Source organism: Veronia nyctiphanis, from assembly GCF_004116385.1.
In the GTDB taxonomy this organism is placed as follows: Bacteria; Pseudomonadota; Gammaproteobacteria; order Enterobacterales; family Vibrionaceae; genus Veronia; species Veronia nyctiphanis.
The window spans coordinates 1-57,671 of sequence record NZ_PEIB01000001.1; the positions used below are offsets into that span (position 1 = coordinate 1).

General features: G+C 42.8%; 49 protein-coding genes, 1 tRNA gene and 6 pseudogenes (1 of these 56 running past the window's edge). 41 read left to right on the top strand and 15 right to left on the bottom strand.

Translation table 11 applies throughout. The features are described 5' to 3' along the window. Positions 1-351 precede the first annotated feature (351 nt). The 24 genes from CS022_RS00005 to CS022_RS00110 all read left to right on the top strand — a co-directional run bounded on the left by CS022_RS00005 (position 352) and on the right by CS022_RS00110 (position 22,997). Entirely contained in the window at positions 352-720 is a 369-nt protein-coding gene (locus CS022_RS00005; protein WP_235869158.1) for a hypothetical protein, read from the top strand. A gap of 261 nt (positions 721-981) precedes the next feature. Next, positions 982-1,104 (top strand): hypothetical protein, encoded by a 123-nt coding sequence (locus CS022_RS27035; RefSeq protein ID WP_268967833.1) that lies wholly within the window; start codon positions 982-984, stop codon positions 1,102-1,104. Between the two features lie 113 nt (positions 1,105-1,217). Beyond that, positions 1,218-2,402: a polysaccharide export protein gene (locus CS022_RS00010; protein ID WP_129120570.1), complete on the top strand. Its 1,185-nt coding sequence runs from the start codon at positions 1,218-1,220 to the stop codon at positions 2,400-2,402. A gap of 88 nt (positions 2,403-2,490) precedes the next feature. Beyond that, positions 2,491-2,931 carry an arsenate reductase/protein-tyrosine-phosphatase family protein gene (locus CS022_RS00015; protein ID WP_129120571.1) on the top strand — a complete coding sequence of 147 codons (441 nt, stop codon included), beginning with the start codon at positions 2,491-2,493 and terminating at the stop codon, positions 2,929-2,931. 90 nt (positions 2,932-3,021) lie between these two features. Further along, on the top strand, positions 3,022-5,169 hold the full coding sequence (locus tag CS022_RS00020; RefSeq protein ID WP_129120572.1) for a polysaccharide biosynthesis tyrosine autokinase: 2,148 nt from the start codon (positions 3,022-3,024) through the stop codon (positions 5,167-5,169). A 195-nt stretch (positions 5,170-5,364) separates the two neighbouring features. After that, positions 5,365-6,426: a dTDP-glucose 4,6-dehydratase gene (gene rfbB, locus CS022_RS00025; protein WP_129120573.1), complete on the top strand. Its 1,062-nt coding sequence runs from the start codon at positions 5,365-5,367 to the stop codon at positions 6,424-6,426. Between the two features lie 61 nt (positions 6,427-6,487). Beyond that, on the top strand, positions 6,488-7,372 hold the full coding sequence (gene rfbA / locus CS022_RS00030; RefSeq protein WP_129120574.1) for a glucose-1-phosphate thymidylyltransferase RfbA: 885 nt from the start codon (positions 6,488-6,490) through the stop codon (positions 7,370-7,372). Continuing rightward, positions 7,369-8,253, top strand: coding sequence for a dTDP-4-dehydrorhamnose reductase (gene rfbD, locus CS022_RS00035; RefSeq protein WP_129120575.1), 885 nt, complete (start codon positions 7,369-7,371; stop codon positions 8,251-8,253). The genes rfbA and rfbD overlap by 4 nt, the downstream gene beginning before the upstream one ends. 2 nt (positions 8,254-8,255) lie before the next feature. Beyond that, the gene (rfbC, locus tag CS022_RS00040; RefSeq protein WP_129120576.1) at positions 8,256-8,801 is read left to right on the top strand and encodes a dTDP-4-dehydrorhamnose 3,5-epimerase; all 546 of its coding nucleotides are present in this window, start codon (positions 8,256-8,258) and stop codon (positions 8,799-8,801) included. A gap of 143 nt (positions 8,802-8,944) precedes the next feature. After that, on the top strand, positions 8,945-9,421 hold the full coding sequence (locus tag CS022_RS25670) for a beta/alpha barrel domain-containing protein (RefSeq protein WP_235869159.1): 477 nt from the start codon (positions 8,945-8,947) through the stop codon (positions 9,419-9,421). Between the two features lie 47 nt (positions 9,422-9,468). Next, positions 9,469-10,566, top strand: coding sequence for a beta/alpha barrel domain-containing protein (locus CS022_RS00045; RefSeq protein WP_235869160.1), 1,098 nt, complete (start codon positions 9,469-9,471; stop codon positions 10,564-10,566). Beyond that, positions 10,544-11,188, top strand: a complete 645-nt coding sequence (locus CS022_RS00050) for an HAD family hydrolase (RefSeq protein WP_129120577.1) — start codon at positions 10,544-10,546, stop codon at positions 11,186-11,188. Before CS022_RS00045 ends, CS022_RS00050 begins: the two co-directional genes overlap by 23 nt. Positions 11,189-11,205: 17 nt before the next feature. Then, on the top strand, positions 11,206-11,949 hold the full coding sequence (locus CS022_RS00055; RefSeq protein ID WP_129120578.1) for a 3-deoxy-manno-octulosonate cytidylyltransferase: 744 nt from the start codon (positions 11,206-11,208) through the stop codon (positions 11,947-11,949). Positions 11,950-12,344: 395 nt separating this feature from the next. Beyond that, positions 12,345-13,574 (top strand): oligosaccharide flippase family protein, encoded by a 1,230-nt coding sequence (locus CS022_RS00060; protein WP_129120579.1) that lies wholly within the window; start codon positions 12,345-12,347, stop codon positions 13,572-13,574. Further along, positions 13,564-14,724: a hypothetical protein gene (locus CS022_RS00065; RefSeq protein ID WP_129120580.1), complete on the top strand. Its 1,161-nt coding sequence runs from the start codon at positions 13,564-13,566 to the stop codon at positions 14,722-14,724. The genes CS022_RS00060 and CS022_RS00065 overlap by 11 nt, the downstream gene beginning before the upstream one ends. A gap of 723 nt (positions 14,725-15,447) precedes the next feature. Continuing rightward, complete coding sequence (locus CS022_RS00070) at positions 15,448-15,843, top strand: hypothetical protein (RefSeq protein WP_129120581.1); 396 nt, start codon at positions 15,448-15,450, stop codon at positions 15,841-15,843. Between the two features lie 319 nt (positions 15,844-16,162). Continuing rightward, positions 16,163-16,831, top strand: a complete 669-nt coding sequence (locus CS022_RS00075) for a CgeB family protein (RefSeq protein WP_129120582.1) — start codon at positions 16,163-16,165, stop codon at positions 16,829-16,831. A 3-nt stretch (positions 16,832-16,834) separates the two neighbouring features. Then, positions 16,835-17,989 (top strand): glycosyltransferase family 4 protein, encoded by a 1,155-nt coding sequence (locus CS022_RS00080; RefSeq protein WP_129120583.1) that lies wholly within the window; start codon positions 16,835-16,837, stop codon positions 17,987-17,989. Next, positions 17,979-18,500, top strand: a complete 522-nt coding sequence (locus tag CS022_RS00085; RefSeq protein WP_129120584.1) for an acyltransferase — start codon at positions 17,979-17,981, stop codon at positions 18,498-18,500. The genes CS022_RS00080 and CS022_RS00085 overlap by 11 nt, the downstream gene beginning before the upstream one ends. Further along, entirely contained in the window at positions 18,493-19,275 is a 783-nt protein-coding gene (locus CS022_RS00090) for a glycosyltransferase family 2 protein (protein ID WP_129120585.1), read from the top strand. The genes CS022_RS00085 and CS022_RS00090 overlap by 8 nt, the downstream gene beginning before the upstream one ends. 47 nt (positions 19,276-19,322) lie before the next feature. Next, positions 19,323-20,489 (top strand): nucleotide sugar dehydrogenase, encoded by a 1,167-nt coding sequence (locus CS022_RS00095; protein WP_129120586.1) that lies wholly within the window; start codon positions 19,323-19,325, stop codon positions 20,487-20,489. Positions 20,490-20,579: 90 nt separating this feature from the next. Further along, positions 20,580-21,404, top strand: coding sequence for a UTP--glucose-1-phosphate uridylyltransferase GalU (gene galU, locus CS022_RS00100; protein ID WP_129120587.1), 825 nt, complete (start codon positions 20,580-20,582; stop codon positions 21,402-21,404). 57 nt (positions 21,405-21,461) lie between these two features. Beyond that, positions 21,462-22,481, top strand: a complete 1,020-nt coding sequence (gene galE / locus CS022_RS00105) for a UDP-glucose 4-epimerase GalE (RefSeq protein ID WP_129120588.1) — start codon at positions 21,462-21,464, stop codon at positions 22,479-22,481. A gap of 123 nt (positions 22,482-22,604) precedes the next feature. Beyond that, positions 22,605-22,997, top strand: coding sequence for a VanZ family protein (locus CS022_RS00110; RefSeq protein WP_145964495.1), 393 nt, complete (start codon positions 22,605-22,607; stop codon positions 22,995-22,997). A gap of 459 nt (positions 22,998-23,456) precedes the next feature. Here CS022_RS00110 and wecA read toward each other — a convergent pair whose 3' ends face one another. The 4 genes from wecA to CS022_RS00130 all read right to left on the bottom strand — a co-directional run bounded on the left by wecA (position 23,457) and on the right by CS022_RS00130 (position 28,228). Next, the gene (gene wecA, locus CS022_RS00115; protein WP_129120590.1) at positions 23,457-24,569 is read right to left on the bottom strand and encodes a UDP-N-acetylglucosamine--undecaprenyl-phosphate N-acetylglucosaminephosphotransferase; all 1,113 of its coding nucleotides are present in this window, start codon (positions 24,567-24,569) and stop codon (positions 23,457-23,459) included. Between the two features lie 431 nt (positions 24,570-25,000). Further along, positions 25,001-25,855, bottom strand: coding sequence for a bifunctional methylenetetrahydrofolate dehydrogenase/methenyltetrahydrofolate cyclohydrolase FolD (folD, locus tag CS022_RS00120; RefSeq protein ID WP_129120591.1), 855 nt, complete (start codon positions 25,853-25,855; stop codon positions 25,001-25,003). Between the two features lie 185 nt (positions 25,856-26,040). Next, positions 26,041-26,754, bottom strand: coding sequence for a S1 family peptidase (locus CS022_RS00125; RefSeq protein WP_129120592.1), 714 nt, complete (start codon positions 26,752-26,754; stop codon positions 26,041-26,043). A gap of 271 nt (positions 26,755-27,025) precedes the next feature. Next, positions 27,026-28,228: an MFS transporter gene (locus CS022_RS00130; protein ID WP_235869162.1), complete on the bottom strand. Its 1,203-nt coding sequence runs from the start codon at positions 28,226-28,228 to the stop codon at positions 27,026-27,028. Positions 28,229-28,789: 561 nt separating this feature from the next. On the opposite strand from CS022_RS00130, the gene CS022_RS00135 reads away from it, so the two are divergent. After that, positions 28,790-28,866 (top strand) — tRNA-Arg (locus tag CS022_RS00135). Positions 28,867-29,021: 155 nt separating this feature from the next. Here the strand turns inward: CS022_RS00135 and CS022_RS00140 are convergent. Next, complete coding sequence (locus CS022_RS00140) at positions 29,022-29,642, bottom strand: carboxymuconolactone decarboxylase family protein (RefSeq protein WP_129120593.1); 621 nt, start codon at positions 29,640-29,642, stop codon at positions 29,022-29,024. 493 nt (positions 29,643-30,135) lie between these two features. Between CS022_RS00140 and tig the strand changes: the two genes are divergently transcribed. The 9 genes and pseudogenes from tig to CS022_RS00185 all read left to right on the top strand — a co-directional run bounded on the left by tig (position 30,136) and on the right by CS022_RS00185 (position 41,310). Next, entirely contained in the window at positions 30,136-31,437 is a 1,302-nt protein-coding gene (gene tig / locus CS022_RS00145; RefSeq protein WP_129120594.1) for a trigger factor, read from the top strand. A 107-nt stretch (positions 31,438-31,544) separates the two neighbouring features. Continuing rightward, positions 31,545-32,168, top strand: a complete 624-nt coding sequence (gene clpP / locus CS022_RS00150) for an ATP-dependent Clp endopeptidase proteolytic subunit ClpP (RefSeq protein WP_129120595.1) — start codon at positions 31,545-31,547, stop codon at positions 32,166-32,168. 138 nt (positions 32,169-32,306) lie between these two features. Further along, a complete protein-coding gene (gene clpX, locus CS022_RS00155) occupies positions 32,307-33,587 on the top strand; it encodes an ATP-dependent protease ATP-binding subunit ClpX (protein ID WP_129120596.1) in 1,281 nt (426 codons plus the stop codon). A gap of 170 nt (positions 33,588-33,757) precedes the next feature. Beyond that, positions 33,758-36,130: an endopeptidase La gene (gene lon / locus CS022_RS00160; RefSeq protein WP_129120597.1), complete on the top strand. Its 2,373-nt coding sequence runs from the start codon at positions 33,758-33,760 to the stop codon at positions 36,128-36,130. Between the two features lie 201 nt (positions 36,131-36,331). Beyond that, on the top strand, positions 36,332-36,604 hold the full coding sequence (hupB, locus tag CS022_RS00165) for a nucleoid-associated protein HU-beta (protein WP_129120598.1): 273 nt from the start codon (positions 36,332-36,334) through the stop codon (positions 36,602-36,604). 191 nt (positions 36,605-36,795) lie between these two features. Further along, positions 36,796-38,691 carry a peptidylprolyl isomerase gene (ppiD, locus tag CS022_RS00170; protein WP_129120599.1) on the top strand — a complete coding sequence of 632 codons (1,896 nt, stop codon included), beginning with the start codon at positions 36,796-36,798 and terminating at the stop codon, positions 38,689-38,691. A gap of 157 nt (positions 38,692-38,848) precedes the next feature. Continuing rightward, positions 38,849-39,133, top strand: coding sequence for a ComEA family DNA-binding protein (locus CS022_RS00175; protein ID WP_129120600.1), 285 nt, complete (start codon positions 38,849-38,851; stop codon positions 39,131-39,133). Between the two features lie 227 nt (positions 39,134-39,360). Beyond that, positions 39,361-39,963 (top strand): 5'-deoxynucleotidase, encoded by a 603-nt coding sequence (gene yfbR, locus CS022_RS00180; protein ID WP_129120601.1) that lies wholly within the window; start codon positions 39,361-39,363, stop codon positions 39,961-39,963. Further along, a pseudogene (locus CS022_RS00185) lies at positions 39,944-41,310 on the top strand (anti-phage deoxyguanosine triphosphatase). Before yfbR ends, CS022_RS00185 begins: the two are co-directional and overlap by 20 nt. Here the strand turns inward: CS022_RS00185 and CS022_RS00190 are convergent. Further along, the gene (locus CS022_RS00190) at positions 41,307-41,939 is read right to left on the bottom strand and encodes a tRNA-uridine aminocarboxypropyltransferase (RefSeq protein ID WP_129120602.1); all 633 of its coding nucleotides are present in this window, start codon (positions 41,937-41,939) and stop codon (positions 41,307-41,309) included. The pseudogene CS022_RS00185 and the gene CS022_RS00190 sit on opposite strands and share 4 nt — an antisense overlap. A gap of 265 nt (positions 41,940-42,204) precedes the next feature. Between CS022_RS00190 and CS022_RS27885 the strand changes: the two genes are divergently transcribed. Together CS022_RS27885 and CS022_RS25680 are read left to right on the top strand one after the other, a co-directional pair. Beyond that, the gene (locus CS022_RS27885) at positions 42,205-42,312 is read left to right on the top strand and encodes a hypothetical protein (RefSeq protein WP_408057194.1); all 108 of its coding nucleotides are present in this window, start codon (positions 42,205-42,207) and stop codon (positions 42,310-42,312) included. Then, complete coding sequence (locus tag CS022_RS25680; protein WP_235869163.1) at positions 42,306-42,599, top strand: rhomboid family protein; 294 nt, start codon at positions 42,306-42,308, stop codon at positions 42,597-42,599. Before CS022_RS27885 ends, CS022_RS25680 begins: the two co-directional genes overlap by 7 nt. 37 nt (positions 42,600-42,636) lie before the next feature. On the opposite strand, the gene CS022_RS00200 is transcribed toward CS022_RS25680, so the two are convergent. From CS022_RS00200 to CS022_RS00210, 3 genes and pseudogenes are all read right to left on the bottom strand, one after another. Next, positions 42,637-43,851 carry a pyridoxal phosphate-dependent aminotransferase gene (locus CS022_RS00200; RefSeq protein WP_129120603.1) on the bottom strand — a complete coding sequence of 405 codons (1,215 nt, stop codon included), beginning with the start codon at positions 43,849-43,851 and terminating at the stop codon, positions 42,637-42,639. A 159-nt stretch (positions 43,852-44,010) separates the two neighbouring features. After that, positions 44,011-45,874 (bottom strand): annotated as a pseudogene (locus CS022_RS00205) (MFS transporter). Between the two features lie 28 nt (positions 45,875-45,902). Continuing rightward, the gene (locus CS022_RS00210; protein ID WP_129120604.1) at positions 45,903-46,502 is read right to left on the bottom strand and encodes a TetR/AcrR family transcriptional regulator; all 600 of its coding nucleotides are present in this window, start codon (positions 46,500-46,502) and stop codon (positions 45,903-45,905) included. Positions 46,503-46,856: 354 nt separating this feature from the next. Between CS022_RS00210 and CS022_RS00215 the strand changes: the two genes are divergently transcribed. From CS022_RS00215 to CS022_RS00230, 4 genes and pseudogenes are all read left to right on the top strand, one after another. Further along, positions 46,857-47,753, top strand: coding sequence for a Tim44 domain-containing protein (locus CS022_RS00215; RefSeq protein WP_129120849.1), 897 nt, complete (start codon positions 46,857-46,859; stop codon positions 47,751-47,753). A gap of 189 nt (positions 47,754-47,942) precedes the next feature. After that, positions 47,943-48,821: a TraB/GumN family protein gene (locus CS022_RS00220; RefSeq protein ID WP_161569508.1), complete on the top strand. Its 879-nt coding sequence runs from the start codon at positions 47,943-47,945 to the stop codon at positions 48,819-48,821. A 188-nt stretch (positions 48,822-49,009) separates the two neighbouring features. After that, positions 49,010-50,191 carry an MFS transporter gene (locus CS022_RS00225; RefSeq protein ID WP_328590295.1) on the top strand — a complete coding sequence of 394 codons (1,182 nt, stop codon included), beginning with the start codon at positions 49,010-49,012 and terminating at the stop codon, positions 50,189-50,191. 137 nt (positions 50,192-50,328) lie between these two features. Continuing rightward, a pseudogene (locus tag CS022_RS00230) lies at positions 50,329-50,570 on the top strand (TIGR02647 family protein). A 74-nt stretch (positions 50,571-50,644) separates the two neighbouring features. Here the strand turns inward: CS022_RS00230 and CS022_RS00235 are convergent. The 6 genes and pseudogenes from CS022_RS00235 to dinG all read right to left on the bottom strand — a co-directional run bounded on the left by CS022_RS00235 (position 50,645) and on the right by dinG (position 57,039). After that, positions 50,645-52,082: pseudogene (locus CS022_RS00235) on the bottom strand (alanine/glycine:cation symporter family protein). 392 nt (positions 52,083-52,474) lie between these two features. Further along, complete coding sequence (rsmS, locus tag CS022_RS00240; protein ID WP_129120606.1) at positions 52,475-52,642, bottom strand: pleiotropic regulatory protein RsmS; 168 nt, start codon at positions 52,640-52,642, stop codon at positions 52,475-52,477. A 24-nt stretch (positions 52,643-52,666) separates the two neighbouring features. Then, positions 52,667-53,578, bottom strand: a complete 912-nt coding sequence (locus CS022_RS00245) for a histone deacetylase family protein (protein ID WP_129120607.1) — start codon at positions 53,576-53,578, stop codon at positions 52,667-52,669. A gap of 1 nt (position 53,579) precedes the next feature. Beyond that, the gene (locus tag CS022_RS00250) at positions 53,580-54,131 is read right to left on the bottom strand and encodes a primosomal replication protein (protein WP_129120608.1); all 552 of its coding nucleotides are present in this window, start codon (positions 54,129-54,131) and stop codon (positions 53,580-53,582) included. Between the two features lie 30 nt (positions 54,132-54,161). Next, positions 54,162-54,934: pseudogene (locus tag CS022_RS00255) on the bottom strand (TSUP family transporter). Between the two features lie 19 nt (positions 54,935-54,953). Next, positions 54,954-57,039 (bottom strand): annotated as a pseudogene (dinG, locus tag CS022_RS00260) (ATP-dependent DNA helicase DinG). A 510-nt stretch (positions 57,040-57,549) separates the two neighbouring features. Between dinG and CS022_RS00265 the strand changes: the two are divergent. Further along, positions 57,550-57,671: the 5' end (the start) of a porin gene (locus tag CS022_RS00265; protein ID WP_129120609.1), read on the top strand. 910 nt of this gene lie beyond the right edge of the window; only the first 122 of its 1,032 coding nucleotides appear in the window; the start codon lies at positions 57,550-57,552; its stop codon lies beyond the right edge, outside the window.

The following is a 57,671-nucleotide window of genomic DNA, read 5'->3' on the forward strand; positions in this document are numbered from 1 at the left end:
CGCTGCAGCGCCAGTGGCCGCCAGAGCCAGTCGAAGCACCCGCAGCGCCTGCCGCTCCAGTGGCTGCCATCACTGATGAAGACATCAGTGCAGACGCCAGAAGTGCGATAGTAAGTTTTTTCATGAGTTCTCCAAAGTGATTTATCTGATAGGCTTTCAGCTCTTAAATGCTAGCGAGTTATGCTTATTGAGTAAATACACACCATGACACCAAATTGAAATTGCTGCCAAATTTTTGGAATAAATAGTGTACGAGTTTTAATAGCGAGAAAGCAGCGCCTATTGCCACTGTCACTCTCCGGCATTAGTATCCTCAGCTATCCACAGAAAAGTGTCTAAAAAAGGTGAGGTATGATTAAGATCTTCAAAGCCACTGCAATAACATTTGCTGCGCTATTGACACTTCAAGGTTGCTCATTGACGCAAACAAACGCGATGGGAAATTTTAATGGTGTCATCGAGTGGGCGAGTGGCACCACTGAATACGTCAACGTCTCTTCGTCATCTGATTTTTTGACGTTTTCTGGTACGGGTTTTTCCAGTAACAGTGTGGTGATTTACAGCCGAATTGCTGGCGCATCAGACAATAAGTGTGAGTTTTATGTCAACGAGCCTAACCCCAAATCAAGATTAGTCTTGTGCGGAGATGGTGAGGTTAGATTGATGAATAGCGGTAAGACATTGAATGTTGGCCGATTAAAAATATTCGAGTCTTCCTGATTGTCTCAGGTAAGAGAATAAATATAAATGTAACATTGTCCCAGTAGCGTTACGCATCGAAATTAGATAATGCTGTGATATTCATGCATTGTGTGATGAAAACATGTGGTTGTGATGTACAAGCGGTAAACAGCTCAACTTTTCAATGAAAACTATCAATAATTGCCACTTGGAATGCCAAACAGATTGTATTTTTTAAAATTCAACTCAGGTCACAGTCATTCATATCATGAGAAGTGTGATTTTGATGGCGTTATGTTAATGTTTGCCGCAAAAAAAGTGTCTGCGTTTTTGGACTTGATGTCTTTTTTGTCAGTAAGATTCACCCTGCGGGATTTGAGAACGACACTCAATGGCGGTAGCGTGCCTGTTTTCAGAGCCTAAATTGCCTTATCCTAGCACTCGCATCAATGACGAAAGCAAACTTATTCGTTAGACTGCCAGACACATGCACTAGCACACCTGTAAAAACGACAAGAATGAATGGTTGGAAATTGATGAGAAGCAAAGTAAAGCTTTTAGCACTAATACTACCTATTGCTCTAGTAAGCGGTTGCACGCTGACAGGAAGCCACCTCAGTACTGAGGATAAACGTGTCGTTACGACATCTGAAGAGAATGACAGTGTTGATATTTCGAAGTTTGTCTTAGTGCACCCTCTCACTGCCTCTAGCGTTAGCGCCTATAAAAGTAAACTCCCTGAATCAAGACCGAACCCAGACTTAGACAAGAGCATTTCAGCTTACGAATACCGCGTGGGTGCCGGTGATGTACTTAACGTGATCGTATGGGATCACCCAGAGCTGACTACGCCAGCAGGACAATTCAGAAGCCCCAGTGATTCAGGGCTGTGGGTCGATGCTGACGGCACTATCTTCTACCCGTACATCGGCCGTGTTGACGTATTGAACAAAACCGTATCAGAAATACGTGCCATCATCGCTAAACGATTAGCAAAGTATGTTGAAAAGCCACAAGTAGACGTTAACGTGGCTGCGTTTCGCTCTCAGAAAGTGCATGTAACGGGCGAGGTTGCTCAGCCTGGCCAACAGCCTATTACCAATATCCCGATGACATTGCTGGATGCAGTAAACAGGGCGGGTGGACTGTCAGAAAATGCGAACTGGAAAAAGGTGACCATTGTTCGAAACGGTGTCAAAGAAACCACCTCGCTTTATGCGCTGATGCAGCGCGGTGATATGCAGGAAAATCGCCTGTTGCAAGCGGGTGATATTGTTAATGTCGCCAGCAATGATAACCAAAATGTGTATGTGTTTGGTGAAGTACAAAATCCACAGCTGCTCAAGATAACCAGAAACGGTATGTCACTGACCGCAGCATTGAGCAGTGTTGGTGGCATTAATGAGCTGGAAGCAGATGCGACGGGTATTTTTGTCATCCGTGGCAGAGAAGCTAACGCAACTGAAGCAACGGCAAACAATAGCGATTTGGCCTCAAATACTGATTCCCACCTTATTGCCGACCTGTATCAGCTGAATATAAAAGATGCGACTGCTTTGGTAGTAGGCACTGAGTTTGAACTTGAGCCGAAAGACATAGTCTATGTTACGGCAGCGCCAATCTCTCGTTGGAACCGTGTTATTCGTCAGCTGTTACCGACTATCAGTGGTTTTGACACCCTCACCGATGGTGTGAGACGAGTACGTAACTGGCCAAATTAATAGCGCATTCGAAATAAAGCGTGGTTTTTGTCGATTTCTATCGGCGACAACCTAGACGACTAAAGCAGACGACAAAAAGGATAGATACATGTTTGATAATATTCTCGTGGTATGTGTTGGGAATATTTGCCGCTCCCCAACAGGAGAGTACCTCCTCAAACGTCTGCTCCCCAATAAACGGATAGCGTCAGCGGGCATTGCGACCAGTAAAAGCAAACTTACTGGTCACCCTGCTGACAAAGTCGCACAACAGGTTGCACTAGCGCATGAACTTAGCTTAGAGCAGCATAGCGCCCAGCAACTCACGTCATCAATGTGTCAGGAATTTGATCTGATTCTGGTCATGGAAAAAGGGCACATTGATGCGGTTTGCGCTATAGCACCAGAAGCCCGCGGCAAAACAATGCTGTTCAGTCATTGGCTAGATAAAGTCGACATCCCAGACCCTTACCGCCAGAGTGAAGAAGCGTATCAGCACGCCTGGAACTTGATTGAAAAATCTGCTCATAAATGGGCAGACAAATTATAAAGCTCAAAGTGGCTAACTGCCTTTTATCTCTTTTAAAACACATTTTATTTTGCCCAAAAAGTGGCACTGCATAGCGAAACGAAGAAGCGTATGACAACAACGAATACAACGCAGACAGCATCAGATGAAATTGATTTAGGTCGCTTGTTCGGCATCTTAATTGATAGCCGTTGGATGATAATCAGCATTACATTTTTGTTCGCAGCCATTGGTGTGGCGTATGCGGTATTAAGTACACCCATTTATAAAGCTGATGCCCTATTGCAAGTCGAAGAAAAAAGTAACGGCATGCCAGCACTGGGCGAAATGGGAGAGCTATTCAGCAGCGAGTCATCCTCGTCCACTGAGATTGAAATTCTTAAATCACGGATGGTGTTGGGCAAAACCGTCGATAAATTTTCACTTACCACAGTGATAGAGCCTGTTTACCTGCCGTTTATTGGAAAGGGTATTGCAAGATTAACCCACGCTCAGCCAATTATTGATGTTGCTCGTTTCACCTTACCTAAAGATGTATATGATTCCTCTTTTGTTCTGACCATTGACGATGCTGATGCGGGCAAATATCGCTTGTTAAACAGCCGTGATGAGACAGTATTAACAGGTGTTGTTGGTGGGCTTGCTGAAAAAAATGGTTTTAGCCTCCGAGTACTAAAAGTAGATGCTGAAAACGGCACCTCATTTTCGATTACTAAAAGAAGCCGACTTGATGCCATTCAGTGGATTCAACAACATTTAATAGTGAGTGAGCGCGGTAAAAAGACAGGCGTGCTTCAGCTTTCATTTACTGGCGAAAACAAACAGCTTATTGAAAAGCTGCTCGATGATATTGCAACCAACTACTTTCTTCAGAATGTTGACAGAAACTCAGCTGAAGCACAGAAAAGCTTAACGTTTCTTGAGAGCAACCTACCCAAAGTGAAACAAGAGCTAACCGATGCAGAAAATACACTAAATGCCTTCCGATTAAAAAACGAATCGGTTGACCTGAGCCTTGAAGCAAAAGCGAACTTAGACGCTGCGGTAAAAGTGGAAGCTAGTCTCAATCAATTGGCAATTGAAGAAAGGGATTTAGCCACCCGGTTTACTAAAGAACACCCGCTTTATTCGGCACTGATAGAAAAACGAAAGGCAATACTTGAGCAAAAAGCCAAACTTAATGAGCAAACCCAAGCGTTGCCAAAGACACAACGTGAAGTGCTTCGCTACACCAGAGATGTAGAGGTTAAACAGCAGCTGTATGTTGAGTTACTCAACAAAGTGCAAGAGCTGAAAATTGTTAAGGCCAGTACCGTAGGTAATGTTCGTATACTTGACTCTGCGCAGGCGTTTAGCGCACCGATAAAACCGAAAAAGCCCTTAATCGCTATTCTCGCTACTATTCTCGGCGGTATACTGGGTGTTGGCATCGCGTTGTTGCGGGCTGCGCTTCACAAAGGAGTCGAAAACCCTGCAGACCTAGAAGCCATAGGATTGTCCGTTTACGCAAGTATTCCGCATTCAGAACAACAATCTGGCTTAGAGAAGCTGTATAAACGGCAGAAGGTGCAGTCTTCAAATGAGGGACTCCTGGCTGAACTAAACCCAGCAGATCTCTCTATTGAAGCCCTTCGTGGACTTCGTACAAGCCTGCACTTTGCAATGATGGAAGCAAAAAACAATGTATTGATGATATCTGGCCCGAGTCCAAACATTGGTAAATCTTTTGTGTCTGCTAACCTTGCTGCAGTAATGGCGAAGGCCGGACAAAAAGTATTAGTGATTGACGCCGATATGCGAAAAGGCTACTTGCAAAAATACTTTGGTATTAACTGGGAAAACGGATTGAGTGATGTCCTATCTGGTAAAGCAACGTATGCAGATGCCATAAAACCATCGGGCGTAGAGAATCTAGATATGCTCACGCGCGGCAGTGTACCACCCAACCCATCAGAATTATTGATGCATGTACGATGTAAAGAACTTATAGATTGGGCATCGAATAATTATGATTTGGTGATTGTTGATACGCCACCTGTAATGGCAGTGACAGACCCTGCAATTGTCGGTGCGCTTGCAGGTACTACTTTGATGGTTGGTAGGTTTGGCGTGAATCCGCTCAAAGAAATTGAAGTATCGCGAGAGCGCTTCGAAAAAGCCGGTGTAGAAGTGAAAGGTTTTATATTAAATGCCGTTGAGCGAAAAGCGAGTAATGCATATGGTGGCAATTACGGTTATTACAACTATAGCTACAAATAATACTCAATAACCTACAGTATATCCTAATATGCCAATAAGATTACTTAGTGGCATATTAGGTGTAAAAATAAAGATACCTATCCTTATATATCCATATAAATATAAAATTCGTATTTGTTCTACCAAATAACTCTAAGTTTCAGCTTAGAGTTATAACCCAGAAATTTATCCGACTTCATAAAAAGAGAGTCAATTTTGAAGATTCTATTAACTGGTGGTGCGGGCTTTATTGGCTCAGCCGTTGTACGTCATATAATAAAGAACACGAAAGACAGCGTTATTAATGTTGACAAACTAACTTATGCTGGAAATTTAGAGTCTATTACTGACGTTGAAAGCAATGATCGTTATGCATTTATTGAGGCTGATATTTGTAATCGTAGTGCGATGGACGATATTTTTTCCGCCTACCAACCAGATGCGGTAATGCATTTAGCGGCGGAATCTCACGTTGATCGCTCAATCGATGGCCCTGCGGCATTTATAGAAACTAATATTATCGGTACTTACACCCTGTTGGAAGCTGGTCGCCAATATTGGAATTCTCTTAATGACGATAAGAAAGCATCGTTTCGCTTTCATCATATCTCTACTGATGAGGTATATGGTGACTTGGAAGGAACTAACGACCTTTTTACAGAAAAAACATCCTACGAACCGTCAAGCCCTTACTCTGCATCAAAAGCATCGAGCGATCACTTGGTTCGTGCGTGGCAGCGTACATATGGATTACCAACATTAGTGACAAACTGCTCGAACAACTATGGGCCTTACCATTTCCCAGAAAAACTCATTCCGTTGATGATTTTAAATGCATTGGAAGGAAAAGTTTTACCAGTCTACGGCGATGGCATGCAGATTCGCGATTGGCTGTTTGTGGAAGACCATGCACGTGCGCTATATAAAGTCGTAACAGAGGGAGTTATTGGCGATACCTATAACATTGGCGGCCACAATGAAAAATCTAACATTGAGGTAGTGAAAACGATTTGCTCGCTCCTCGAAGAGCTGGTTCCAAATAAGCCTGCGGGGGTTGCCAAGTACCAAGATTTGATTACTTACGTAAAAGATCGCCCAGGGCACGATGTTCGCTACGCGATTGACGCTTCCAAAATTGAACGTGAATTAGGTTGGAAACCGGAAGAAACGTTTGAATCAGGCATTCGTAAAACAGTTGAGTGGTATCTGAACAATAAAGAGTGGTGGTCTCGGGTGCTTGATGGCTCCTACTCTCGTGAGCGTTTGGGGTCACATTAATTACTACTTCTTATATATCTGTTTTTAGCCCCACAAATTTAAACGTCGGAACTAAATATTTATGAAAGGTATAATCCTTGCGGGTGGTTCAGGCACTCGTCTCTACCCCATTACTCGCGGTGTTTCAAAACAACTACTACCCGTATACGACAAACCGATGATTTATTATCCGCTGTCTACTCTCATGTTGGCAGGAATCAACGATATCCTGATCATAACTACTCCTGAGGACAACGAAAGCTTCCAGCGTCTATTAGGCGACGGTAGTGACTTTGGTATAAATCTTGAGTATGCCGTTCAACCCAGCCCTGACGGCTTAGCGCAAGCTTTTATTATAGGGAAAGAATTTATTGGTGATGAAAGTGTGTGCCTGGTATTGGGTGACAACATCTTCTATGGCCAATCTTTCAGTAAACAGCTAAAAAATGCGAAAGAGCTTGCTTTAAGTGGAAAGGCAACAGTATTCGGTTATCAAGTTAAAGATCCCGAGCGTTTTGGTGTGGTCGAGTTTGACGAGGACATGCGAGCGATTTCTCTAGAAGAAAAACCAGCTCAGCCAAAGTCAAATTACGCAGTAACAGGTCTGTATTTCTATGACAATCGTGTTGTTGATTTTGCAAAAGATGTCCGACCATCTGAGCGTGGTGAGTTAGAAATAACGACACTGAATGAAATATATCTGAACAATGGATCACTGAATGTTGAGTTGTTAGGACGCGGTTTTGCATGGTTAGACACGGGCACCCATGAAAGTCTTCATGAAGCATCTTCTTTCGTTCAAACGATAGAGAATGTTCAAGGCTTGAAAGTGGCGTGTCTTGAAGAAGTTGCTTGGCGAAACGGATGGCTGACAACAAAAGAAATTGAAAATTTAGCTGGTCCAATGTTGAAAAATGAATATGGACAATACCTGAATCGCATTATCGCCGAGGCTGACAATAAGTGACGAAAATACTCATAACGGGAAGCAAAGGACAAGTCGGGCGGTGTTTAGTTGAACAACTGAACAATACGATTGATATAGAATTTATTGCACTAGATAGAAACGAACTTGATATTACTGATTCGACTTCTGTTGAAAAAATTGTAACGTCCTTCCGACCCAACGTGATTATCAATGCTGCAGCGCACACGGCCGTCGACCGCGCTGAAGAAGAAGTTGACCTTTCTTATGCTATTAATCGAGATGGCCCGAGAAACATTGCTGAAGCCGCTGAAAAAATTGGCGCAGCCATACTTCATATATCAACGGACTATGTCTTCGCTGGTGACAAAGATGGCGAATATGTAGAAAATGATGAAACTGGCCCTCAAGGTATTTACGGTAAAAGTAAACTAGCCGGTGAAATCGCTGTTGCGCAGGCATGCCATCGTCATATCATCATTAGAACAGCTTGGGTATTTAGCGAGCACGGTGGCAATTTTGTAAAATCTATGCTGCGTTTAGCCGAGAGTCGAGACACATTGGGCATTGTTGCCGATCAGTTTGGTGGACCAACGTATGCAGGTGACATTGCCGCTGCCCTAATTAAAATCTCAGCTGCTATCACCAAAGGGGCTAGCGTAGAATTTGGTATTTACCATTATTCTGGTATGCCACATGTAAGCTGGTATGACTTTGCTAAGACTATTTTCGTTGAAGCGACTGAGCAGGACATGTTAAAAAAGCCTACGGCGATAAACCCAATAGCGACTGCAGACTATCCAACTCCAGCAAAACGTCCGGCAAACTCCAAACTAAATAACAGGAAAATTTACTCCCAGTTTGGTATAGCACCAAGTTGTTGGCCGTTGGCATTAAAGAATTTAAAAAACTATACGAGTTAAATATGAAAGTTATTGATACTGAAATCTCTGATGTGAAAATTATTGATCCTACAGTGTTTGGTGATGAACGTGGTTTCTTTATGGAAACATGGAATCAAAGAAGATTTGAAGAGTTAGTTACAGGTAAATCAATAAGTTTTGTACAAGATAATCACTCAAAGTCAAAAAAAGGCATTTTGCGGGGGATCCACTATCAGACTGAAAATACACAAGGAAAACTCGTACGAGTTATTTCTGGTGAAGTGTTTGATGTTGCGGTAGATATTCGAAAAGCTTCGCCTACATTTGGTAAGTGGGTCGGTGTATATCTGTCAGCCGAAAACAAACGGCAGTTGTGGATTCCTGAAGGTTTTGCACATGGCTTCTATGTGACTAGTGATGAAGCTGAATTTGTTTATAAGTGTACAGACTATTATAATCCCGATGCCGAAGTATCAATAAAGTGGGATGATAAAGAAATAGGTATTGCATGGCCTATTACTGATAAGCCACTACTCTCTAAAAAGGACAGTAATGCAAGCTCATTTAGTTCTGAAACTTCAATATGAAATAACCATTTAAAATATCCTTAATTTCAGATGATACGGTTAGTAAGTGATTATTCAATTAAGCGTAAATATATAAACTGCACAAATATATAATTTAACATCTAGTAACCTCGAATGAATATAACAAAATCCAGTGAGAAAATATGATGAATATAATAGATTGTACACTACGTGATGGCGGATATTATAACAACTGGGATTTTCCAAAAGAAGTAGTAGAGGCATATCTGAATGCTGTTTCTGCTGCAAAAATTGATTATGTAGAGTTAGGCCTACGTAACTTTCCCAAGAAAGAGTTTCTTGGAGCTTATGCATACACAACCGAGGACCACCTCAATACACTTGAGCTTCCAGAAGGGCCAACTTATGGAGTTATGGTTGATGCGAAAACAATTCTAAGCTCTGACTTACCAGTAGAGCAAGCTATTGAATCTTTATTCATCCCCGCTGAATTGAGCAAAATAAATCTTGTCCGTGTTGCAGCTCACTTTGACGAGGTTGAAAAATCAGGTCCAATTGTTAAGAAGCTAAAAGAAATGGGTTACATGGTCGGCTATAACCTGATGCAAGCTGGAGGCAAAGACTCAGCAGTTATTGCGACAAAGCTCGTCAAGCTTTAGAGTGGGAAGCGCTAGATATTCTTTACTTTGCAGATTCACTTGGAAATATGGATGGAAAAGAAGTCGAAAGAATTGTTAAAGCTTTACGTCAACACTGGAAGGGAACACTTGGTATCCATACTCACGATAATATGAGTAAAGGTTTAGACAATACGCTTAAAGCACTTAGTTCCGGAGTTACCTGGTTGGATGCTACTATTACAGGTATGGGCCGTGGAGCAGGAAATACTCAAACTGAAAAACTCCTTGCATCTTTATATAAGGAGGGTAGTAAATATAACCCTCTTCCTATATACGACATTGTGATTCGATATTTTGAAAAAATGCAAAGAGATTATGGCTGGGGTAGCAATCTTTTATACTTCTTGGGTGCTCAAAATGATGTGCACCCTACATACATACAAAACCTTCTTTCTAACTCTCACTTCGGAACTGATGAAATTGTGGGTGCTATAGGGTATTTGAGCAAGTTGGAAGGAACAACATCATACAATGGTTCTGTATTAGAAACGGCATTATCGTTTAACTCAACCTCAAATGAGGCTTCAGGTACTGATTGTCTTTTAAATAGATTCGTAGGTAAAGAAGTTCTGGTTGTTGCTAATGGGGATACGACAAAAAACTATTCTGATGCAATTGAGCTATATATAAAACAAAAGAGACCGGTAGTGTTGTCGGTGAACTTGGTTGAAGGGATAGACAGTAAGCTCATTGACTTTTTTGTTTTATCACACAATGCAAAGTTCCTATCAGATTCAGAAAATTATAAGAAAATTTCGAATACAGTTATATTACCGAAGCATCGTTTTAGTGATGATGAAATAGAACTGGTGAACCATTTAGAGATATTTGATGTAGGCTTTGATAGTAACGCTATGATGCTGAGTGCTGATGAAAATATTGTAAGAGCACCTTATGATTTAACAACTGCTTATGTTTTAGGGTTATTAATTATCAGTTCTGCGGATAAAGTTAGTCTTGTCGGATTTGATGGCTATGAAAAAGGCGATACTCGTCAACATGAAATGCTAGATATCATTCAACAATATTCTTTAATAGATTCAGCACCTCATCTTGTTTGCCTGACACCGACTTCCTATCCAATCGAGAAAGGTTCAATATATGCACTCCATTCAAAAATTTGATATTTATATATTTGATTGTGATGGCGTAATTTTAGATTCAAATGAATTAAAGATTGAAGCTATGAAAAATGCGCTATTAGCGCATTTTTCAATAATTCCCGAAGTAGATTTGTGTATAGATTATTTTCGAAATAACTTTGGGAAGTCACGATTCCATCACATTAATCATTTTCTTAACAATATTCTCAATGTCGAACAACAACAAAGAGATAGATATGAAAAACTACTTCTAGCTGATTTTTCTAAACAGTGTCGTAAATTATACCTAAACGCTGAAATTACACCGGGATTTTTGAATTTCCTTAAGCTATGTGAAGGGAAAAGATACGTAGCCAGTGGTTCTGAGCAAGAAGAGTTACGGAATGTGTTTATCGCTAAAAGGCTAGATAAATACTTTGACGGTATATTTGGTTCTCCAACACCAAAGGTCGAACTAATTAGACATATTCTGAATAAAGAAAAAAATATGAACGCTGTGATGTTTGGTGATGCAGAATCAGATATGGTTTCGGCCTGTCAGAATGATATCGAATTCGTGTTTTACTCTCGGTATTCCAATGTGAAAGACAAAATGCTTAAATTATGCGCATTAAATAAATTTGCAATTATAGATAATTTTTAATAAAGGAAACTTCAATTATGTGTTACGAGAAGAGTTATGCCGTTGTGATTCCAGCACGGTATAAATCTAGCCGCTTCCCCGGAAAGCCGTTAGTCGATATTTGTGGTAAGCCAATGATACAGCACGTTTGGGAGCGTTGTTGCACAGCAGTTGAACGAAAAAATGTCTACGTTGCCACCGATGATACTCGTATCCAAAAAATTGTACAAGGTTTTGGAGGGCAAGTTGTTATGACAAGTTCAGATTGTTTGACAGGGACAGACCGTCTTGCTGAAGCAAACTTACAGCTTAATCGTGATTTTATTGTTAATGTTCAAGGTGACGAGCCACTTGTAAACCCAAACGACATACACACAGTGATTGATTCATTTCTTAGTACAGGTAATGTTACAAATGCTATGTGTCCAATTGTATCTGAGGCTGAATTTAATTCTTTAACCGTACCAAAAGTTACCTTCAGCCAATCGGCTAAATTACTTTACATGAGTCGTGCCGGTATACCCTTAACAAAAGATGGTAGGTATAAATTTGGTTACAAACAGGTTTGTATATATGCTTTCTCAAAAGAACATTTGGAATTTTTTTCCGAGTATAAGGTCAAATCAGAACTTGAAGAAGTAGAAGATATTGAGATACTTAGATTTCTCGAAAATGACTTCACTGTATCGATGGTTGAAGTTAAATCAGGAGCATTAGCAGTAGATGTTCCGTCAGATGTTGATGTGGTTATAGCTAAGCTAATAGAAAGTTCTGGAAATTAAATTTTCAGGAAAATACTAGAATCGTTTGTTAGCGATATGTTTATAAAGTAAGAATAGACGAGGGTTAATAACTTTATAATAACTGGAATTGTCAGTCAGTAAATTATAGTTATTTGAAACCTGTATCAATTGTGTAATTAATACTGGATCCACCCTAGGTAATGGAGCTAGTGATTTTATATAAACAAATAATCGTTAATGGAACTAATTTATATATAATAACTTCTAGGGTGTCTAACTTTGAAAAATTTAGAAAGATTGATGCTATATCTGTTGTCTCAAATGGAAATATACAATCAAAACATTGGCCTCAATACTGATAACTATATAACTATATAACTATATAACTATAAATCTATAAATCTATAAATGTTTAAAGCGAATAACAATATAAGATGCTGATTAAGAATATTACCGCCAATATGGTTACTACCTTGGTAGGGATGTTGGCTCCCCTAATAGTTATACCAATTTTAACCAGGGATATGGGTCTGGGTGCGTATGGTATATACATGTCGATAGTAGCCTTGATAGGGTTATTTAATGTACTTAGTGATTTTGGCTTAGATATGTATATATCTAAGGTTTTGTCAGAAATAAAGAAAGATAGTGAGGACATAAATTTTTATGTTTTCTTCTTTATAATATTTAAAGTTCTTATCTCAATTTTATCCATTATACCTGTCTATTTGCTTCTCGATCCCACACTGGGAGTTGACGAAAGATTTTTAATAGTACTAATTGGCTTCCTTTTTCTTAGTAATCTTAAACCAACATGTATACTTAATGGGCTTGAAATGTATACATTTCAAGCTAAAACAGAGCTGGTTGGAAAAATTGTAATGGTGATTCTTGTATTTCTGTTAAATTTTGAAGAAAATGCGATACTTAAAGCATTATTTGCCATGTCCACATCATATTTTATTGTATTACTAATTTCATATATAAAGATTTACAGTCTGGGATATTTAAAATTTAACTTTTATCCGATTTGTAACTTCATTAATGTTATTAAAAATTCATTAGATTTCTACTTTGCAAGACTATTTGTTAATATCTATCAAAAATCGAGTACATACTTTGTGTCTATTGTATTAAACTCTGATGCAGTTGCGCTTTACTCTATTGCAATACAGTTGTACAAAGTTGGACAGGCTATTATAGGTTCAATATCTAAAGTACTATATACAAGCACAATAAGAAGTAAAAAAATAAAACCTATCATAATAGCTTCGCTGTTATGCATAACAGTCTTATTTTTCCTTTACCCAGTAGTCCACTTCTTTGGATTGGAAATTATAAGCTATCTTATTCCAGCTGCCAATGAGATTTTATTTGAAGTATCAAAGTTACTCTATTTTTCTCTTATGTTTGTTGTTTTAGGATCGTTCTGGGGTTATCCTGTTTTAGCTTCTTTCAACCTAGAGAAATATGCGCATTTAGGTATTATAATTGGCTCATTAATATATTATTTCGCATTTTTCACATTTTGGATGCTTAATTCATTTACTATATATACAGCTATTATTTGTATATTAATTACTGATGCTGCAACTGCTGTGATTCGGTTACTTATATGTAAGTGGAAAATATCGGGATTACAGGTTAGATATAATGAAATCTAATTATTCAAAATACAAAATCTTTAAAAAAAAATTCCATGGTTTAATTTATAAAGGTATTGCTCTTGACTATGCTTTAGGGTCATACTTAGCACAGTATGTGTGGAGTAATAAGAAAGTAAGATTTATTCTTGGTCTTCTTTTTGAAGGTTATAAATTAGATTATAGTTATATTTCAAAAAAGAAAAATGAGTATGATGTTTTTACATACTATATTGAAAGGGACGATTACAGGAAATTAATTGAAGGATATATCGAAAAATCTGATACAGAATATGAATTAGTGAAAATAGAATCAGAAAAGAAATGGAAAAATCTTTTTTTAAGTTTGACTTATATTTATGAATCATGGGTTCTATCTAGAGGAAGAAAGTTTGGTGTAATTGATTTGTTATTTGTTGCTTTTTCCTTAAGGGTAATTGACAAAATTGGAAATTTGAATTTTAAAGGATACATGTCTTTTAATAGTGCTTTCAAATACGAATCGTTCCTATCACTTTATTTCAACGCTAGAGATGTAGAAACATTCTCTATACAACATGGAGCATACTTTAATTTCAAAAATGATACTCCTATCGATGTCATTAATTATGAAAACTTATGCTCAAGTAACCTTCTTTGCTGGGGTCAGTATACGGTCGACCAGATAAAAAATCTTGTACCGAAGTATACAAATATAGTAAATTATGGTTATCCCCTAGTTCACTCTGCTAACAATTACAAACCACAAAAAGAAAATAAGGCTATCTATATTTTAGTGCCCAGGTCTATATATAAAGAAGAGATTTTAAATTTATTTAAGATATTAAAAGATACTGGAGAAGAGTTTGTTATAAGGCCACATCCGAGTGTAAAAAAAGAAATTGGAAATTATATAACTACAAATAAATTAGAATGGATTATTGATGATAAAGAAACTATGCACTCTTTGCTAAGAAAATACAAGTTTAAAGCTTGTATTAGCTTTAATTCTACAGCTCTATTTGAATGTATTCTATTTAACCAAAACGCTATTCAATATGTATCTGATAACGATGAGTTCATATTAGATAATCTCTGTAAGTTCAACAATATTATCACATTCAAAAATGCAATTGAGACATCAGTTAAACAAACTGTAGATGTAAGCTATTTCTTTAAGAGTGTACTATGACAAGCGAAAAAAATAACATCTCAGAATTCACAATTTTCACGATAATTATTTTGTTGTATTTCATACAAACTGGGGACTATATATTTTCACGCTATTTCTTACCAATTGTTGGTTTCTTTAGCTTTATTTTTTACTTGCTATTTTTAAGGAAAGAAAAATTAAGATTAAAAGTTGATGAGCTAATAGTTTATTTTTTTATTTATTTTTCCACGTCACTTTGTATACTTTTTTCAGCTCAATCAATATCAGGTGCAATTTTTGATTACGTAAAGGTATTTTTTGCATACTCAAGCTTTATTGTAGGCTATTATACATTCTCTAGGATTAACAGCTATTCAAAAAATAAAAAAGATTTCATTTTATATAATGGTAGTAGCATCTGTATTTTTATTTCTAGAGTTTTATATAAGAGTTGTGTATAATTATGGCCTTTCATTTTCCATATCAAATTTTTATTTACTTAAAGTATCCAGTCCCTTCTTCTTTGATTCGAACGGGACAGGAATATATATTCTTTGTCTGTTTTGCTATGTTTTGTGTGTATTTCCTAAATTAGGTAAAGAGAAATATATTTACGTTACTATACTATCTGTCTTCCAAACTCTTACCTTTAGTCGCGCAGCAATTTTATGTTCACTTATAGTATTAGTAATATCCTATGTTTATCATCTCCGACCATCTCTAAAATTTTTGTTGTCTGCTTTAATAGTAACGATGTTATCGTTGCAAGTACCTAAATATATCGATCTCATAAGTGCTGATGGAAGTGGTTCTACTAAGTTAGCAATTTTTAGTAGATTAAGTGACCTATTTTTTAATTATGACCTGTTAGAACAGTTGTTCGGTTTTGGTGTTGAGAAAGGAAATTTTGCTTATTCATATTATGATGGAAGTTATGCCCATGCATTAATACCGATGCTTTTGGGAGAATTGGGCTTAGTGGGTCTCTTGTCATACTTGATTTTTTGGTTGTTTTGGGGAGTTAAAAGTCCCAAGGTATTTTTCACTGTTTTCATACCATTTTTTATCCTTGGGCTTTCATATCTCCCTCCATTAAATGAGACTTACTTTTTAGTTGCAGGAATTTCTATGGCCCTAACACGCAAGGATGACTTTTAAGAATGAAACAGAGATTACTTTTCATTTGCCCGTCATTTAATAATTATGAAAATAAAATCTTAGCTGCCTTAGATAAAAAATTTTTGGTTGACACTATTTTTTATGAAGAGACAGAGATTTTTAATATTTATGGAATTAAAAAAATCTTAGTTGTACTTTTTAGGTTGTTATTTCAGCTAACGTCTTTAAACCTCTTTGAAAGTATAAAGATTAGCATTTATAGGTTGGGGGCTAAAGGCTCAGTAAAAAATTAAGCACCACAGCAAGCGACTTCGATTTTATATTTGTAATTAAAGGGTTCGGTATTTCAATAGATGATGTGAATTTACTAAGAGAAAGGAACCCAAATGCTAAGCTATATTTTTATCAATGGGATTCTTTTAATATATATAAAGATGAAAGAGAGATCTCAAAACACTTTGATAGAGTTTTTTCATTCCAGCTTTGTGATTGTAAAGATGGGGTAAAATATCTACCAAATCCACACTTCTCGGAAGTCAAAGAACTGGAAGTGAAATTGAAAAATGGAATATACTATATTGGGATATTCACTATTCAAAGATATAGAACGCTAAATTCAATAGCAAAGACTTGCAAAGAAAGAAATATAGAGTTCAAATGGGAATTATATTCAAATAATTTTTTAATTAAATTTATATTCGGAAAAAATATAATTAATAGAAAAGTTTCAGCGGAAAAAATTGTAACTTTATATAAGGATTTTGGTGTTGTATTAGATCTGGGACAATCTAATCAATCAGGTGTAACACAGAGATTCTTTGAATCTTTATCATTAGGTTGCTCTGTAATTTCTTTTTCACCAGATGTGAGCAAATTTCAGAATATGAGTAATATGGTTTTAACATATAAGAGTTTTCGTAAAGGAAAATGGTTTGATGATCAAAAGGCCGAAACTGAGAAATTAAAAGAATTTATATCAAAGTATCATATTGATAATTGGATCAATGAAATTTTTAAAAAAGATTAATTTATGAGAATTCTAGCATGCCTCTCCGAGGCTTACGTAAAAAATTGTGATAATTACTATGCTAAACCAACGTCAGCACTGTTCTTACAGGAAGTGTTTGGTAAAGATAATATTTTTGTTGTATCACCATATGAAGATGGTAGTCCTCCTACAGGATGGAGTAGTCATGTAAGTTCTAAAAATTTCTTTGGCGTCCCTAAATTTGATTCGATTAAAAGTTTCGTACTTCGCTCTATTAGAGATCCGTCCTATTTAAAAAGATACATTCATAGATGTAATGAAATCATCGATAATCAAGAATGCGATTTTGTTTGGGTAAGAAACCCGTCTTTAGGTAGTTTAATCTTTGCCTTGTGTGCATTAAAAAAAGATAAGAAGTTAGTCAATCACATGTGCGCAAATGCGATGCAAGGATGGAAGAATGATAAATACTCGAAAAAAGAAAAGATATTAGGACTCGCGTTTTCATTCGTTATCAGGTATTTAGCTAAAAAGATTTCATCGCACAGAAACACTATAAACCTTTGTACAGGGGATGTGCTTTACAAGTTCTGTAAAAAGTTCAGTGTAAATACCCATCAGTTTGTTGATTTACTCGTTCAACCTAACCAGATTCTATTGGGTGATTCGTCCAATACCATATGCTCAAGCTTTCTTTTCATTGGAAGGTTACAAGCAGACAAAGGTATATTTGAACTGTGTGAAGCATTCTCTTCGCCTGAACTTAAAAACCTTTCTCTCTCTGTTGCTGGCGATGGTAGTGAATATGCCTATCTTAAATCTAAATATAAGAATGTTGAGTTTCTTGGTCAGATTTCTCACTCTGAACTTTCAAATGTAATTAACAGAACTGATTGTATCGTTGTTCCTTCAAAGAATAGTTACGAAGGATTCCCTAGAGTAATAATGGAAGCGTGGAGCTACGGAAAGCCAGTTATTGTTAGCGATGCGGGTGGTGTGAAAGCTTTTGTGATAGATAAAGAAAATTGCTTGCTCTTGAAAAGTGTTTCGAAGCAAAGTATCACCAAGGCAGTTAAATGTATTCATCAAGATACTGCTCTTTATAAAGAGCTCGCCAGTGGAGCAAGAGATATGAAGCATGTTTCAGATAAAAACTATTGGTTTAGTGTCTTAGAGAATGTGATATATGAAAAATAAAGTAGTCTTAATATATGGTTGGTTTATAAGGATGGGGTTGTTTTTTTTGCCTGATGCACCTGTAATAATGAAGTTTAGAGGGTGGCTTTATTCGATAGCGATGAAACGTGCCGGAGCAAATTTTCAAGTATCAAGCTCTGCTCTTTTGTTAGGGCTTGAAAATATAATCGTCGGAAAAGATGTATATATTGCACATGGAGTAGTAATCGCAGCAAGAGACTCCATAGATTTGGGCGATGAGGTAATGGTGGGCTTTAACTCTGTCCTTGTTTCGGGGAACCATACTAAAGTAAAAGACTCAAATAGTTATCGATTTGGAAAGTCTGAAACTAGACCTATTCGTATATATACGGGTGCTTGGATTGCGAGTAATACAACGGTTACTGCCGGAACATTTATTGGTGAAGGGGCCCTCATTGGACCTGCATCGGTTGCGTCAGGACATTATGAAAGTAATACTGTTAATTTGTGTGAGAAGGCTAAAGTAAAGGATAGTAAAAAGAATGTATGAGCAACCACTGGTTTCAATAATAACTCCAACCTATAACTGTTCTAAATTCATTCGTGATGTATATGAATCTATCGTTAACCAAGAATATAAACATTGGGAGTGGGTTGTTACAGACGATAACTCAACAGACGATACATTTACAGTACTTAGAGACTTGGCTAATAAAGATGATAGAATAGTTCTATCTAAAACAGATATTAATTCAGGCGCTGCTGTATGTCGCAACAACTCAATAGAGTTGTCATCTGGTAGGTTCTTAGCATTTATTGATGGTGACGATCTTTGGCTACCAAATAAGCTAACAACTCAAATTAAATTCATGTTGGAAAATAGAGTTTCATTTAGTTTTACAGCATACCAACTGGTTAATGTTAGTGGCGATTTAAGTTCCAAAGTCGTTGACTTAAATCAAAAGCTTCCATTATCTTATCAAGATATGTTGCGAAAAAAAGCAACGTTAGGTTGTTCGACTGTTATGTTAGATAAGACTGCATTTAATGATATATCCTTACCTAATTTACGTACAGGTCAGGATTATGCACTATGGCTTAACTTGCTGAGAACCGGTGAAAATGCCCATCCTATACCAATAGTTTTGACTTACTACCGCATTACTCCAAACTCGATCTCAAGAAACAAGTTTAAGAAGGCAATTCGTCAATGGCAAATATATCGTAAGATTGAAAAAATAGATTTTTTTAACTCTATCCCATTATTTTTCAACTATGCATGGCGAGCGTGTTTCGAAAGTAACTTCGTGTTTTTTTTGTATTAAAGGCCCTTAAATAGACCTTTTGACTAATAAATTGGGTATTACTGATAATGAAAATCGCAATTGCTGGAACCGGCTACGTTGGTCTGTCTAATGCAATGTTATTAGCACAAAATCACGAAGTGGTTGCTGTTGATATTGTCAAAGATAAAGTACAGTTATTAAATAATAGAATCTCACCTATCGCTGATAGAGAGATTGAATATTTCTTGAAGAAAAAGCAACTAAACTTTCATGCGACCTTGGATAAATTCAGAGCTTACGAAGGTGCAGAGTATATTATTGTAGCTACACCGACTGATTATGATGTTATTACAAACAACTTCAATACTTCTTCTGTTGAAGCAGTAATTTCTGATGTTATATCGATTAACAGTAATGCAACGATCGTGATAAAATCGACTGTCCCTGTTGGTTACACAAAGCGCATAAAAAAAGAACTGGATTATGATAACATTATTTTCTCCCCTGAATTCTTGCGCGAAGGCAAAGCACTGTATGACAACCTCTATCCTTCTCGTATCATTATCGGCGATAGAAGTAAACGGGCTCAAACTTTTGCGGACCTTTTAGTTGAAGGTGCGGAAAAGAATGATATAGACGTTTTGTTCACTGGCCCAACTGAGGCAGAAGCCGTCAAGCTTTTTTCAAATACCTATCTCGCTATGCGGGTTGCGTATTTTAATGAGCTGGACTCCTTTGCTGAGGCCCATGGACTGGATTCACGTCAGATGATAGAAGGTGTTGGTCTCGATCCTCGTATTGGTCGTCATTATAATAACCCCTCATTTGGCTATGGTGGTTACTGTTTGCCAAAAGATACAAAACAACTTCGGGCAAACTATGCGGATGTCCCAAATAATATTATCCAGGCTATTGTAGATGCGAATACCACTCGAAAGGACTTTATAGCAGAGTCTATTTTACGAAAGAATCCAAAGGTAGTAGGAATTTACCGCTTAATAATGAAATCTGGTTCAGATAATTTCCGTGCTTCATCAATTCAAGGAATTATGAAACGTATTAAAGCTAAAGGAGTCCAAGTTGTGGTTTATGAGCCAGTGCTTAAGGAAAGTGATTTTTTCCATTCAGAAGTCATAAGCGACTTTGATACGTTTAAGGAAAAATCTGATGTAATTGTTTCAAACAGGATGGCAGAAGAGCTGAATGACGTCGCTGACAAGGTATATACCCGCGATCTATTCGGTAGCGACTAGTTTATATCTAGTTCCTTAATATTTGAGAATACAAATCAACTTACACAAAATAATCAGTCCATTACGGACATATTATTACAGAAGATATTTATGATTAAAAAATGTTTATTCCCGGCAGCTGGCTACGGGACGCGCTTTTTACCAGCAACCAAGTCCATGCCAAAAGAGATGATGCCTATCGTTAATAAGCCGCTTATTGAATATGGCGTTGATGAGGCTATTCAGGCGGGTATGACTGATATGGCAATTGTGACAGGTCGTGGTAAGCATGCGCTGATGGATCATTTTGATATGAACTATGAGCTGGAGCATCAAATCTCGGGTACCGCCAAGGAAGCGCTGTTAAATGATATTCGTGATGTCATTGACTCTGCGAACTTCACCTACATCCGTCAACGTGAAATGAAGGGCTTGGGTCATGCAATTTTAACAGGCCGCGAGTTAGTTGGTGACAACCCGTTTGCTGTTGTGCTGGCGGATGACTTGTGTATCAATGAAGAGCAAGGTGTACTGGCCCAAATGGCTGCGTTGTACAAGCAATTCCGCTGTACAATTGTCGCAGTAGAAGAAGTACCCCGCGAAGAAACACATAAATATGGTGTCATTGCGGGTGAGCCACTGACCGATAGCATTATTCGTGTTACGGATATGGTTGAGAAGCCTGAGCCCGGCACTGAGCCAAGCAACCTGGCCATTATTGGTCGCTATGTGCTAACTCCCGATATCTTTGAAATACTTGAAAACACAGTGCCAGGTAAAGGTGGAGAGATCCAAATTACCGATGCGCTGCTTGAGCAAGCGAAAAATGGCTGTGTGCTGGCATATAAATTTAAAGGTAAGCGCTTCGACTGTGGCAGTGTCGAAGGGTTTATTGAAGCAACCAACTATTGTTACGAAAATATCTATAAAAAATAGTACTGGTTGGGTAATTTAAGGGGCGTTATCGCTCCTTTTTTTGTTTGAGGAAAAGATATGAATGTTCTGGTCACTGGTGGTATGGGGTATATTGGCAGCCATACCTGTGTACAAATGATTGAAGCTGGTCTTAACCCGGTGATACTCGATAACCTCACTAACAGCAAACAAGCTGTTCTCGTACGTATCGAAGCGTTAACCGATAAAAGGCCAACGTTTTATCAGGGGGATATCAGAGACAAAGCGTTGTTAGTTGAGTTGCTGCAAAGTGAAAATATTGAAGCTGTCATTCACTTCGCGGGTCTGAAAGCCGTTGGTGAATCAGTAGAAAAGCCGCTGGAATACTATGACAACAACGTCAATGGTACGCTTGTCTTGCTTGATGCCATGAGAGAGGTTGGCGTCAATAAGCTAATATTTAGCTCGTCTGCAACCGTTTATGCCGAGTCAGATATTCAACCCATGAACGAGGAGTTTCCTAGAGGAGCATCGAGTCCTTACGGCCGATCTAAGTTAATGGTAGAAGAGTGCCTGACGGATTTTCAACATGCCAATCCGGATTGGAGCATTACCTTGCTTCGCTACTTTAACCCCGTTGGTTCACACCCCTCTGGCACTATGGGCGAAGACCCGCAAGGAATTCCCAATAACCTGATGCCATTTATCTCTCAAGTCGCAGTGGGTCGAAGAGAGAGCCTTTCGGTATTCGGTGATGACTATCCGACACGTGATGGCAGCGGCGTAAGAGATTATATTCATGTTGACGATCTGGCCTCTGGGCATATTGCGGCATTACAAAAAGCTGGCAATGTCGCTGGTATTCATACATACAACCTCGGTTCTGGTGACGGTAAAAGTGTCTTCGAGATGATTTCTGCTTTCTCAGAAGCTTCCGGCAAGGACATTCCATTTGTCGTGAGTGCGCGCAGAGCCGGCGACTTGGCAGAATATTTTGCTGATGCCTCAAAAGCTGAAAAAGAACTTGGTTGGAAAACAACGCGTTCTCTGACTGACATCGCTCGTGACACATGGCGATGGCAATCGCAAAACCCTGAAGGGTATCCCGACGATAAATAGCCTTTATTGTTTGTTATCTCGATGGCGTTTTTAGTCGTAGTTTACAAGAGCAGCAGAGGCTGCTCTTTGTTTTTATGCAGTGTAATTATTCATTGTACTTCTCTGATTTTATAGGTGTAACTTTTGTCAGTTAACGCGATTAAATTGATTAGACAAGGTGCTATGGCATTAGTGTTGACCTTAGGTGTGCTCTCTCTTTTTAGCAACGTTGGTCTTGGTTCTCTGGGTATTAATGGAACCACATTTTTTTACGGTCATGGTGACTGGTTCTTTCATTTTGCTCTATTTTTTATCGCGACGTGCTGGCTTGGTCTATTCATCCCTAAAGACTATGCGCATGTTTTATGGTGTATTTTATTTGTCTGCGGTATCGCATCTGAACTGGTTCAGCATTTTTATCTCGTTCATCGCGATGGAAGGTGGGGAGATGCAGTGATTAACACTGTCGCTATTTTGATTGGAATACTGTGTTTAAAGGGGATTGCTGTGTATAAAGCGAGGTCGAGCGAGTATTGATTGGCGATTCAACTCAAGATGTATAGGGGTATGCCTGCGGTAATTAATAGAAGTCTCTTTTCCCTCTGTTTATTTCATTCACTAATGGCAGAGGGAAGTAAACCTAACTAAAAAGCGCTCATGCTCAACTCAATACCACTTCGACTTTTCCCCTTTTCACTTTCCCAATGAAAACTTTCGCTAGACTTCCTTTCCCTCAAAATTATTAACTCTAAAAAAGCACTGACTCTTACTGCTTCAGTATATCCTCCAGCTTGAAGAAAGTATCAAGTTAAATCTGTGGCTGCTGTTTGGCTTGATATGAGCTCTGATATTAAAGGCCAGTTTGCTGCTTGAGCGACTAATACTGTGAAGAAATAAAAGACATGTTTTTAGTGAGGGGAGAAAGTGGAGATAACGCTGTGCTGGATTGAACACCCCCGGGGATATTCCCGGAGGTCGTTACGCTGAAAGATGTGATTAACTTTCTTGTTGATAGGTGTAATCAGTCTGTTTTGTAAATTTTCGGATAAAGCGAGTGAACTTCCAGACGTGTGCGAGTAAGAAGTAATAGCCCAGAAATACGGCTATAAACCCGTAAAACATAATTCCTTCACTGATGGCGTAAGCCTCACCAAGCAAGCCTATACAAACGAAAAATGACGCCAGGGAGCAAATTGCAACGAGCGTTTGCACTGATGACAAGCCAATACGTTGGCATATGTGATGTAAGTGTTCACGATCAGGCTGGAAAGGTGAGTCACCTCGCTTAATTCGTCTCATCATGATGGCTGCCATATCCATCAGCGGAAGAGCGATTAACCAAAGTGCGGTAACAGGTCGCATTGTAGTGTGTCCCTGCTCATTCGCTATTTGGCTGCCGCTCAACAGTAACCAAATCACAGTAAAACCAATCAGCATGCTTCCCGCATCACCCATAAAGACTTTTCGTTTTCTGCCAAGAAGTCCAAGGTTTAACAATACATAGGGTATCAGCGCTGCAATGATAATAAGGCAAAACTCAAAAAGGAGTGCGGTGCTTTCATACCCTTTAAAGAGGTAGGCAAGCCCAGAGAAGGTCACAATGGAAAGCCCGCCGAGTAACCCATCAATGCCGTCTACCATATTGAATGCATTAATGGCCCCAATTACCGCAAACACAGTAATCAGCAACCCGAAGATGCCTAGGTCAATGTTTCCGATAGCAAACATATCCCCTAGCTGTACCAGCGCAAGATCGGCAAAAAACATCATAATCGCGGCCAATACTGCCTGAATGATGATGCGTGTTTTATAGCTGACGTCATATTTATCGTCTAACGCACCAATCACTGTGAGCGTAATTGCGCATAGTAGATAGATAGGTGATTGGCTCAAATGTTCTTCTGATAGTGAATATTGAGCAAGCAAATAAATCACGATAGTCATACAGACAGCAATGCCACCGACTAAAGGTATGACACCTTGGTGATGTTTACGCTGATTGGGTTTGTCTACCAATCCTACTTTTTTTGCCATTTCCCTGACGATGAGAAGACAAAAAAGTGACACTATAAAGCTTGTAGTTATTAAAAATGGGGTATTGAGCAACATACGTTGTTCCGCCTTTGTCTAGCCAACAATTAGTTTTGTGATGTCTTATTTTTTTGGCAATTTTAAACGAATATGATGCGTATAATGTGTCACACTGGGCGTTTTGCGAGGAGAGTCAATCATACGTTTTTTTGCATTAAATGCTTTCATTTATCATTTGCTTAAAATCTATGCCTGGCATGTATTTTCAAATTTAAATAGAACGCTAAATGATACATGAATCACGCTTTATGTTGAAACTAAAGAATCAACGCAAAGGGACACATCTTACAATTATGGTTTTATGATGAGTGAGATATTTATTAACTGATTGATTTGTAAGTGATACTACGGATTTGATTGCTATCGGACGCTACAGGTAGGAGATATATTTAGTGAGAGAGCTCTTGAGATGAATGTAAAAGCCGACATGGTGTCGGCTTTTACATTGTTTAGGAGTGAAACTGTTCGCATGCCATCAGCGTGTTTTCTATCAGCATAGCGACTGTCATTGGCCCCACACCTCCGGGTACTGGTGTGATGTGTTTTGCGTGTTCTCTTGCTACGTCGTATTCAACATCACCCACAAGTGTGCCGTCATCTAGTCTATTAATACCGACATCGATGACCACTGCGCCTGGTTTGATCCAATCGCCAGGAATAAAGTTAGGTTTCCCCACTGCGACCACAAGAATATCAGCCTGACGCACATGCCCTTCCAAATCTTTAGTAAACCGGTGACATGTTGTTGTGGTACTTCCCGCTAGGAGAAGCTCAAGTGTCATTGGGCGACCAACGATATTGGAAGCTCCGACAACCACAGCGTGCTTGCCACGGGCGGCAATATTGTACCTTTCTAGCAGCGTGATAATTCCCTTTGGTGTGCATGAACGCAGCAGAGGTATGCGTTGGCTAAGTCGACCAACGTTATACGGATGAAAACCATCGACATCTTTGTCTGGAGCAATGCGCTCAAGGACATTCACCGGATCCATTTGTGCAGGTAATGGTAACTGCACCAAAATACCGTCTATTTCGGCGTCTGCATTTAGCTCGTCGATGAGAGAAAGCAGAGCGTCTTCTGTTGTTGACGCGGGTAAGTCGTAGGATTTCGAAACAAAACCGACTTCTTCACAAGCTCGGGTTTTATTTCCGACGTAAACCTGAGAGGCCGGATTGTCACCAACAAGAACAACGGCTAAGCCGGGTGCTCTCAGTCCTGCATCTGTTCTGGCTTTTACGCGGGCTGCTACTTCTTGTCTGACGGTTTGAGCGATCAGTTTTCCATCGATAATTTGGGCGGCCATGGTTTTCCTTTGGCAAAATTGAGGAAGGGTAACTGGTGCGTATTTTGTCAAAAACGAGGCGTAATATCCATAGGGCAAACGTTTGCTTTTTGCTTTTTATGCGTAAACATGAATTGCCTGAGTGCGAATGGTCATCCCCATATAATGGCTTCTTTTACCCAAGCCTCATTATCAATTCCATCTCACTATGGCCGCGAGATAACAAGTGCACCTGAGGCATTGTCATCAGCGAATAGGGCGATTTTCTTACCGTGGTACTTATCGACGGTGTATTGAAGCCAGCCTTTTATAAAGAGGCTTGAGATGAACACGCTGGTTCTCTTGTTACCAAGGTCTTGCTGACCGAGCACTTTAAAACCTGAGCCAGACATACCTGAGATGATACCGACCAAATGTCCTTTCTCGTTATAGACACCGCCGCCACTCATTCCCGACTGAATGGGCGCATCGGTGATGCTTGCCGGACACTTTTTGAAAATGGCACTGTCTAGGAAGTTGACGTCTAAAAAGTATTTGCCTTTGCCCGTAATAACTTTTCCTGTCATCCCAAAGCCGTAGACATTAAGGTTGTCGTTTGGAAATACTTTACCAAGTAGGGGCAGTTTTTTATCGCTATTATCGGCTTTGATTATCGCTACGTCGCAATTGGGGTGATAGGCAACGACTTCACTAAAATCATACTGGGCAACGTGCTTGGCAGTCAGGCTTAGTTCTTCGGTGAGAGGTACACTCGACCCAAAGCCACCAAGCACAAACGGAATACCGATGGGTAGGTAGTTTAGGTCAGGGGCGGTTTTTTCATCGGCGAATTGAGTCGGCCCGTTTGTGAGGAAGCAGCCTTGTAAGCTGGCTGATAACAGTAGGTAAATGCTCAAAAGCACAAACTTCTTTGATTGCATAACAACAAAACCTCAACAAATATGATTTAAGTCTCATTTTCGAGTCTCTTAATTGAGATTAGAGTGTTATCAGCGTTCTTTCCATCAACCCACTTGAAAAGTCATCTACATATAGAGGCGGCGATTTTCTTGAATCATCGAGTGGAATAGTAGCTAGGTAAAGTGTTTCTCATTAGAGTGGCTGTGATAAAGAGAAAGGCTACTTGTTTTTGATTGGCGGGACGAATCAAAGGGCGCGCTCAGCGCGCACCCATTATATTCTCAGGTAAATTTAGATATCGACTTTTACATGCTCGACTTCAGCAATTGGCTTTGGCTGAACCACAACTGCAGGGGTACGAAGCCACGCGACCAGCATGTAGCCGAAAGTTACTGCAAAACCAATACCGAAGTAGCCCATTAAATCATTAGTTTGAACAACCCAACCTTTTGCCAGTGCTGGGCCAATCACTGAACCAATACTGTAGCTTAAGAGCATCAGTTCGGTCGCCGCTACAATCTGATTCCTGTTTATTGATTGGCACGCCAGCGTAATTGCTATCGGGTAGAGGGCAAACGTGGCCGCACCCAATATAAATAGGCTAATAACCATACCAACAGGGTGGGTTGCTACTTCAATCATTGCGATCGCCAAACCACCGATTAGGCTAAACATCGCCATCAACAAACGCTTGGCAAAGCGAGCATTTAGCCAGCTCACCAAAGGTTGTACCATCATGCCTCCCAAAATAACGACAGACATCAGTGTTCCAATCTGATCGCTATTGCTGAAACGACGTCCCAGCTCCAGAGGCAGCAAACCGTAAACCACACCCATCAATAAGCCGGAAACGATACAGCCAATGAATGCAGCCAACGGCAGTGTTTTCAACTCTTTCAATTTGATTGGGCTGTGTGACACATCTTTCGGTTGCGACTGTCTCTTCAGTAAAGGAGGTAAGGTCGCCAATGCCATCATTGCCACAATCAACGCAAAAGGAAGCGTGCCCTCAACACCAAAAAAGCCGATTCCCAGTTGGCCAAATGCTGTGCCGCCGTATAGCGAAGCCATATATAGGCCAAGTCTTTTTGAGCGCGCTTTCTCTGTATCAGCCATTAGAAGCCAAGATTCGATAACAACAAACACACCAGCCACAGCAATACCTGCAACGAACCGAGCAAATAACCAAACAGGTTTGTTGATAAAAATAGCCATTACCGCAACCGTTATTGCAATAACGGTTAAAAACATGATTAATGCTGAGCGGTGCCCGAGTCTTGAAACAACGTTTGCACTCAGTAAGGCACCCACTAATAGGCCGAAATAGTAAATGCTCGCCAGCCACGCAGCCAGATCTGTAGATAGGCCGTGGCTTTCCAATGCGAGTGGAACCAGGCTCATCAAATATCCTGATGCCAGAGCAAAAAGGCTTAGGCTGGCAACAGGGACAAAAGTGCTGTTGCCCACATCGAGAGATAGCGGGTTTGCTTTCACGTTTTTAATCCGAAATCAGAGGGTTGTTAGTCTTGAGGTTTAGGCGGTCGCCATACGCTCAGGTTGTTTAGCGCGCGGATTATGGTGGTCAACTTGTAGGCCGTAAAGTGAATTAAATTCATTTCAGTCATTAGAATAGTTAATACGAGTTATGGGCTTTTAGTCGTCGTTTGTGTGACGTTAGATAATGTTTCTAGCTCTAAACAATTAGTGTGTATCCCTTTCAATAAGAACAGAAGGTTACGGACTCATTAGGCAAATAAATCTTCTATCTCTAAAGGGCCGCTTTTACAGAGAAAACAATAAAAGTGCCGACCTATTGGCCTCCATGACTAATATATTCACCTAAATTTTTGGAATTCCATGCTTTGTTGTCTATTAGTAAAGAAAACGTCCTCACTGGCGAGACCAGCCATGTCTATTAGCACGGCATTATTGCGCTAATGTCTATTTATTAGACGGTTAGAAGGAAATTGTAAGGAAAACCGTTGACGGGCATGAACCTGTCTATATAATTCAGCTGTGTTTCGGGGCTAACTGCTTCGGAGCACCTTCAAATGTGCGCCCTTAGCTCAGTTGGATAGAGCAACGGCCTTCTAAGCCGTGGGTCACAGGTTCGAATCCTGTAGGGCGTGCCATTTCTTGACTACCTCCCCGAGTAAATACCTAAAACGAAATTGCTAAAAGCCCCCTCTCATAAGGATTCGTAGGCCTGACGGTATCTTTTTTCTTTTCGTTGACTGAGAAAGCCCACTGCGAGTAGTGAGCTAACTGAATCTCTTTGATACGTGAATTAACTGTGATTCCAGTTATCGAGCGCTTCGCCATCGTTGGGCGATAACCCTAAAATGTCACCGTCAGTATTGATACCTAGCCCAGTCACAGTGCGGTTTGCATAGGCAAAGTAGGCTGTCACTTGGTTAATCTCCAGTACCTCGCCGTCACTCCAACCAAGAGCAAGCAGTTTTTCGACATCGCGTTTCCCAACATTACTGGGTGATGTCGTGAGGACGCGCACATAGTCGAACACCTTCGCATGCTTGGTGTCGAATGCATCGTCGAATTGGTGTGTCTTGAGCGATTGTTTAATTCTGTCAGCGTAATGAGGAGGATGCTCGCCTTTCTCTGCCAGCAAACGTTGCATGCCCGCGTAGTGGTGCTCAAAACAGTAACTGCAACGGTTGAGGTAACTGACGTAAACACCAATGGCTTCCAGGAACCATTTTGGAACCGTATTTCGTGGATGGTGGAGCACATACTTATAGATAGTCATGTGACCTTCCATGGTATGTGGGCGTAAGCTGTGTGCCAGCATGATGTTGTCTACATTGTTATCTGGTCCTTTTACTTTGTCGTAAAGTTTTTTTAGAGGTCCAGTAGCATCTTCGTAGCTTACGGTTTTTATCCAGCTCATAGTCTCTCCTTGTGAGCATCTTGTTTTATTTTTCTCTGGTTTGTGTTTCTTGACTAGTATAATGCCCTCACTATGACGAGGCGTTTTGCGCAGAGCCATGTCGACCACCACGTTTTGAGAGGCTTTTCATTTTACCGTGATAACTTTTGCTGTTTGTTGAAGGTAACGCAGAGTCAAACGGGATTTAGTCGACAAAAACGGACAATAAATTTTAAATACTCCCTTGAAAGGGCGAAATGTGTCCCCATTTCACAGAAACATTGCGATAGCGCTGGCCTGTCTCGACTCGGTCGAATGGTGCCGCTATAATGGCGCGTCTTAATTTTTGGCTCCCGGTTTGGGAGCAAACTGATACCAGCAGAAAACGCGCTGCGTATCCCTATTCACAGGCGTCATTGCATGGTTACATGCTGTGACACGAAAGGATGCTAACGGCCCTGAGCTTGGTAGCATCACTCAGATACCCTGAGTAAGTTTTGAGGTTTAATTAAAAATGCAAGTTACCGTTGAAACCACAGAAGGCCTAGAGCGCCACCTGACCATCACTGTTCCGGCTTCTAACATCGAAGACGCTGTAACCGCTGAATTGCGCAACATTGCTAAAAATCGTCGTTTCGATGGTTTCCGTAAAGGCAAAGTGCCTTTGAAAATGGTTTCTCGCATGTACGGCAAAGCGGTACGTATGGACGTGATGGGTGAAGTGATGCAACGCCACTTCATCGAAGCGATCATCAAAGAGAAAATCAACCCAGCAGGCGCACCAACTTTCGCGCCAGTTGACAATGAAGAAGGCAAAGACTTGGTCTTCAAAGCGTCCTTCGAAGTTTACCCAGAAATCGAACTGAAAGGCCTGGAGAGCATCGAAGTTGCTAAGCCAAAAGCGGAAGTGAAAGACGAAGACGTTGCAGAGATGATCGACACACTGCGTAAGCAACAAGCAGAGTGGTCAGAAGTTGATGCAGCTGCTGAAGCGAACAGCCGTGTAACTATGGACTTTGTTGGTTCTATCGACGGCGAAGAGTTCGAAGGCGGTAAAGCTGATGGCTTCGCACTGGAAATGGGCCAAGGTCGTATGATCCCTGGTTTCGAAGACGGTCTAGCTGGTAAGAAAGCGGGCGACGAGTTCTCAATCGAAGTTAACTTCCCAGAGGATTACCACGCTGAAAACCTGAAAGGTAAAGCAGCGAAGTTTGAAATCAAACTGCACAAAGTTGAAGCGCAGGCACTGCCAGAACTGACTGAAGAGTTCGTTCAGCGTTTCGGTGTGGCTGACGGTTCTGTTGACGGCCTGAAAGCAGAAGTTCGCAAAAACATGGACCGTGAACTGAAGCAAGCGGTTAAGAACAACATTAAAGAGCAAGTGCTGAATGGTCTGGTAGAGCAAAACGATATCGACGTTCCAGCTGCTCTGATTGACCAAGAAGTGAATGTTCTGCGTCAACAAGCTGTTCAACGTTTCGGCGGCAACGCTGATAACGCGCCAGAGCTGCCAGCTGAGCTGTTCCAAGAGCAAGCTAAGCGTCGTGTAGTTGTTGGCCTGCTGCTGGGTGAAGTGATCAAGTCTGAAGAGCTGAAAGCTGACGACGAGCGTGTTAAAGCACTGATCACTGAAATGGCATCTGCTTACGAAGATCCAACAGAAGTTGTTTCTTATTACGAGAAAGACGAAAAACTCATGGACAACATGCGCAACGTTGCTCTTGAAGAGCAAGCGATTGACGCGCTTCTGGGCAAAGCGAAAGTATCAGAAAAAGAGCAAGCATTTTCCGAGCTGATGAACCCAGCTCAAGCTTAAGTGCTAGAATTGTAGAGTGGACATTTGACTTAGAATTCACTCTTCTGATAACAATGGTCCGTATGAAGTTTTTCATTCGGGCCATTTATTTTTAGGGACTTAATATTATGAGCTATCAAGAAAAAAACGGTATGCCTTCAATCATGGATGCATTGGTGCCCATGGTCGTGGAACAAACATCCCGCGGTGAACGTTCTTACGATATCTACTCCCGTTTGCTCAAAGAGCGGGTGATTTTCCTGACGGGTCAGGTTGAAGATCATATGGCCAACTTAGTGGTTGCTCAGTTGTTGTTCCTGGAATCTGAAAATCCCGATAAGGATATTTTCCTGTACATCAACTCGCCAGGCGGCTCTGTAACAGCAGGTATGTCTATTTACGATACCATGCAGTACATTAAACCTGATGTAAGTACGGTGTGTATGGGGCAGGCGTGCTCGATGGGCGCATTCTTGCTAGCTGGTGGTGCGAAAGGCAAGCGTTTTTGTCTGCCTAACTCGCGTGTGATGATTCACCAGCCTCTGGGCGGTTTCCAAGGCCAGGCATCTGACATTCAGATCCATGCTCAGGAAATTTTGACCATCAAAGAAAAACTGAACAAATTGCTGGCAGAACACACTGGTCAGCCACTGGAAATAATCGAACGTGATACAGATCGCGACAACTTTATGTCTTCGCAGGATGCGATGGATTATGGTCTTGTCGATGATGTGCTCAATAAGCGTTCATAAGTAATCCAGTCAGAAGTTTAGCGCGTTTACCTACACTGGTTCCAATAATTGAGCTCATCACATCTCGGAAATTTACCCCGAAGTGTTATAGACTCAAAACATGGCAATAACGGGTAAACGCCACAAAGAGGATAGCTAATGACAGATAAGCGTAAAGATGGTGGCAGCGGTAAATTGCTCTACTGCTCCTTCTGCGGCAAAAGCCAGCATGAAGTACGCAAATTAATTGCCGGACCTTCTGTTTATATCTGCGATGAATGTGTTGATTTGTGCAACGACATTATCCGCGAAGAGATAAAAGAAGTGATGCCGAAGCGTGATAGCAATCAGCTTCCTACTCCACATGAAATCCGTGCTCACCTTGATGATTATGTAATTGGTCAGTCGCAGGCGAAAAAAGTACTGTCTGTTGCGGTATATAACCACTACAAACGCTTGAGCAATGGCGACACCAATAAAGAAGGTGTTGAGCTTGGCAAGAGTAACATCTTGCTGATAGGCCCTACAGGTAGCGGTAAAACGTTGCTTGCAGAGACACTTGCAAGGTTCCTTGATGTTCCATTCACTATGGCTGACGCAACAACGCTGACCGAAGCGGGTTACGTTGGTGAAGATGTTGAGAACATAATCCAGAAGCTCCTACAAAAGTGCGACTACGATGTAGCAAAAGCCGAGCGTGGTATTGTCTACATTGATGAAATCGATAAGATTTCACGCAAGTCTGATAACCCGTCAATCACCCGCGATGTGTCAGGTGAAGGGGTTCAGCAAGCGCTGTTGAAGCTAGTTGAAGGAACGATTGCTTCGGTTCCACCTCAGGGTGGGCGTAAGCATCCACAGCAGGAATTCCTGCAGGTAGACACGTCGAAGATCTTATTCGTCTGTGGTGGTGCATTCGCAGGTCTCGACAAAGTCGTTGACCAGCGCGTCTCTAAAGGTTCTGGTATTGGCTTTGGCGCTGAAGTGCGTTCTCAGGAAGAAGAGGCGTCACTCAGTGATCTGTTCAGTCAGGTTGAGCCAGAAGATTTGGTCAAGTATGGTTTGATCCCAGAGTTCATTGGTCGTTTGCCAGTGACAGCAACGCTGGGTGAACTTGATGAAGCTGCATTAGTGCAGATTCTCAAAGAACCTAAAAATGCACTGACCAAGCAGTATGCTGCGCTACTCGACATCGACGGTGTTGAACTTGAATTCCGCGACGATGCGCTGACTGCTATTGCACACAAAGCGATGGAGAGAAAGACCGGTGCACGTGGACTCCGTTCAATCGTTGAGGCAGTCTTACTTGAAACCATGTACGACTTGCCGTCGTCGAAAGACGTCAGCAAAGTGGTTATCGACGAGTCAGTAATCAAAGGTGAATCTGATCCCCTGTTGATTTACGAAGCAAACGACAATCAAGCTGCAGGTGCTGAGTAACCATACGCAAGCTAAGCCCTTTACCTTCGCATGAGGTATCAGGATAGTAGAAAGGAGGCGAAAGCTCCTTTTTTGTCAAATAACGGCCACTATAGTGTCACTTTGGCATTGAATACGGCTTATCCGACCCCATATACTCAATAATTACGAAAAGCGGAAGAGAGATAAGTATGAACTTGGAGCGTTCCGAGAGCATTGAGATTCCGGTCCTGCCACTGCGCGATGTGGTAGTGTACCCTCATATGGTAATTCCTCTGTTTGTTGGCAGGGAAAAATCAATCCGTTGTCTTGAAGCAGCCATGGACGACGATAAACAAATTCTGTTAGTTGCTCAAAAAGACTCAGCAACTGACGAGCCTACTGTCTCTGACCTCTACGAAGTGGGCACAGTAGCAACCATTCTTCAATTACTGAAACTGCCAGACGGTACGGTGAAAGTGCTGGTGGAAGGCCTTCAGCGCGCAGAAATCAAAAAATTCTCTGATAACGACTTTTTCGTTGCCGATGCTCAGTACCTCGCAACGCCAGAAATGGATGAGCGTGAGCAGGAAGTTTTAGTTCGTACTGCGATCAGTCAGTTTGAAGGCTTTATAAAGCTGAATAAAAAGATCCCGCCAGAAGTACTGACATCAATGAATGGTATCGATGAGGCCGCACGCCTTGCTGATACCATTGCTGCTCATATGCCATTGAAACTTCAGGATAAGCAACAAGTACTCGAAATCTTTGACGTTGCTGATCGTCTCGAATTCCTGATGACAATGATGGAGTCAGAGATTGACTTGCTGCAAGTTGAAAAGCGTATTCGCAGCCGTGTCAAAAAGCAGATGGAAAAGAGCCAGCGCGAGTATTACCTAAACGAGCAGATGAAAGCTATCCAGAAAGAACTTGGAGAGCTGGATGATGCGCCTGATGAGTTTGAAACGCTTCAAAAGAAAATCGACGAGGCGAAAATGCCTCAGGAAGCCAGAGAAAAGACTGAGCAAGAGCTACAAAAGCTGAAAATGATGTCGCCAATGTCAGCCGAAGCAACGGTTGTGCGCAGCTACATCGATTGGATGGTCAGTGTTCCTTGGGCGAAACGCTCTAAAGTGAAAAAAGATTTGGCAAAAGCGGAAGAAATCCTCAATGCCGATCACTATGGCCTAGAACGTGTTAAAGAACGCATTGTAGAGTACTTAGCGGTGCAAAACCGTGTAAACAAGCTTAAGGGTCCAATCCTGTGCCTTGTTGGTCCTCCAGGTGTGGGTAAGACCTCACTGGGGCAATCTATCGCCCGTGCCACTGGTCGTAAGTATACGCGTATGGCGTTGGGTGGCGTGCGTGACGAAGCGGAGATTCGTGGTCACCGTCGTACTTACATTGGCTCTCTGCCGGGTAAACTTATCCAGAAAATGGCGAAAGTTGGCGTTAAGAACCCACTTTTCCTTTTAGATGAAATCGACAAGATGTCCTCTGACATGCGCGGTGACCCGTCGTCAGCATTGCTTGAGGTTCTTGACCCAGAACAGAACAATGCGTTTAACGACCACTATCTGGAGGTCGATTACGACCTGTCTGATGTCATGTTCGTTGCTACGTCAAACTCAATGGACATTCCTGGGCCTCTGCTTGACCGTATGGAAGTGATTCGTCTGTCGGGTTATACCGAAGATGAAAAACTCAACATTTCGAAGCAGCACCTTGTTGAGAAGCAAATTAAGCGAAATGGCCTAAAGCCTGCTGAAGTGATGATTGAAGACTCTGCAATCATTGGCATTATTCGTTACTACACGCGAGAAGCGGGTGTGCGTAGTCTTGAACGCGAAATCTCAAAACTTTGCCGTAAAGCAGTGAAAGAGATTCTGCTTGATAAAGATATCAAGACATTGACCATCACCGGCGACAACCTGAAAAATTACCTCGGTGTCCAGCGTTACGACTACGGTAAAGCCGATGAGGAAAACCGTATCGGTCTTGTAACGGGTCTTGCGTGGACGCAGGTAGGCGGCGATTTGCTGACGATTGAAACCGAGTCTGTACCTGGTAAAGGTAAGTTGACGCAAACAGGCTCTCTTGGTGATGTCATGCAGGAGTCTATTCAGGCTGCAATGACAGTGGTACGTAGCCGTGCTGACAAGCTAGGTATTGCCAGTGATTTCTACGAGAAGCGTGATATTCACGTTCACGTCCCTGAAGGCGCCACACCAAAAGATGGTCCAAGCGCAGGTATTGCAATGTGTACCGCATTGGTGTCGTCTTTGACCGGCAACCCGGTGAAAGCGGAAGTGGCCATGACAGGCGAAATCACTTTACGCGGTGAAGTTTTACCCATTGGTGGATTGAAAGAGAAACTGCTAGCTGCACACCGTGGTGGAATTAAAACCGTTGTGATCCCGAAAGAGAACGAGCGTGATCTGGAAGAGATTCCTGACAACGTAAAAGCAGATTTATCAATTCATCCAGTACGTTGGATTGATGATGTACTGACCCTTGCATTGCAGAATAATCCGCTGGGAATAGAGCTTGTCACCCCCCGAAATAGTGACGCGCAGCAAAATTAAGCAACGAAAAGAGCTGACAGTCGGCAAAAGGCTTGTCAGCTTTTTTGTTGAGGGCTAACTTAAATTTGAGCGCTGCATGCCTTATTAACTCTGATGCAGCAGCGTCAAGTAGAAACAAGGTTTAACAATAATGGACGATGAGAGTCGTCTTTATACCGCAAAAAATGGGATTTGCGGATTTGCTTCATAAGGGGATTTAACGTGAATAAGTCGCAGCTAGTAGAAAAAATCGCAGAAAATGCTGACCTGTCAAAAGCGTCAGCGGGTCGTGCATTGGATGCACTGATCGAAGCTATTTCTGATTCGCTCAAAGACGGCGATCAGGTAGCTCTGGTTGGTTTCGGTACGTTCTCTGTTCGTGAGCGCTCAGCGCGTACAGGCCGCAACCCACAAACAGGTTCAGAAATCAACATTCCAGCCGCTAAAGTGCCTGGCTTTAAGGCAGGTAAAGCGCTCAAAGACGCAGTAAACTAAGCCGCACCTTTGTCTTTTGTCGCACCATGTTGGTTAAAGGCTTTAAACATAGCGACTTGAGCGTATAATCAGGCTCCATAAGAGTGTAAAGGCGCATCTCGGATGCGCCTTTTTAGTTGTTTAATTATGCAACAAGTTCAATACAGTATTTTGAAGAACAGTAGTTTCAAGAGTAGGAGTGACGGCAAGTTATGATGGAACGACTGCGTGAAGGCGCTAATAGCTTCGTGGTGAAGATAATCCTGGCATTGATTATCTTTTCCTTTGTATTTGCCGGTGTGGGCAACTATCTGGTAGGCGGTACCAGTACTCCCGCTGCAAAAGTCGGCGATCGTGAGATCAGTCGAAATGATTTCGAACAGGTTTATCAGAACGAGCGTGCTCGTATGCAAAATCAGGCGGGTGAGTTCTTTACCGCTTTGCTGGGCGACCCTAGCTACCTGGCGGAATTCCGTAGAAATGTTCTTGACCGCATGGTGAATGACGTTTTGTTGGAAGAGCAAGCTTCTGAACTGGGGATGCGTATCAGCGACCAACAGATCAAAGAAGCGATTCTGGCAATGCCTCAATTCCAACAAGGCGGCAGCTTCGACAATGATATGTATAAAGCGGCACTCCGCCGTGCAGGCTTCACACCAGAGAGCTTTGCAGAATACATGCGTCGTGAGTTGGTGAGAGAGCAACTTGTTTCCGGCCTTCAGGGCAGTGAATTTGTCCTCAAGGGTGAGTTAGACAGCCAATATAAGCTTGAGAACCAGACACGTAAGGTAAGCACACTGACGCTGCCTGTTAGTGACTTCGCAGCGAAAGCTGACGTGACTGAGCAAGAACTTCAAGATTACTATCAACAGAACGCATCACAATTTGTGCGTCCGGAGAAGTTCAAGATCGCTTACGTTGAGGTCTCAGGCGATTCTATTGCAGACAATGCCCCAGTCACTGATGAAGAGGTTCAGGAGTACTACGAGGCTAATAAGGGGACTTACAGTACTGCTGCACAGCGTAAAGTGAGTCATATTCTTATTGAAGGCGATAGTGACGAAGCAAAACAGAAAGCTGAGGCGCTGCTTTCAGAGCTGAAATCGGGTGCAGACTTCGCGACGCTTGCAAAAGAAAACTCTGCTGACACATTCAGTGCTGAACAAGGCGGTCAACTCGATTGGTTTGAAGCTGGAGTCATGGACCCTGAGTTTGAAAAAGCGTCTTTCGCAATGTCGGAAAAAGGTCAACTGTCAGAGGTGGTTCAGTCGTCATTTGGTTATCACATCCTTAAGCTGGATGACCTGAAAGATGTTGTCACTAAACCGCTTGAGACTGTGAAAGCTGAAATTGTTGAGCAACTCAAACAGCAACATGCGGCTGAGAAATTCTATGCAATGCAAACTGCGCTATCTGAAAAAGCATTTGAGATGCCAGATAGCCTTGATGACGCCGCTGAAGCCGTTAATCAATCAGTGGTGACAACGGATTGGGTCTCTCTTGACGAGTTGTCAGGTAGCCTGTCAAACCCTTCTGTTATCCGTGTGTTGCAGAGTGAAGAAGTGAAAGATGATGGGTTGAACTCAGAAGCCATTGAGCTGGGCTCAGAGAACATCATTGTAGTTCGTATTGAAGATACCCAGCCTGAGACTATTCTGCCGTTCGAGGATGTGTCTGAGCAGGTTAAACAGAAGCTCTCTGATGAAAAAGGTGAGAAAGCGGCGCAAGCTTTGGCTGATTCACTGGTGGCAGAGTTGTCTGAAGGGAAGTCAGATGCGTTGAACAACTCAGGCTATAGCTTCGGTGAGTCTGAAGTGCTTGAGCGTGTTTCTCAGCAGCGTGAGGTGGCTCAGTTGGCATTTACTCTTGGTAACCCAGAGGAAGGTCAAAAGCGATATGGCACCACGACGAATATCAACGGAGATATAGTTGTTGTAGCGCTTGAAGCCGTTAACGAGCCAGAAGCGGCGCAACTCACTGCAGCTAACCCGCTGGCAACGCGTGTAGAGAGAACGTTGGCGAATACCAATATTTCGGCGACATTACAGCAGTTAAAAGATAAAACTGGCGTCACTTACCTGGTAAGTGCAGCAGAACAGACCGAGTAATCTTCTACGAGTAATATTATTTGCTGTTGTAATTGATAAGTAACTATGACGGAGTCCAAAGAGGGCTCCGTCTGTTTTTTTACTCTGCTATTTTGATGGCAAAGTTTTGATGATTAGTCTCTTGTGTGAATTTTATACAACGCCAAGAGAGGAAAACATGAAAAATCTGGTCGCTGCAGTTTGTTTTGCAATCACTATAGTCTTGAGCCCGATTTCGGTCGCTGAAGACAGCATGCAAGTTCAAGTTGAAATGGTCAATATCAACACGGCTGATGTTGATGAGCTGGATAAAATACTGTTGGGGATAGGTGTTAAGAAAGCACAAGCGATTGTCGACTACCGCAATGAGTTCGGGCCGTTTCTATCTATTGAAGATATCACTAACGTGAAAGGAATAGGTGAAAGTACTCTGGATAAGAATCGCGATAGGATAAAGATCTAACTCCCCAGAAACTCTGCTGTGTGCAGGGGAGCACGCTCTCCCCGCTTAATTACCTTCCGCAACACATTAGCTTAACCTTCAAACAAAGATAATTCTTTTTTTCAGTGCTTTTTACTTGAGTATTGGAATGTCTGGCAACACAATGAATTAAGCATTATTTTTCGTCATTAATTAGCGATGAGCGAGTGAAAATACTTAATCATTGCGCTTATCATTGTAAGGACGATATGACAAAGCACCCAAATACCAGCCATTTCTTTGCCTACCTTGCCCGAATGAAGCTCATTTATCGCTGGCCTCTAATGCGCAATGTCTTTGACGAAAATATCTCTGAGCATAGTCTTCAGGTAGCCTTCGTCGCTCATGCACTGGCTTTGATAGAGAATAAAAAGTTTGATGGGAATTACAACCCTGAAAGAGTCGCATTACTGGCGATGTTTCATGACTGTAGTGAAGTTATAACAGGGGATTTACCTACGCCCATCAAATATTTTAACCCTGCAATCGCCGATGAATACAAGAAGATAGAGGAGATTGCGGAAGAGAAACTCATTTCTATGTTACCAGAAGAGTTTCAGGCAGATTACCGCAGCCTGATTGTCAGCTCAGAGCTTGATGAATCAGACTACAGGTTAGTCAAACAGGCTGACTCAATCTGCGCATACCTGAAATGTCTTGAAGAATTATCCGCGGGTAATCACGAGTTCAAACTGGCAAAAAGTCGTCTTGAGAAAACCATGGCTAAACGTCGAAGTGACGCGACCGAATACTTCATGAATACCTTCGCGGCGAGCTTTACCCTCACCTTAGATGAGATCAGTGATGAGTAACTATATTCCCTCTGATGCTTGGGAGGCGCGTCTGGCATCAGAGAATAAAAAGCGTCGAGATGATCGTCGGTCTGTTTTTCAAAGAGACAGAGCGCGTATCCTTCACTCTGCGGCATTCCGTCGCTTGCAGGCGAAAACTCAGGTGCTGGGGGTAGGGCATAATGATTTTTATCGCACCCGCCTTACGCATTCTCTTGAGGTGTCACAGATTGGTACTGGTATTGTCGCCCAGCTAAAGCAAAAACAGCCCGAGTTTCGTGATTTGTTGCCATCCACAAGTCTGATGGAAAGCCTTTGTTTAGCGCATGATATTGGTCACCCTCCTTATGGCCATGGTGGTGAAATAGCGCTTAATTATCTGATGCGAAATGACGGTGGCTTTGAAGGGAATGCACAAACATTTCGTATCGTTACTTTGCTAGAGCCGTACACTGAAAATGACGGGATGAATCTGGCGCGACGGACATTGCTTGGACTGATGAAATACCCAGTTGCTATCAACGATGTCAGAAAGACGAAGTCAGCAGAGGATGTCGACAGCTTTCGCCACTTAAAAGTTGATGATTGGCACCCTGCCAAAGGCCTATATGACTGTGATGAAAAACGCGTCGACTGGGTGCTGGAACCTCTGAGTGACAACGACAAGGCCTTGTTTACCTCGTTGAAGTTGGATCCAAACGAAAATCAGCATGGAAAGCCACGTTTTAAATCGCTCGATTGCTCTATCATGGAGCTGGCGGATGACATAGCTTACGGCGTCCATGATCTTGAAGATGCCATCGTTATGGGGATCGTTACCCGTGAACAATGGCAGGTCGCGGTGGCAAGTAAAATTGCTGAATGTAATGACCCGTGGCTTGAGGAAAATATTGGTTATCTCAGTGAGCAGATGTTTGGCCCTTATCATGAGAGAAAAGACGCCATTGGTGCGCTTGTAAATACCTTATTGACCTCTATCACGATATTGCCTTCTGTGCAGGATGGGTTGAATGCGTTTGAAGACCACTGCTGCAGTGGAAAGCAAGCATGCCGGATAACATGTATCAGGTGCTTGATATTCTGAAACGTTTCGTCAGTGTGTATGTGGTGAAAAAGCCTGAACTTCAGGTGGTTGAATATAAAGGCCAACAGTTGGTGATGGAGCTTTTCGATGCTTTCGACTCTGATCCAGAGCGTCTGTTGCCTTCTGCCATTCGCGAGAGTTGGCTTTGCGCAATCGTTGAAGGCAGGAGTGGAAAACGGGTGATCGCTGATTATATTTCAGGTATGACAGATGGGTTTGCTCAACGCCTTCATGCCACCATGTTTACCGCATCGAGTCAGGGCCCGCTTTACGATATTCGTTAATCTTTTTTTGATGCGCCAAACTGCCTTTCGTAGATTTCGGGGGGCAGCTGATTAATATGAAAATCCACCATTTTTTCAAAACACGAAAGTAGAGGCTGATAGTGCTCTGGTTGACCTAAGAGTAGGGAAAGAGCGTGATATCCTGCTTCTACTGTCGATAAACCACCGCTTTTAGATGTTTTTCTTATTTTGTAATGACCGGATAAGGCCGAGGGCAGTGTCAGAGAAGGTAGGTGCTTAATACTCTCGGACAGCTGGAACATCTTATATGCTTTCTTCCAAGTACCATCGAGAAGAATCAGACCAATCTGTTTTTTTCTGGCTTTCAATGTTGGTGACGAAACTAATGTTGCGTTTTCGTTGGGGTAAAGAATATGCCAATCTACGTCTTTTCGATTGAGCTGAGCCTGAAAGGCGCTGTTATCATCAAAACACTCACCAACAATGACTTCACAATTGGAAAGAGAAAGAGACAAAATACGAGCAGTGCCTTTGGCATGATTGACTTCAGAGGTGTGTTGAAGAATCAGCAGGGGAATTGTGTTTTCAACCGGTGATATCCAGCCACATATGCAAGCTTTATGCGCTTTGTTACAGCGTTGGCAGTATCGTGATGTGTTTTGTTGCATCGTGTTTATTTCGCTGACTATAGTGGCGTTATGATTTATTCAGTACGTCTATCAAATATTGACGATTCTGATAGCGGCCAAGAATTCGGATTATGGAGACAATTTGCCAGTCGTAATTTTAGTGTGTTTAGGGGCAGTTGCACTTGTCGCCCAACTTCCGGACCTTAAGCCATATTTTATATGGAGCCGCGAGCTCATACTCAATGGTCAGTGGTGGCGAATATTATCAGGAAACCTTACTCACACCAACGCTATTCACTTATTGATGAATGTAGCGGGCTTGGCTGTTATTGGCTGGATGCATCGCGAATATTATCGCATGCGGGAGCTCTTGCTTTTACTACTCTGTTGTATGGCAGCCGTTGGTTGGTGATGTTCACCAGTCGCTACGGGTTATATGCAGGTTTATCCGGCACACTTCATGGCCTGTTTGCATGGGGTATTGTGAGGGATATGCTGGGCGGTATTCGTTTCAGTGGATTGTTGTTTTTTGGCTTGTTAGCAAAGCTTGTTTATGAGGTCATCTATGGTGGTGCGGCATCAACCACTGAGATGATCGGCGCGTCCGTGGCTGTGGAAGCACATGTCGCTGGTGCGGTGGTTGGTTTGCTGTTTGCTGTTCCTCATGTTGTCGAGTATTTAAGAACAAAGCCCGTATAACGGGCTTTTCAGATGTGCTGATGTTTTGTGTACGGTGTTATTGTTTGTAGCCAGACAAGAAGCGCTCAAATCGGCTGATCGCCATTTCGAGATCATCCACACGAGGCAAGGTGACAATTCTGAAGTGATCCGGTTTAGGCCAGTTAAAGCCCGTCCCGTGTACCATAAGCACTTTTTCCTGCATCAGAAAGTCCAGCATCAACTTTTCATCGTTATGGATGTTGTACCGCTTGGTATCGATTTTAGGGAAAAGATAAAGTGCGCCTTTCGGCTTGACGCAGCTTACACCAGGGATCTGATTGATCATCTCATACGCTTTATCACGCTGCTCAAGCAAACGTCCACCAGGGAGGATCAGTTCATTGATGCTTTGGTAGCCTCCAAGTGCTGTCTGAATAGCATGCTGCATGGGTACATTGGCACAAAGGCGCATCGAAGCCAGCATGTCTAAACCGTCAACATAGCCTTTTGCAAGGTGCCTCGGGCCAGAAAGAAGCATCCACCCAGCGCGGAAGCCACAAACACGGTAAGACTTCGATAGACCGCCAAAGGTGACACAGAAAACATCCGGTGCCAGCGGCGCAATAGAGTGGTGTTGTGCACCGTCATAGAGAATTTTGTCGTAGATTTCGTCAGCAAAAATGATCAGCTTGTGTGTTCTCGCCAGCTCGACCACTTCCAGAAGGAAATCTCGGCTGTAGACGGCACCCGTTGGGTTATTTGGGTTAATTAACACAATACCTTTGGTGTTTGGGGTTATCTTACTTTTTATATCGTCGAGATCCGGATACCAGTCAGATTCTTCATCGCAGATATAGTGCACCGGGTTACCGCCAGAAAGCGAGACCGCCGCTGTCCACAATGGGTAATCAGGGGCAGGCACCAACAACTCATCTCCGGTATTCAACAGCGCCTGCATCGCCATAACGATAAGCTCAGACACGCCATTACCGATGTAAACATCCTCAACATCTAAATCAAGCATTCCACGTTTCTGATAATGCTGAACAACCGCTTTACGTGCTGAGTAGATACCTTTCGAGTCGCAGTAACCTTGCGAAGTGGGAAGGTTGCGAATGACATCCACCAGAATTTCATCAGGCGCATCAAAGCCAAATGGGGCTGGGTTTCCGATATTGAGTTTGAGTATTTTGTGGCCTTCTTCTTCCAGGCGTTTCGCCTGTTTTAGCACTGGCCCCCGAATGTCATAACAGACGTTGTCCAACTTTGAAGACATCCCGACTTCTTGCATGTTCTTTCCCGGCATTGTTTATTGTTATCAACCATAAAATACACTAATCACCGTAAGGATTTAAATAGCTTCCAGATAAAAATAAGGTAATAAACAGGATTAAGTTATTTAATCCTGTTTAAATGGAATGAAATGCTGAGTGCTGGCGGAAAGCCCGTGTTAACGGGCATCGCCGCGAAGTGTGGCAACTTTTTCAAACATTTGATCGGAACGTGCTTCTCTCGGAGGGACAGGTGCGTCGGCGACAATCGTAATTTTTGACCAGAAACGTTTGGGTAATTTCAGCAAGGCGCGGCCTCCCTCTCGACTGAAATAGCTACCCCAGAGCCCTTGAAGTGCCATAGGAACAACAGGAACCGGCGTTTGGCGGAGAATGAGGTCAATACCGCGTTTAAACGGAATCATTTCGCCATCAGAAGTCAGGTGCCCTTCGGGGAAAATACATACCACCTCACCCGCTTCCAGTTCGGTTTTAACCGTATCCAGCGCTTTTCGAATGGAGTTGCTCGAAGTATGGATGGGAATCACCTTGGCAGCGCGGAAAAAATAATGCAGTACAGGTATGTGGTAGTAATCTTCGTCCATCACAAAGCGGATAGGGCGAGGGCAGGCGCCCGCGAGCAAGAGTGCGTCGACGTAGCTGACATGGTTACAAATCAGTAATGCACCACCTTTTTCAGGAATATTGTGCAGATCTTTGTGGGTGACGCGATACATGGTGTGGCTCAGTAACCAAATAAAAAAGCGCAGTGCGAACAGGGGCACTTGTCTTCCGACATAGAGTGCGACAAGTAAATTGGTGACAGCCAAGCCAAGGAAAAATGTGGGGATGCTGATCTCAAGAATCCCCAACATGATAATCGCAATGACTGCACTGGTTACCATAAATAGCGAGTTATAGATATTGTTTGCAGCGATGACCTGTGAGCGCTCACTATCTTTGGCTCTTTGTTGCATCATGGCATACAGCGGAACAATAAAAATACCGCCAAATATGCCGAGAAAAGCAAGATCGATAAATACCCAGAATAATTCAGGGTGAGTTATGAAATCGGTAAAACCCGTTGTGGCTGGCACAGCGTCTGGTGTGGTGAAGAAAAGGTGACCTGCAAAAATGGTAATACCGAGGCTGCCAATTGGCACTATGCCGGGTTCTATTCTGTGGTTAGATAATTTGTCGCACAGCAATGAACCTGTGGCGATACCGACAGAAAACAGCCCTAGAAGAAATGATACACCTGCTTCGCTTCCCCCAAGGTAGGTTTTGGCGTAGTTAGGGAATTGAGTCAGATAGCTTGCACCCAAAAACCAAAACCAGCTAATCCCCATAATTGATTGCAGAACAACTTTGTCAGCGTGCGCAATGGACAATGTTTTTCGCATTTGGCTGATTGGAGCGAAACGGACTTTAAGATCGGGGTTACTGGCTTTCACCTCTGGGATATATCTTGCGCTGAGATAGCAAGAACAGCAAAAATAACGACAGAGGCAGCTGCTATTATCCGCCCTTGTTCTTGATTGGCGATAAGCCTGCCACCAAGGTTCCCATCAATATCGCCAGAAAAGTACCAGTTTCAACTAGGGCGTTACCAGAAACCAGTTCTGAGGGTTTAAGTTGTTGCGGCAGAAGTGAGTACTTCACCGGACCAAAGAAGGTCGATTGTGTACCCATAAGAAAAAGAAGCAACAGCAAAATCGTGTAGCTCTCGGTGACGAATGCAACGGCAGCGGCACTCATCAGAACAATTTCAATCAGCTTGACGACGCGTATCAGCGACGACTTCTCGTATTTATCAGCTAACTCGCCCGCAAACGCAGAAAAGAGAAAGAAGGGGAGAATAAACAGACCTGCGGCCAAGTTGATAAATGTATCACTGTTCACCGCTAACGTACCCGGTGCCGCGAAGGCCACCAATATCAGCAGGACGTTTTTATAGACATTGTCGTTAAAAGCCCCCAGAGCCTGAGTGATGAAATACGGTAAAAAGCGCCGCTGCTTCAGCAGGCCCGATTGTGTCGTCATTATTTACTCCAGAGGCTTATTGTTGTGATTATTTACCTTGCCATGAAGAGAGATAGCCGTTGAGCAAGTTGTTAATCAGAGCATCACCATCAACAGGTGTATCAGTGAAAAGCTTGTCATCTACAGTCAGCAGTGTGATACCGTGAACACCTGCCCAGAGAACACGGCTGGCTTCAATGACGGTCTCTTTATCTTTCGATGGAGCCAGTTGCTCAAGCATCTGCTCGATGAGTCCGGTCATGTTATCGATACGATCACTGTGCCATTTCGGCAGCTCTTGTCCGTTCATGCTGTGTTGGAAAACCAACTGCCAACGATGAGGGTTATCTCTTGCGTAATCTAGGTAGACTTTTGCCAACACGTTGAGGCCTTCTTCAGCGCTTGTACAGGTGGAAATTTTTTCCTGCGCTGTTTGACCCATATCATCTAATGTTCTGGCTACAACATGAAGTAAGAGAAGGTTATAAGAGCCAAATACATTGATGAGAGTGCTGGGTACATAGCCAATCATTGCGGCTACTTTTCGTAAACTCAGTTGCTGATGTGGCTTTTCTGCTAGGAATTGCTCGACGGCAGTCAGCGTCATTTCTACAAGTTCGTCGCGACTGTGGTCATTTCGGCGTGCCATAGGTGCTTCCGGTTCTTTGATGAACAATGTTCACCAGTTTATTGTGCCAGTACAAAAAGGCAAGTTTACAAGAGGAAGCAACACACATTTATCAAACTTGATCCAAGAGTGGGCTGTACCTTGTTGCTAATTTAGACAAGGAATACATTATTCCGCCTGTTTCATTCTCTTCAGTTGCTCAATTTTGACTCTAGCTGCAATACCCCCCGTAACCATTGTGTGTTGTAGTTAAATGAGGAAATCCAGAAATGTGGTTAGAACTGAAATGTTACATTTGCTATCTTTGTTTACATTGACATTCTACGAGGAGAACCTAGCATGTCGATAATTCTCAATATTCAAGTAAGGGACGCAATGAAACGCTTTTTTGCTATGTTTGCGCTGATGTTCGTGGTGGTTACAGCTGCACCACATGCGGAAGCCAAGAAGTTCGGGGGCGGCAAATCTTTTGGCAAGAGTTATAAGACTGCCCCAGCACCTAAATCCCAACCTCAGAAGAATTCTCTGGATCAGAAACAAGCGACAAAGAGTTCATCGAAGAAAGGCCTGATGGGCGGTTTGCTTGGTGGCTTACTGGCTGGTGGTTTACTGGCTGCGTTGTTTGCAGGCGGTGCGTTTGAAGGTCTCCAGTTTATGGATATCCTGATTGTCGCAGTGATTGCCTTTATCTTGTTCAAGATCTTTAAGTCTATGATGGCGGCGAAAAACGGTGCCATGCGACAGCAAGGTCCTGCAATGGCAGGCACTTCTGGCGAGAAAAAAGGCTACTTCCACGAAAACCAAAATGCGTTTCGTGAGTCGGCAGCACCTCAGTCTGAAAGCGGCTTTGGCTCTAACAGCGCTGGTGGTTTCGGTGCAGTCTCTAATGATGTGCCACATAACTTCCCGCCTAATTTTGACATGACGGGCTTTGTAAATGGTGCACGTGACCATTATCGTACGTTACAAGAAGCTTGGAACTCAGGCGATCTGGCTAAAATTCAGGAATACGTAAACCCTGAGCTATACAATGAGCTGAGCAAAGAGCGTGCGTCGTTGTCTGGTGAGCAGCATACTGAAGTGATGTTTGTTGATGCAGAAATTGTTCGCGCTGACCATGACCAGGCAACTGCAAGTATCAGCCTGAAATTCAGCGGTCGTTATCGTGATTCTCACGAAGGTGTCGAAGAGGACATTACTGATGTTTGGCACCTTGAGCGTGACCTGAAAGTACCAAATGCGCCTTGGCTTATTGTCGGTATTGAACTGTAAGAATTGAAAAAACGCATATTTGGAAGCAGCGCTTAGCGCTGCTTTTTTGTATGGAAAATTTGTTGAAGCTGGTTCCTGATTCAGACAAACGCATACCGTCGTATCGCGTAAACCTATAAGTTAACGATGATTTGGTACTTGTTGCCAGATGTTGAGTTTTTGTCTGAACTGAGCTGGAGACAAATTTTAATGAAAACAGGTAAAGCGTTAAATCACCTTATTAAAGGAATTCTGAGCGTATCACTTATTTCCACTGCAGTTGCTGTCCATGCTGAATCAGCGGTATGGGAAGTATCCAAGGGGGACGATGTTGTCTACCTTGGCGGCACAATTCATGCGCTACCGAGCAGCGCCTACCCACTTCCACCTGCCTATGATGCAGCGTATCAAAAGTCTCAGGAAGTAATTTTCGAAGTGACGGGTTTAGATAATCCTGATCTGACAGAAAAAGTTATCGCGCATGGTGTCTATCACGACGGCAGCACCTTAAGCAGTAAGTTGAGAGATAACACCAAAGCGCAGCTTGATAAAGCGATGCAAGGTTATGGAATGGGCCTTTCTCAAGTCGATGTGTTTAAGCCTGGAATGCTTTTATCTCAGTTGACGATGTTTGAAATGCAAAAAATCGGTGCAGACGGGCAAGGCGTTGATGCGTTTTTCGAAAATAAAGCCAATTCAGATGGTAAGCCTGTTTCAGGTTTAGAAACGGTAGAGGAGCAGCTTACGTTTCTGTCAGAGCTAGGCAAAGACAATGAAGACGCGTTTATCCGAAAGATGTTAGAGGATTTGCCTGAATTTGAGCAACAGATGGATGAGCTTATGGTTGCCTGGCGAAAAGGTGACATGAAAGCGCTCGAGCTGGTGATTAATCAGGACACCAAAGAGAACTATCCCGCTCTTTACCAAAACCTGATTGTCGAGAGAAATAATAACTGGATGCCGAAAATTGAGCGCTTGTTTGGTGACGATAACACCGAGTTCGTACTCGTAGGTGCAGGTCACTTGTCCGGTGATGTTGGGTTACTCAAACAGCTTGCGGACAAAGGGTACAACCTGAAGCAGCTTTAGTTCTCTGCATTTTATTACCTGCCAGATTACGCTGATACTGGCAGGTATCTTCTTTACTCCTTCATTTTTATTCTCGATTACATTTTTTCTTCTGACTGACTCGCGGAATGCACGAAAAGTGCCTGCCAAGTATTAAAGCGTTTTGCGCTTGTATATAGTGACAAAAGAAACAACAGTCTGAGGTGAATATGGCCCGTGATACAAAATTTTTGCTGGTGTTAATGGCAGTTGTCATGACGCTGGTTTTTTCTGTCTGGAATGTACTGCTCAATAACTTCGTGGTGGAAAAAGCTGCGTTTACGGGTCAGGAAATCGGTATTTTACAAAGCCTCCGCGAAGTGCCCGGCTTTTTGGCCTTTACGGCCATTTATTTACTCCTTTGGTTTAAAGAGCAGACCTTTGCGCTGATATTTCTGGCTGTCATGTGTCTCGGTGTGGCGATAACAGGCTGGTTTCCTTCTACCTATGGTCTCTATCTGACCACCATGGTGATGTCTATTGGCTTCCACTACTTTGAAACCGTCAACCAATCTTTGACGTTGCAATGGGTCGATAAATCCGAAAGTGCTGCCTTTATGGGAAAGGTGATGGCATGGAAAGGCGCGGCAAGCTTACTGGCCTATGGCGGAGTCTGGTTATTGATGGAAGTATTCGGCGTGAGCTACAACATCGTATACATGGCGTTTGGCTTTGTCGGATTTGCGATTGTCGTCGTGCTGTGGCTGTATTTTCCAATGTTTCGACAAGTGCACGAACAACATCGGAAAGTGGTTTTGCGAAAACGCTATTGGCTGTATTACAGCCTGACCTTTCTGAGTGGTGCAAGAAGGCAGATCTTCATTGTTTTTGCTGGCTTTATGATGGTTGAGACGTTCGGCTATTCAGTGGGTGAGATAAGTCTGCTCTTCATCGCTAACTATGTCTTCAACATGTTATTTGCCGAGAAAATCGGTGCGTGGATCGGAAAAGTGGGTGAGCGCAAAGCATTGACGGTTGAATACATTGGACTGATTGCAGTTTTTACGGGGTATGCCTTTGTGGAGAACAGCCACATAGCAGCAGGTTTGTATGTTCTTGATCACTTGTTTTTTGCTATGGCAATAGCGATAAAAACCTATTTTCAGAAAATCGCTGATCCTGAAGATATTGCTGCGACATCAGGTGTCAGTTTTACTATTAATCACATCGCCGCTGTATTTATCCCTGTCTTGCTTGGAGTGGTGTGGTTACATTCTGTGACGCTGGTATTCCTGGTCGGAAGCTTACTGGCCCTCTCCTCTCTGGTGATGGCACGTATGGTTCCGCATGCCCCTTCTAAAGGCAATGAGGTGCTTTCTTTTGGTAAATCTGTTACTTCTGAACAGACTTAAAATTACCGAAAGGTAGACTCAATTCAGGCGGCGTTTTTCCATTAATTGGACTTGGCGCAGAGTCAGACAAAGGAAGTCAGGTTAATCTAGTATTCAGGATGCAGGCAAAATAAGAATGTCCACTTTCAGGAGGTTATATGCCATTTACGAACGAACTTGTAGATGAAATGAACGTACTGGTGAAGTTACTCTCTCATCCGATATGGCTGGTATAAAAGTTCACAGCGATGCTGAGCCATCGTTAGTGGCCGCAACGGAACGTCTGTTTGATAAAGGGCTTGTGACCAGCTGCGATGGTGGTTACCTCACGTCAATAGGGCGGGATGCTGTCGAGCATGCCAAGGAGGCTCTTCGGATCCTCAGCTCTTCTCCTCATTAAACCTCATAGTAGAAAAGGGAAGCCAACTGGCTTCCCTTTTTGTCTTAGTACTGTTTTTATTAGGGTCTGCGAGCTTATTTTTTATTCCACACATCAGCGTCAATTTGTTTATCCAACATCGGAAACTTGGTTCTGTCAAACGTTGGAGTCTTGCCTAGCTTACGTTGCTCTTCATAGTCTTTTAGCAGTGCGAACACGATGTTTGACAACAGTAATATGGCAACAAGGTTGATCAGTGCCATCATCCCCATCGAAAGATCAGCGAACGACCACACGGTCGGCAGGTCAACCACCGCACCTACAATGATGATGACCAGAACAGCCGCGCGATACAGGTTGATTGCTATTTTGCTCTTAAAAATATATTCGATGTTTGATTCACCATAAGAATAATTAGCAATCAGCGACGTGAAGGCGAACAGTAGAATCGCAATCGCGATGAAACCCGACCCCCAACTACCGACCTCGACCTCTAGCGCTTTTTGCGTCAGAGCGATGCCTGTCAGACCGCTACCTGGCTCCATGACACCAGAAAGAAGAATGATGCTGCGGTTGCCGTACAGATGATAATGGTGTCGACAAAGACGCCAAGCATCTGACATAACCTTGCGCCACCGGGTGGTTAGGGTTGGTTGTTGCTGTTGCTGCTGCATTTGGTGCGGAGCCCATGCCAGCTTCATTCGAGAATAAACCGCGCTTGATGCCTTGCATCATTGCCTGAGCTATCGCATAGCCCATGGCTCCACCTGCTGCCTGCTCAACGCCGAATGCACTTTTGACAATGGTCGCGAATACAGCGGGTAACGAAGAGATATTGATGAAGACGACATAGAAAGCGACAATCAAATACCCAAGGGCCATAAAAGGCACGATCAGTTCTGCGACACGGGCGACTGAACGCATACCGCCGAAAATGATCGGTGCGACTGCCACTGCCAAAGCAATACCGACCAAGGTATGGTCAAGGCCAAATGCGGTATCCATTGCGGCAGCAATAGAGTTGGACTGCACACCGTTAAAGGCGAGACCAAAAGCGATGATCAGGCAAATAGCAAAGAGGATCCCTAACCAGCGTTGGCCAAGGCCTTTCTCGATATAATAAGCGGGGCCACCTCGGAAGGTGTTGTCGCCGTTATTGACTTTATATGCCTGTGCCAGCGTCGATTCAATAAAGCTGGTTGACATGCCGACCAGTGCAGTGACCCACATCCAGAAGATGGCACCCGGACCACCGAGGTAGATTGCCACCGCAACACCTGCCATATTTCCCGTACCTACCCGGGCCGCGAGGCTGGTGCTGAAGGCTTGGAAAGATGAGATCCCGCCCGCTGCGCCTTGTCGGCTGGATGAGATCAGAGAAAACATATGTCCGAATTGCCGGAACTGAAGAAAGCCCATTCGGATGGTAAAGTACAAACCTGCACCAATAAGGAGATAAATGAGAACGCTTCCCCAAAGTACGCCGTTACCGGCATCAACAAAAGAAACGAAAGCGTCTTTTACATCCGTCATATTACACTCCACTGTAGATTCTTATTTCACTTCGGAATATCGGTATCCGATGTGTCAGCTTATCTAGTGGCGATCCATTGCCAGTGAGTGGTATCCATTCCGTTGACATCAGGTGAAAGTTCGGTTGATTTCATGGGAGAGTGACAGGCTGTCCTCTCGGCAAGAAAGATGAAACTAATCCAATAACCATGATGAAAGCGGCAGAATGATACATATAAATGGAATCAAAAGCAGGTTTTGATTAAATCTGATGAGTGATTTTTACTGCTTTGTTCTTAATGTGTGAGATTTGTTCGGGTTTTATTTTACACGGGCATGCGCAAATGCCTGACAGTATTTTAGCTGTACCGCACTTTACAGCAGTTGATTAAATTTCTGATAATATTGACAAATCAAATCTCGCTCACTTCTTGTTTTCTGATTAAGTCACTCTTTACAATCTCTAATGCCTTTAGCGCTGTCTCAGGAGAAATTTCATTGGTTTCCAGTAAGTAAATCAGGTCTACCGCCAGCTTTACTTCCTCCGGCGCGTCATCAAGGCCGTGATGTGGCTTGGTCATTTTCTCTTCCTTCTCTGAGTCTTTCTAGGTTGCCACACTGTGAAACGTTGCTAAAGCGGCGCGAACCAGTTCTGCATGCAAGGGAACAAGTGCCGTTTGTTCAGTACGATAGCCTCCGCCAATGACTGCGGCGACAGGTATTTGGTGCTCTTTACAGAGAGCGAAAACTGCATTGTCCCGGGCACGAATTCCTGCCTGATCAACCGAAAAATAACCTAATTCGTCATCTTCGTGAATATCAACACCTGCATCATAAATCACCATATCAGGTTGGTATTGATGAAAGGCAAGGTTCAAACAGGGAAGGAATGCAGACAAATACTCTTCACTTTGTGTGTTTCGCGGTAAGGGCAAGTCAATATCAGAGGGCGGCTTCCGCGATGGGAAGTTTTTATCGCAGTGGACTGACAACGTAATAATCTCGTCGTTACCTGCTGCCATGGTCGCTGTGCCATCGCCGTGGTGAACGTCACAATCCACAATCAGCACACGTTCGATGCCGGGCGCTGAGAGGGCATGGTGAGCGGCAAGAATTAGGTCATTGAACAGACAAAATCCGCTGCCGAAATCAAAATGTGAATGGTGATAACCGCCAGTCAGGTGTATCGCACAACCTGTTTCAATGGCCTTATCGACTGTCAGCACCGTTCCCCCCAGTGACGTCATACTCCTTTCAATTAACGCCTCACTCCATGGAAATCCGATACGGCGCATTTTTGCTAAAGGTAATTTACCGTAAACCAGCGACTCAACATAATCTGGCTGATGCAGTTCGCAGAGCCTTTGCCACTTATGGGAGTGAGGCTGGTGATAGTTGACGGGCCATTGGTTAAGGTCGATATGTTCTTTGAGTAATCGATACTTTTGCAAAGGGTATCTGTGCCCCTCGGGCAGGGGAAAATCTGAGTATATGGGGTGGTAAATCAACGGCAGCATATCAGCCTTTTTTCTCCCGGAATGCAATTCTACCTTCTATGCGCTTTTTAGAATCACGGCATCGTGTTAGGCGCTTTTCTAATGCCAATAGCTTTTGCTGGCATGCTTGCTGTTCTTTTAACGTTGCGCATTGCCCAAGCTGCGTTTCACAATCACGCACCATATCTTCGAGCCTGCGCTCCCAACTTTGATGTTGCGCGACATCCTGATAAAGCTGGCTGATTGAGGCTTTGGCTTTCGGCGCATAATCTTTTTCTTTTTCACGGATCTCCATCGTCGCCATTTCACGATGGAGCGCTGAAACCTGATTAAGTAAAGTTTCGCACAGGTGATCTGCCCGCATAGCGGATAGCTTCCCTGCATCTTGCTCTCTTTCCAATGTTTTCAGCAAAGATTGTGTTTCATTGACACAGGCTGTTAGCAAGCGGGCGCGGCATTTGAATAATCTCTCATCGAACAGAGGTTGTCTGCTTTCACCGCGCCGACGGTCAATCTCCGCTGCATTTTTTGCTAATTGTTCCAGCTGTTCTTTGATTGGCGCCAATACCGTCATGCGATTTGCTACCTTTGAACCTTATTCGCGTTAAAACCAAGCATCTATGGCAAGTTTACCCGACATTACCAATACGACTGTAATAAATATCGGTCTTATGAACTTGGCACCAAATCGTATTGCTGAATGTGCACCGACATAGCACCCGCCATAAGACATAGACCCATGGTGAGACCCAGCATCCAGTTAACATGGCCAAGGATAATAAAAGTGATCAGGGACGTGAAGTTGCTGACAAAATTCATTGCCTTGGCAACCCCGGTCGCTAGCAGCATATTGATTTTATAGATCGACATGGTGGATACCGTCCAGAATGCGCCTGCACCGGGGCCAACCACACCGTCATAGAAGCCAAGTGATAGCCCTTGAACCCACTGCTTCTTTTTGACATCGCCATCTTTCTTCGGTAGTTGGTCCAGTTCCCCTTTCACTTTCGGGTGCCAAATGGTGTATACCGCGGTAGCGATAATGATCATCGGCAGTAACTTGTGTAGCCATTCTGTGTCGATAACATCAACGAGCAGGGTACCCAAGACGGCTCCGATCAGAGTTGCTAACCCTGCACGTAACCAAAAGCCGGGCGAAAAGAGCTTTTTCCGGTAAAAGGTTACCGAGGCTGTTGAGGTCGCAAAAGTGGCGGCAAGTTTGTTGGTTCCCAAAGCGAGGTGCGGTGGAAGACCTGTTGAGAGCAGTGCAGGCACCATCAGCATTCCGCCACCACCAGCAACAGCATCAATAAAACCTGCTGCAAAAGCAATAATCGCCAGCAACGACAACATTGATGCGTCAAACATCTCCGGCATTCTATGTTCCTTTTTATAGTTAGTATTCTATGACCCGTTTGAATGGAGGGAGGGAGTCAAGAAGTGCCTTTCCATAGCGGCGGGTGACGATGCGTCGGTCAAGAACAACGACCCTACCAGAATCACTTTCTTTACGCAGCAAACGCCCCGCCGACTGAATCAACTTTTTGCTCGCTTCCGGCACCGAAATTTGCAGGAAGGGATTCCCACCCTTGCTTTCTATATATTCCGAGTGTGCTTCCTCAACAGGTGAGGTCGGGACAGCAAAAGGAATTTTGGTAATAATGAGATTAGTGAGTTGGTCGCCCGGCAAGTCTAAGCCCTCAGAAAAACTGCCTGTACCAAACAAAATGCTGACTTTTCCCTCTTTACAGTTTTTCCTGTGTCGTTCAAGAATGGCATGGCGGGATGCTTCACCCTGAACAAGCAGTCCCCATTTATTGCCTTTCATTTTTTTCCGTACAAGCTCCGCAACTTGATTCATTTGCCAATAAGAAGAAAAAAGGACAAGGCTTGAGGTTTCACCTTCAAGATACTCGAGCAGCAGTGCCGGTAAGCTATCGGTAAATTTGTCGTGTTGAGGTTCATAAGGAACATTAGGCACTACTAAGCGCGCATTGTTCTGGTAATCAAATGGCGATGGCAGAGCAAGAAAGCGCGTGCCGTCATTTTCATCCAGACCAATTTGCCGACAGAAGTAAGTAAACTGATTGAGCGCCCGCATGGTGGCAGAAAATAAACCAACTCCTGCGCTTTTGACCAAAGCATTTGGTCAAGTCGCCAGCCAATCTCAAGAGGGGAGACATGGACGACAAGGTCCCGCTCTCTCTCATCGCAACGTTTTATCCAACGTGCTAGCGGCGCCCTTTATCAGCATTTGGCTGTGCCATTAATGTCCAGACTTTCTCAAGGTTTTCCAGACGCTGTAAAAAGAAGGCGGATTCAGCAAGCACAGGATCCGCGAGACGTGCGCTGATTTCTCCGTCTTTTAAACGCTCAGAGATGAGGTCATGAATTTTTGCTTGCGACTGTTGCGCCTTCTTTGCTGCTTTTTGTAAGTCCTTTGAAGCGAGATGCAGAGACTCGGGCAATTCGCCGTCTTTGAATCGGAAAGCGCCATCATCATTTAATGGCAACTCACTGAGCTGATCTCTGACTTGCCGCAGGCCAGGAATTAACTCCTGAATGCTTGACTGAAGTGAATCTAGAAAGCGACCACTACGTTTAATGTCTGCGGTATTAGCAATTTTGCTACCGGATTGGTTAAGTTTCTCAAGCCATGCAGCAGCACCCAGTAAACTTGCCGATGCTGCTGAGAAGTCGCGAGCAACGCTAGGAAGGTGGTGCGCCTCATCAATCATATATATGGCCTGATCCGGCTCAGGCAAAATGATCCCGCCGCCGAGTTCAAGATCGGCCATCAGTAAACTGTGGTTGGCGACGATCACATCTGCTTTGTCCAAGTGTTCGCGAGATTTAGCAAAGGGACAGTTTCTGTGCGATGCAAGACCATTGTGGCAAGTATGCTTATCTGAAACGATGGCACGCCATATGGTATCAGGTATTGTTTTTGGCCAGCTATCACGGTCACCATCCCACTTACCTCTGCTCAGCGCGCTATACATATCTCCGGCAAGTACAATGTCATCTCGTTTTGGCTTTTCTTCAAACAACACCTGTTGCTCAACGATATTGTCCCCTTCATTTACCCCTGCTAACGCCGCTAATTTTTCGGCGCAGCAATAGCGCTGACGACCTTTCGCGAGGATAAAGCTAAATTCTCGGGGGTAAATGCGGTTAAACAAAGGTAGGTCTTTATTGATGAGCTGCTCCTGCAGAGCCACTGTTGCCGTCGATATCACCACTTTTTTGTTGTTATTCACTGCAAAGGGAATAGACCCAAGCAGGTAAGCCATCGATTTACCGATCCCTGTGCCAGCTTCTGCCACAAAAATCTGACGCTTAGCGTTATATTCTCCTGCCAGCGTTTTCGCTAATTCTGCAACAAGATAATTCTGCGCTTTGCGGGGAATAAAATTGTCTAATTGTTCGCGCAGGTTCTCGTAGCACGTCCGAATGTCTTTTTTTAAAGAATTATTAAGCATATATGGCAGAAAAATGGGTTGGATAGCCAGATTATATCACGCCCGTAGAATGTGAATGAGCTCAAAATTTGGCATATAAGTCGCTGATTATGAGATTGAGATCACGAATGTAGTGACTTTTAACAAACAATCGGATGTTTGGTGAACTTATTGTAGATCTTCGATGTCACCGTATATTGCCAAGCATTTTATTCTGAAAAATAAGTTATTTTAAAATAAATTAGTCATTAATTTCTGTTTGGTGTCTTGTTCGAGTCTTACACTTTCCTGACATTGCGTTCTATTGCATGTAATGCATTTCTGTTTAATGATTTTAAATTATTGATTTTTAATAATATTTTTTATTTTTTTAGATTATGACTGCTTATTTGACAGAACTTTGATTGTTCTGCACGATAAATCACGAAGTTTAATGGTTTGTTGTCGATTCCACTTTTGGCGGCAACAAGCACAACATAAAAGGGATTCTGGAACAGGAATTCCAAATTCTTAAGAAGGCAGTGGATTACCATGAAAAAAACTATCTTAGCGATGGCAGTACCAGCACTGATGGCAGCAGGCGCAGCAAACGCAAGCGTTTCTTTGTATGACCAAGACGGCGTTAGCGTAACTGCAAGCGGTGCGATGGAAGT

Coding starts and splice junctions, on each gene's coding strand:
- galU (WP_129120587.1), top strand. CDS start 20,580: ATGATTAAAAAATGTTTATTCCCGGCAGCTGGCTACGGGACGCGCTTT.
- rfbA (WP_129120574.1), top strand. CDS start 6,488: ATGAAAGGTATAATCCTTGCGGGTGGTTCAGGCACTCGTCTCTACCCC.
- CS022_RS00215 (WP_129120849.1), top strand. CDS start 46,857: ATGAAACGCTTTTTTGCTATGTTTGCGCTGATGTTCGTGGTGGTTACA.
- CS022_RS00245 (WP_129120607.1), bottom strand. CDS start 53,578: ATGCTGCCGTTGATTTACCACCCCATATACTCAGATTTTCCCCTGCCC.
- CS022_RS00015 (WP_129120571.1), top strand. CDS start 2,491: ATGTTTGATAATATTCTCGTGGTATGTGTTGGGAATATTTGCCGCTCC.
- CS022_RS00095 (WP_129120586.1), top strand. CDS start 19,323: ATGAAAATCGCAATTGCTGGAACCGGCTACGTTGGTCTGTCTAATGCA.
- CS022_RS00085 (WP_129120584.1), top strand. CDS start 17,979: ATGAAAAATAAAGTAGTCTTAATATATGGTTGGTTTATAAGGATGGGG.
- CS022_RS00250 (WP_129120608.1), bottom strand. CDS start 54,131: ATGACGGTATTGGCGCCAATCAAAGAACAGCTGGAACAATTAGCAAAA.
- CS022_RS00175 (WP_129120600.1), top strand. CDS start 38,849: ATGAAAAATCTGGTCGCTGCAGTTTGTTTTGCAATCACTATAGTCTTG.
- CS022_RS27885 (WP_408057194.1), top strand. CDS start 42,205: ATGAATGTAGCGGGCTTGGCTGTTATTGGCTGGATGCATCGCGAATAT.
- CS022_RS00050 (WP_129120577.1), top strand. CDS start 10,544: ATGCACTCCATTCAAAAATTTGATATTTATATATTTGATTGTGATGGC.
- CS022_RS27035 (WP_268967833.1), top strand. CDS start 982: ATGTTTGCCGCAAAAAAAGTGTCTGCGTTTTTGGACTTGATGTCTTTT.
- lon (WP_129120597.1), top strand. CDS start 33,758: ATGAACTTGGAGCGTTCCGAGAGCATTGAGATTCCGGTCCTGCCACTG.
- yfbR (WP_129120601.1), top strand. CDS start 39,361: ATGACAAAGCACCCAAATACCAGCCATTTCTTTGCCTACCTTGCCCGA.
- wecA (WP_129120590.1), bottom strand. CDS start 24,569: ATGTTGCTCAATACCCCATTTTTAATAACTACAAGCTTTATAGTGTCA.
- rfbC (WP_129120576.1), top strand. CDS start 8,256: ATGAAAGTTATTGATACTGAAATCTCTGATGTGAAAATTATTGATCCT.
- folD (WP_129120591.1), bottom strand. CDS start 25,855: ATGGCCGCCCAAATTATCGATGGAAAACTGATCGCTCAAACCGTCAGA.
- ppiD (WP_129120599.1), top strand. CDS start 36,796: ATGATGGAACGACTGCGTGAAGGCGCTAATAGCTTCGTGGTGAAGATA.
- CS022_RS00220 (WP_161569508.1), top strand. CDS start 47,943: ATGAAAACAGGTAAAGCGTTAAATCACCTTATTAAAGGAATTCTGAGC.
- CS022_RS00125 (WP_129120592.1), bottom strand. CDS start 26,754: ATGCAATCAAAGAAGTTTGTGCTTTTGAGCATTTACCTACTGTTATCA.
- CS022_RS00060 (WP_129120579.1), top strand. CDS start 12,345: ATGCTGATTAAGAATATTACCGCCAATATGGTTACTACCTTGGTAGGG.
- CS022_RS25670 (WP_235869159.1), top strand. CDS start 8,945: ATGATGAATATAATAGATTGTACACTACGTGATGGCGGATATTATAAC.
- CS022_RS00055 (WP_129120578.1), top strand. CDS start 11,206: ATGTGTTACGAGAAGAGTTATGCCGTTGTGATTCCAGCACGGTATAAA.
- CS022_RS00080 (WP_129120583.1), top strand. CDS start 16,835: ATGAGAATTCTAGCATGCCTCTCCGAGGCTTACGTAAAAAATTGTGAT.
- clpP (WP_129120595.1), top strand. CDS start 31,545: ATGAGCTATCAAGAAAAAAACGGTATGCCTTCAATCATGGATGCATTG.
- CS022_RS00090 (WP_129120585.1), top strand. CDS start 18,493: ATGTATGAGCAACCACTGGTTTCAATAATAACTCCAACCTATAACTGT.
- CS022_RS00225 (WP_328590295.1), top strand. CDS start 49,010: ATGGCCCGTGATACAAAATTTTTGCTGGTGTTAATGGCAGTTGTCATG.
- CS022_RS00140 (WP_129120593.1), bottom strand. CDS start 29,642: ATGAGCTGGATAAAAACCGTAAGCTACGAAGATGCTACTGGACCTCTA.
- CS022_RS00065 (WP_129120580.1), top strand. CDS start 13,564: ATGAAATCTAATTATTCAAAATACAAAATCTTTAAAAAAAAATTCCAT.
- tig (WP_129120594.1), top strand. CDS start 30,136: ATGCAAGTTACCGTTGAAACCACAGAAGGCCTAGAGCGCCACCTGACC.
- clpX (WP_129120596.1), top strand. CDS start 32,307: ATGACAGATAAGCGTAAAGATGGTGGCAGCGGTAAATTGCTCTACTGC.
- CS022_RS00200 (WP_129120603.1), bottom strand. CDS start 43,851: ATGCAAGAAGTCGGGATGTCTTCAAAGTTGGACAACGTCTGTTATGAC.
- galE (WP_129120588.1), top strand. CDS start 21,462: ATGAATGTTCTGGTCACTGGTGGTATGGGGTATATTGGCAGCCATACC.
- CS022_RS00190 (WP_129120602.1), bottom strand. CDS start 41,939: ATGCAACAAAACACATCACGATACTGCCAACGCTGTAACAAAGCGCAT.
- CS022_RS00010 (WP_129120570.1), top strand. CDS start 1,218: ATGAGAAGCAAAGTAAAGCTTTTAGCACTAATACTACCTATTGCTCTA.
- CS022_RS00005 (WP_235869158.1), top strand. CDS start 352: ATGATTAAGATCTTCAAAGCCACTGCAATAACATTTGCTGCGCTATTG.
- CS022_RS00020 (WP_129120572.1), top strand. CDS start 3,022: ATGACAACAACGAATACAACGCAGACAGCATCAGATGAAATTGATTTA.
- CS022_RS00210 (WP_129120604.1), bottom strand. CDS start 46,502: ATGGCACGCCGAAATGACCACAGTCGCGACGAACTTGTAGAAATGACG.
- CS022_RS00045 (WP_235869160.1), top strand. CDS start 9,469: ATGGATGGAAAAGAAGTCGAAAGAATTGTTAAAGCTTTACGTCAACAC.
- rsmS (WP_129120606.1), bottom strand. CDS start 52,642: ATGACCAAGCCACATCACGGCCTTGATGACGCGCCGGAGGAAGTAAAG.